The sequence below is a fragment of the Mesorhizobium sp. B2-1-1 genome, from assembly GCF_006442975.2.
Classification (GTDB): Bacteria; Pseudomonadota; Alphaproteobacteria; order Rhizobiales; family Rhizobiaceae; genus Mesorhizobium.
Genome location: NZ_CP083954.1, coordinates 1,781,794 through 1,839,464, shown reverse-complemented (window position 1 = coordinate 1,839,464; position 57,671 = coordinate 1,781,794). Strand labels below are relative to the sequence as shown.

Sequence of the window (57,671 nt, the reverse complement as noted above, 5' to 3'; positions counted from 1 at the left end):
ATCGGCCTCGTCGCCCGACGCCATTGCAGGCGTCAGCAAGCAACCGCTGCGCCAGACCATCGACGGCAGCCTCGGCATCGAAAAGGACGTCGGCAAGGCGCAATACACTTTGACCGGCGCGGTCTCGCACGACTTCTATGGCGATGCCAAGCTTTCTGACGACACCTCGCTGTCGCAGAAGGATCGTAACTCCACGCTTTATACGGCGACCTTGCGCACCGGCTACGAAATCTCCCCTGCCCTTACGCCTTTCACCGAAATCGAGCTCGGGCGCAGGGCCTATGATCAACGCTTCGACAATGAAGGCTTCGAGCGTTCATCAACGCGGCTTGGTGCCCGCGCCGGCCTCGAGCTCGACATGGGCGAGAAGCTCGCCGGCGAGTTCTCGGCCGGCTGGCTGCGGGAAGCGATCGACGACGACCGCCTGGGGGCGATCGCGGGTGCCACCGTGGACGCCGACCTGAAATGGTCGCCCGAACGCGGCACCACGATCGGCCTGACCGGGCGGACCACGGTCGAGCCCACGACCACCGCAGGTGAAAGCGGCGACATCCTCTATTCCGGCCGCCTCACGGCCGAACGCCAGATCCGCGCCAACCTGACCGGCAATGCCGCGCTGGGCCTGGACTGGCGCGATTATATCGGCATAGACGGCCATGACAGGGTGCTGAGCGCCGAAGCCGGGCTGACATGGTGGCTGAACCGCTATGCCGGCCTCACCACCCGCGCCAGGACCGAGAAGCTCACCAGCAACCTGCCTGGCCGCGACTACACCGCCAACAGCGTCTATCTCGGCTTGAAGGTGCAGCGGTAAGCGCGGGCCGCTAAGCTGCGTGCCGCATCCGAGACATCGGCCAGACAGCGCCTCCCTTAAAGCGCCGCCACAACGTGCTCCGAAGGCGCCATCTCGTCGAGAAGCCTGCGGATGACGCCGGCCATGCTCTGGTTCATGTCGTTGCGCCAGAGCGCGAAGGCCACATTGGCCTCGACGAACCCTTCCGGCGATCCGCAATCGAAGGTGCGGCCCTGAAAGTGGTAGCCGTAGAAGGGCTGCTGCTTCTCCAGCTTCAGCATTGCGTCCGTGAGCTGGATCTCGTTTCCGGCGCCCTTCTCCTGGCCTTCGAGGATTTTGAAAATCTCGGGCTGCAATATGTAGCGGCCATTGATGTAGAGATTGGAGGGCGCGGTGCCGGTCTTCGGCTTTTCCACCATCTCGGTGATGCGGAAGCCATGATGGGTGGCTTCGCCCCGGCCGACGATGCCGTATTTATGGGTTTCGGCGGGATCGCATTCCTGAACCGCGATGATGTTGTTGCCGGTCTCGGCATAGAGGTCGACCATGTCCCTCATACAGCTCTTTTCCGACTGCATGATCATGTCGGGCAACAACAGCGCGAACGGCTCGTCGCCGACCAGTTCGCGCGCGCACCAGACGGCATGGCCAAGTCCGAGCGGCACCTGCTGGCGAGTGAAGCTGGTCTGTCCCGGCCCGGGCTGCAGCCGCTGCAGCCTGGCGAGCTGGTCGTCCTTGCCACGCTGGGCGAGCGTGTCATAGAGCTCGAACTGGATATCGAAATGATCCTCGATGACCGCCTTGTTGCGCCCGGTGACGAAGATGAAATGCTCGATGCCTGCCTCGCGCGCCTCGTCCACCACGTATTGGATGACGGGCCGGTCGACGACGGTAAGCATTTCCTTGGGGACGGCCTTGGTGGCCGGGAGAAACCGCGTGCCGAGACCTGCGACCGGGAAAACTGCCTTGCGAACTCTCTTCATGCCTTCAATTATCCGTTTGCAGGCCGGCTCCGCAATCCCGCCCCGCGACATTTTCACGCCGGAATTGAGGATTATCGGGCGGATGAAGGGAAACTTGCACCGGTAGAAGCATCGAGGCGCCTTTTCGTTCCAGGGGCGGCCTATGGTAAACCAATTCCTAACCTGGTTCGGCGATGAATGGTCTTTCCCAAGACGGAGAAGGAGGAAAAGATGTCCGTTCGCAATGCCGCAAAGCGTTTCACCAGCGTCATGACGGCCGCCAGCCTCTCGCTCGCCATGCTGATGCCTGCCGGGCCGGCCTTCGCCGATGCCGGCTTCCGGCAATGGGTCGCCGGCTTCCGCGCCACCGCGGTGCAGGGGGGCGTTTCCGGCGCCGTCTATGACCGCGCCTTCAGGGGCATCGACGAACCCGATCCGGTGGTGCTGGAAAAAGCCCGAACCCAGCCGGAATTCACCGCGCCCGCCTGGGATTATTTCGACAACCGCGTCCACGACCAGTCGGTCGCGGTCGGCCAGCAGATGGCCAGGAAATGGAAGCCGTGGCTGGACAGGATCGAGGCGAGGTTCGGCGTTGACCGCAACGTCCTGCTGGCCATCTGGTCGATGGAATCCAACTATGGCGAGATCCTCAAGCGCGACGACATCATGCGCAATGTCGTCCGCTCGCTGGCGACCCTGGCCTATGGCGATCAGAAGCGGTCGAAATATGCCCGCACGCAACTGGTCGCCGCACTGAAGATCCTCCAGACCGGCGACATCGACGAGAGCCACCTCATGGGTTCCTGGGCGGGCGCCATGGGCCAGACCCAGTTCATCCCGACCAGCTACCAGCACTATGCCGTGGACATGGACGGCAACGGCAAGCGCGACATCTGGAATTCCATTCCCGATGCGCTGGCGACATCAGCCAATCTGCTCAAGAAGAATGGCTGGCAGGCCGGCAAGACCTGGGGCTACGAGGTGGCCTTGCCGGCCGGCAAGCTGCCCGCAGGCTCCAGGACGCTGGCGCAATGGCAGGCGCTCGGCGTGGTCAGGGCGAGCGGCAAGCCGTTCAGGAACCTCAGCGACAAGGCGACGTTGAAAGTACCGGATGGCCGCGGCGGCCCCGCTTTCCTGATGATCAGGAATTTCTCGGTCATCAAGGCCTACAACAATGCCGACAAATACGCGCTCGCCGTTGGCCTTCTTGCGGACGAGATCGCCGGTTCCAGCGGCCTCGTACAGGATTGGAAACGGCCTTTCACCAAGCTGACGTTCGAGGAAAGGCAGGAATTGCAGAAGCGGCTTTCCCAGCACGGCCTTTATGATGGCAAATTCGACGGCAAGATCGGCGACGGGTCGAAGTCGGCCATCATGGCCTATCAGGCAAAGGTCGGCTTGACCCAGGACGGCTATCCGAGCATGGAAGTGCTCAAATGGCTCAGGCAAAAATAGGGCCTGTCATGAACTGAGGAGGAGCGATTGGCTTGGGCTGCGCGCATCGGGACGTTCGTTCCCCGCATGCTGGTGCTGTTCCTGGCCGTCGCCGTGCTCGCCGTCGCCATGGCAGGCGCCTTCCATGCGCCCGCCATGGCGCAGGAGCAGCAAGGCCGCGGCTGGTCATTGCGTGACCTTCTGTTCCCGCGCCGCAGCGAGCGGATCGAGCCGCCGCTGGACATCCAGAAACCAAGGCCCAGGCCCAAGGCAAAAAAGCCGCGCGCGCCGCGTCCGCCCGCGGAACCGGAAATCCCGATCGCCGAGAAGGCGCCGGACGCCCGGGTCGTCCTGGTGGTCGGCGATTTCATGGCGGCCGGGCTCGCCGAAGGTCTAGATACCGCCTTTGCCGAGAATACCGGCGTCAGGATCGTCGTTCGCTCCAATGGCTCGTCGGGCTTCGTGCGCGATGATTTCTACAATTGGCCGGAACAGATCAAATCGTTGATAGAGACCGAAAAGCCCGCCGCCGTGGTCGTGATGCTGGGTTCCAACGACCGCCAGCCGATGAAGGTGGGGGATGTGCGCGAGCAGCCCCGTTCCGAGACCTGGACCAAGGAATACGAACGTCGCACCGAAGCGTTCGGCAAGGCCATCGCCACGGCTAAGGTGCCTTTCCTGTGGGTCGGCATGCCGGCGTTCAGGGTTTCGAAGATGACATCCGACATGCTCGCCTTCAACGACATCTACCGTCAGGCGGCCGAAAGCCATGGCGGCGAATTCGTCGATATCTGGGATGGATTCGTCGACGAGAACGGCGCCTTCGTCACCAGTGGCCCCGACATCAACGGCCAGCCCGTGCGGCTGCGCTCCGATGACGGCATCAACATGTCGAAGGCCGGCAAGCGCAAGCTCGCCTTCTATACCGAAAAGCCGTTGATGAAGGTCCTGGGCCTGGCCGCGCCGGGAAGCGTCGCCCCGACCGCTGCTCCTGCCGGCGCGCCGGTCGAGGCGCCGGCGCCGGCCGCCGCTCCCATCGTCATTGACCGCACCGCGCCGATGCTGCTCAGCGATCCGGCGCTCGACGGCGGCACGGAACTGCTCGGCGCCGGACCGCCCGCGAAGGCCAACCCGGGCCTGCCCGGCGAAAAACTGGTGGTCGAGGGCAAGGCGCCGGTGGCTTCGCCCGGCCGCGCCGACGATTTCGCCTGGCCGCCGAAGACAAATCCGGCAGCCGCGGCCGCCGCGGCTGGCACGACGACGGCCATCACTCCTTAGCAGCGCGGAGGGCCGAAACCGGTTTTCGGAACCCGCTGCTGCGAGCCATAGGATGGCGTTTTCAAGAACCGGAGCGAGCGTACTTTTTGGGTACGGGAGCACCGGAAGCGCAGAAAACGCCTTATGGCCGCAGCAGTAGAGTTTCCAAACGGGCTCAGCGGGGCAGGACGCTCGAACCCATCAATGCCTCGTCGATCGAACGCGCCGCCTGCCGACCCTCGCGGATCGCCCAGACCACCAGCGACTGGCCCCGACGCACGTCACCCGCGGCATAGAGCCTGTCGACGCTGGTCCGGTAGTCGCGGTCATTGGCCTCGACATTGCGGGAGCGCCGGCTGTCGGTGACGATCTTCATCTCACCTTCCAGTTCAGACACCACGCCGGCCATGGCCGGCCCGGCAAAGCCGATGGCGATGAAGGCGAGATCGGCGCGGATGACGAACTCGGTGCCGACGATCGGTCGGCGCTTGTCGTCGACCTCGCAGCATTTGACACCGGTCAGCTGGCCTTCCTCGCCGATGAATTCGAGTGTCGCCACCTGGAATTCGCGCTCGGCGCCCTCGGCCTGCGAGGAGGAGGTGCGCATCTTGGTCGCCCAGTAGGGCCAGACGGCGAGCTTGTCTTCCTTCTCCGGCGGCTGCGGACGGATGTCGAGCTGCGTGACGCGCACGGCGCCTTGGCGGAAGGCGGTGCCGACGCAGTCGGAAGCGGTATCGCCGCCGCCGACGACGACGACATGCTGGCCGCTGGCGATGATCGGGTGCGACGGCCACGCCACCGACTGGATCGGCTCGCCGCCGACACGCCGGTTCTGCTGCACCAGGTAAGGCATCGCGTCATAGACGCCGCCGAGATCGTCACCGGGGATGTTGGCCGCACGCGGGGTCTCGGATCCGCCGCAATAGAGCACCGCGTCGTGCTCGGCGAGCAGTTCGGCCACGGGCTTGTCGATGCCGACATTGACGCCGCAATGGAAGGTCACGCCTTCGCCCTGCATCTGCTCGATGCGGCGATCGATATAGTGCTTCTCGATCTTGAAGTCGGGAATGCCATAGCGCATCAGCCCGCCTGGCCGGCTTTCGCGTTCGTAGACATGGACATCATGGCCGGCGCGGCCGAGCTGCTGGGCGGCGGCCATGCCGGCCGGGCCGGAGCCGATGACGGCGACGCGCTTGCCCGTCTTCCTCTCCGGCGGATAGGGCCTGATATGGCCGGTCTCGTAGGCCTTGTCGGCGATCGCCTGCTCGACCGTCTTGATGGCCACCGGAATGTCCTCGAGGTTCAGCGTGCAGGCTTCCTCGCAAGGCGCGGGGCAGATGCGGCCGGTGAATTCGGGGAAATTGTTGGTCGAATGCAGGTTGCGGATCGCATTGTCCCAGTCCCTGTTATAGACGAGGTCGTTCCAGTCCGGGATCTGGTTGTGGATCGGGCAGCCGGTCGGCCCGTGACAGAACGGGATGCCGCAGTCCATGCAGCGCGCGGCCTGTTTCTCGACCTCCTTGTCCGACATCGGCAGCGTAAACTCGCGGAAATGCCGGATGCGGTCGGAGGCCGGCTGGTACTTGTGCACCTGCCGGTCGATCTCGAGAAAGCCTGTTACCTTGCCCATAGTCCAGTTCCTGCTGTCCAGATGGTGCGGTTTTCGCCGCACCCGTTAACCTCTTCAGGCAGCCGTGGCAACCTTCCGCGAGAGGTCAAATTATCAGTGACATGGAGCCGGGAAGCCTGGGCTTCCCGGCCTTTGCGAAGATCTATTCGGCCGCCACGCTCATGCGCATGCGTTCCATCTCGATCAGCGCGCGGCGGTATTCGACCGGCATGATCTTGCGGAATTTCGGCCGGAACGCCGCCCAATTGTCGAGGATCTCGCGGCCGCGCACCGAACCCGTATAGTGCACGTGGTTCGAGATCAGCTGATAGAGCCGCTCCTCGTCATGGCTGGTCATGTCACCCGAGACGTCGACGCGGCCCTTGTGGTCGAGGTCGCCGCCATGATGCAGCAGCTTTTCCATCAGGTCGTCTTCTTCCGGCACCGGCTCCAGCTCGACCATGGCCATGTTGCAGCGCTCGGCGAAATCGCCCGCCTCGTCCAGCACATAGGCAACGCCGCCCGACATGCCGGCGGCGAAGTTGCGGCCGGTCTTGCCGATGACGACGACGATGCCACCGGTCATGTATTCGCAGCCATGGTCGCCGACGCCCTCGACGACGGTGACGACGCCCGAGTTGCGCACCGCGAAGCGCTCGCCGGCGACACCGGCGAAATAAGCCTCGCCTTCGGTAGCGCCATAGAGCACCGTGTTGCCGACGATGATGGACTCGGCCGCGACGATCTTGGCTTCATCCGGCGGCCGGATGACAATGCGGCCGCCCGACAGGCCCTTGCCGACATAGTCGTTGCCGGCGCCGACCAGCTCGAAGGAGATGCCGCGCGCCAGGAAGGCGCCGAAGGACTGGCCGGCGGTCCCGGTCAGCTTCACCTGGATCGTATCCTCGCGCAGGCCCTTGTGCTTGAAGCGCTTGGCGACCTCGCCCGACAGCATGGCGCCCGCCGAACGATCGACATTGCGGATGTCGACCTCGATCTTGACCGGCTGCTTGGCCTCCAGCGCCGGCTTGGCCAGCTCGATCAGCTTGCGGTCGAGCACGTCGTCGATCGGGTGCTTCTGCCGCTCGGTCCAGTGCACCGCCTCATGTGGCGCATCGGGCTTGTAGAACATCTTCGAGAAGTCGAGCCCGCGCGCCTTCCAATGCTGGATCACGTCGCGCTTTTCCAGGAGATCGGCGTCGCCGATGATCTGGTCGATATGGGTGAAGCCCATTTCGGCAAGCAGTCCGCGCACCTCTTCAGCGACATAGAAGAAGAAGTTGATGACGTGCTCGGGCGTGCCCTTGAAGCGCTTGCGCAGCACCGGATCCTGCGTCGCCACGCCGACCGGGCAGGTGTTGAGATGGCATTTGCGCATCATGATGCAGCCGGCCGCGATCAGCGGCGCGGTCGAGAAGCCGAACTCGTCGGCGCCGAGCAGCGCGCCGATGATGACGTCGCGGCCTGTGCGCAATCCGCCATCGACCTGCAGCGCCACGCGCGACCTGAGACCGTTGAGCACCAGCGTCTGGTGCGTCTCGGCAAGGCCCATCTCCCACGGGCTGCCGGCATGCTTGAGCGACGTCAGCGGCGAGGCACCCGTGCCGCCATCGTAGCCCGAGATGGTGATGTGGTCGGCGCGCGCCTTGGCGACGCCCGCCGCGACCGTGCCGACCCCGACCTCCGACACCAGCTTGACCGAAATGTCGGCCGCCGGGTTGACGTTCTTCAGATCGTAGATCAGCTGCGCCAGATCCTCGATCGAATAGATGTCGTGATGCGGCGGCGGCGAGATCAGGCCGACGCCGGGCGTCGAGTGCCGGACCTTGGCGATGGTGGCGTCGACCTTGTGGCCGGGCAACTGGCCGCCCTCGCCGGGCTTGGCGCCTTGCGCCACCTTGATCTGCATGACGTCGGAGTTGACGAGATATTCGGCCGTCACGCCGAACCGTCCGGAAGCGATCTGCTTGATCGCCGAACGTTCGGGGTTCTTGCCGCCGCCGGGCAGCGGCAGATAGCGGTCTGCCTCCTCGCCGCCCTCGCCAGTGTTCGACTTGCCGCCGATGGCGTTCATGGCGCGCGCCAGCGTCGTATGCGCTTCCCTGGAGATCGAGCCGAACGACATCGCGCCGGTCGAGAAACGCTTGACGATCTCGGCCGCGGGCATGACGTCGTCGAGCGCGACCTTCTTGCGGCCGGTATCTTCCGCCAGCTTGATCTTGAACAGGCCACGAATGGTCTGCGCGCGCGCCGTCTCGCTGTCGATCTGCGCGGAATACTCCTTGAAGGTCTCCCAGGACCCCTGGCGCACGGCGTGCTGCAAGGTGGCGACCGCGTCGGGCGACCACATATGCGCCTCGCCGCGCATCCGGAACAGATATTCGCCGCCGACATCCAGGCTGTTGCGCAGCACCGGATCGTTGCCGAAACCATCCGTATGGCGCCTGAAGGTCTCCTCGGCGATCTCGTCCAGCCCGACGCCTTCGATCAGCGTGGCGGTGCCGGTGAAATACTTCTCCACGAAATCGGTCTTCAGCCCGATCGCGTCGAAGATCTGCGCGCCGCAATAGGACTGGTAGGTCGAGATGCCCATCTTCGACATCACCTTGAGGATGCCCTTGCCGATCGACTTGATGTAGCGCGACACGACTTCGTAGGCGTCGACCTCTTCCGGCAATTCGCCGCGCTTGTGCATGTCGAGCAGCGTGTCGAAGGCGAGATAGGGATTGATCGCTTCGGCGCCGTAGCCGGCAAGACAGCAGAAATGATGCACTTCGCGCGGCTCGCCGGATTCCACGACGAGCCCGACCGAAGTACGCAGCCCCTTGCGGATCAGATGATGATGCACCGCGGCCGTGGCCAGAAGCGCGGGAATGGCGATGCGGTCCGGCCCGAGCTGGCGGTCGGACAGGATGATGATGTTGTAGCCGCCGGCGACCGCCGCTTCCGCCCGCTCGCACAGCCGATCGATGGCGCCCTGCATGCCGGCCGCGCCCTCGATCGAGGCATAGGTGATGTCGATCGTCTTGGTGTCGAACCGATCCTCGGTGTGGCCGATGGAGCGGATCTTTTCGAGATCGCCATTGGTCAGGATCGGCTGGCGCACTTCCAGCCGCTTGCGGCGCGAACTGCCGACCAGGTCGAAAATGTTGGGCCGCGGGCCGATGAAGGACACCAGGCTCATCACCAGTTCCTCGCGGATCGGATCGATCGGCGGATTGGTGACCTGGGCGAAGTTCTGCTTAAAATAGGTGTAGAGCAGCTTCGATCTGTCCGACATTGCCGAGATCGGCGTGTCGGTGCCCATCGAACCGACGGCTTCCTGGCCTGTGGTGGCCATCGGCGACATCAAGAGCTTGGTGTCTTCCTGGGTGTAGCCGAACGCCTGCTGGCGGTCGAGCAGGCTGACATCCTTGCGCAGCGCGCGCGGCTCGACCGGCTTCAGGTCCTCCAGGATGAGCTGCGTATTGGCGAGCCAGGTCTTGTAGGGATGCCTGGTGGCGATCTCCGACTTGATCTCCTCGTCGGAAACGATGCGGCCCTTGGCAAGATCGATCAAGAGCATGCGGCCGGGCTGCAGCCGCCACTTCTGGACGATCTTTTCCTCCGGCACAGGCAGCGCGCCGGCCTCCGACGCCATGATGACCCGGTCGTCGTCGGTGACGATGTAGCGCGCTGGCCGCAAGCCGTTGCGGTCGAGCGTGGCGCCGATCTGGCGCCCGTCGGTGAAGGCGACCGCGGCGGGCCCGTCCCACGGCTCCATCAGCGCCGCGTGGTATTCGTAGAAAGCCTTGCGGTCGGCGTCCATGAGCTTGTTGCCGGCCCAGGCTTCCGGGATCAGCATCATCATGGCGTGGCTGAGGCTGTATCCGCCCTGGAACAGGAACTCGAGCGCATTGTCGAAACATGCGGTGTCGGACTGGCCCTCATAGGAGATCGGCCAGAGCTTGGAGATGTTGTTGCCGAACAGCTCCGAATCCACCGACGCCTGGCGCGCCGCCATCCAGTTGTTGTTGCCGCGCACGGTGTTGATCTCGCCATTGTGCGCGACCATGCGATAGGGATGCGCCAGCTTCCACGAGGGGAAGGTGTTGGTGGAGAAGCGCTGGTGGACCAGGATCAGCGCCGTTTCGAAGCGCGGATCGGACAGGTCCTTGTAATAGGCTCCGACCTGATAGGCCAGGAACATGCCCTTGTAGACGATGGTGCGCGCCGACAGCGACACGCAGTAGGCGCCGATGTCCTTGTTGTCGTTCTCGGCGTAGATGCGGCCCGATATGACCTTGCGCAGCAGATAGAGCCTGGCCTCGTACTCCTCGTCGTCGGGAATGTCGGCCGTGCGTCCGATGAAGACCTGCCGGTGGAACGGCTCGGATGCCACGATATCCGGGGCCTTGGAGAGCGACGAATTGTCGACCGACACGTCACGGAAGCCGAGCAGCGGCAGCCCCTCGGACTGCGCCGATTCGGCAATGATGTCCTCGACATGGGCGCGCAGCGCGGCATCCTGCGGCATGAACCAATGGCCGACGCCATACTGCCCCGCCGGCGGCAACTCGACGCCCTGCGCGGCCATCTCCTCGCGGAAGAAGCCGTCGGGTATCTGCACCAGCACGCCCGCGCCGTCGCCCATCAGCGGATCGGCGCCGACGGCGCCGCGATGCGTCAGGTTTTCGAGCATGGAAAGCCCGTCCTCGACGATCGTGTGCGACTTCGCGCCCTTCATGTTGACGATGAAGCCGACACCGCAGGCATCGTGCTCGTTGCGCGGATCGTAAAGGCCCTGGGCGGTCAAACCGGTGCGGCGGGTATTGGCCAGGGTTTTGACGGCTGCCGCTTTCGTCTGCGCGGCCTTGCCGTTCGTCGCAGCGTGCGTCAATTCCGTCATCGTCCTGTCCTCCATTCCGCGTCCTTGCGGGCGCTGGTTTGCCTCGGGAAGCGCATTGCTTCCCCTTCATCCTTACGGCACGTCTTGCGAAATCCTTGCCGAACCATGCGGCTCGCCGCGCGGTTCGCATCCGGTATCGTACAGGCCAGAGCACGGCCGTCCACCTGTCGCTCGCGGCAAAAGCCGGAGAGGCTTAGAATACGCCAATCCAGCCTGTTTTGCGCGACAAAATAAGACAGCACTACTGTCCTAAATTTTTATGGCAGAAAAGCCGGGCGCATACAAGACCGATTCACAAAAAACTTCGGCGTTCTGCGACACAAAGCTTCGTGAAATACCCGCTAAACGCAAGCTTCCGTCCCTGCCGGTTTTCGGCAGCTCGCTGGCTTTACCCGTTTTCTAGCGTCTGGCCCTTGCGAGCCAGCCATGAAACCGGTCAAGGTTGCAGCGATTTTCCCAGCACAGGCAGATGCATGTTCTTCGCTTCCGACAATTGGGCAGGCGCCCACCCCAACATCGCCTCCGGCCTCTCGGCCCACGCCGGCGGCTTTTCCACTGCCTATGGCGATGGCGCGCTCGACCAGGCCGTCTGCCAGCGCTTCAGCGAAATCTTCGAACGCGAGGTTGCGGTGTTCTTCGTGGCCACCGGCACCGCCGCCAATTCGCTGGCGCTGACCGCCTACAACAAGCCCGGCGGCATTTCCTTCGCTCATCGCGAATCGCATGTCATCGAAGATGAGTGCGGCGCACCGGAATATTTCTCCGGCGGCTCGCGGCTGCATGCCGTCGACGGCGCGCTGGGCCGGATCGATCCGCACAATCTGGAAACGGCGATCGGCCGTTTCGCCGGCGAGGTGGTCCATTGGGGCCGGCCGATGGCGGTCTCGATCACCCAGTCGACGGAGGTCGGCACGGTCTACGGCCTGCATGACATCGCCGCGATCTCGGCCATCGCGCGGCAACATTCCGTGCCATTGCATATGGACGGCGCCCGCTTTGCCAATGCACTGGTCGCGCTCGACACGACGCCCGCCGAAATGACCTGGAAAAGTGGCGTCGACATACTGTCTTTCGGCGGCACCAAGAACGGCTGCTGGTGCGCCGAGGCGATCGTGCTGTTCGATCTCGAGCGTGCCCGGGAATTGGCCTTCCTGCGCAAGCGCGCCGCCCAGCTGTTTTCCAAATCGCGCTTTATCGCGGCACAGTTCGAGGCTTATTTCCGCGACGGCCTGTGGCTCGACACCGCCAGGCACGCCAATGCCATGGCTGCCCGCCTTGCCGCGGCGATCGAGGATTCCGAGACGGCGAAACTGGCCTGGCTGCCGCAAGCGAACGAGGTTTTCGCGGTGATGAAAAAGGCTGAAGCCGACAGGCTGCAGGCGGCGGGTGCTGTTTTCTACGACTGGCACAAGCCGCATGGCTTCGAAGGCCATATCGGCGAGGACGAATTGCTCTATCGCTTCGTCACCAGTTTTGCGACGACGTCAGAGGAAGTCGACCGCTTTGGCCAGTTGATCGCCGGGTAATTGCTGTTCCCGGCAAAAAAAAAGAAGCGGCGCCTTTCGGCGCCGCTTCCGTCTCGGGAGGAGACTTAGGGATTACGCAGCGGTCTTGGCCTCGATCTGCTTGGCCTTGGCCGGAGCCGAAGTGATCGCGATCTTGCGCGGCTTCAGTTCCTCGGGGATGTTGCGCTTCAGGTCGACAAAGAGCAGGCCGTTCTTCAGCGTGGCGCCCACGACCTCGACGTGGTCGGCAAGCTGGAAGCGGCGCTCGAAGGCCCTGGAGGCAATGCCGCGATAGAGCAGTTCGGAACCCTCGCCGGTGCCCTCATCCTTGCGCTCGCCTTTCACGGTCAGCACATTGCGGTGGGCCTCGATCGAGATCTCCTCGTCCGAGAAGCCGGCGACAGCCATCGAGATGCGGTAGGCATCCTCACCGGTGCGCTCGATATTGTAGGGCGGATAGGTCTGCGCGCCATCGGGCTGCGCAAGGGAATCAAGCATGGTGAAGAGACGGTCGAAGCCGACGGTCGAGCGATAGAGCGGGGAAAAATCAACGTGACGCATGGTGTGTTCTCCTGTTGAGCAACAAGGTTTGCGTTTGGCCGGTGCGAAACCCGTGAGCGGCGTTCCGGTTTGACCAGCGGCCCCGACATTGGCGGCCGCAATCCACATTTGGGGAGCGGGCAAAGCCATTTCAAGATTTTGCCTCCCGGCAAAAATCGAGGATGAACGGCAGATGAACCGGCGCTTTTGCGCGCGTTCAGACAGCCGCCGCTAGACTGCTCTCGACATCAAGGACAAGCGGCGCCGGATTTGCATGGACCGGGCGCCGCGACGAGGCCGAACCGGGTGCAACGTCCCTTCCTCCCGGATCGACAGGGGCCGGAAGCGCGCTCATAGCGGCTTCCGGCCTTCCCTGTTGCCGATCCGACGCCTCCCGGAATTCCTTTGCTTTTGGCCCATGGACGGCTATCAACCTTGGCGAGGCCGGCCACGACAGGCAGGCATGCGAGACGCCGAGCACGAAGCGCCGAATGACGGATCTCCCTTTTCACGAAACTCCCCTTTTTCATGAAACTGAGGGCAACCCGCGACCGGAAAACGCCACCGGCGGCTTTTTTACGGCACGCGACGGCAAGAAGATACGCTATGGCCTGTTCGCCGCGGTCGCCCGCCCGATGAAGGGCACCGTGGTGCTGCTGTCCGGCCGCAACGAGTGCATCGAGAAATATTTCGAAACCATCCGCGACCTTGCGGCGCGCGGTTTTGGCGTCGCCACGCTGGACTGGCGCGGCCAAGGCGGCTCCGACCGGCTGATCCGTGATCGCCAGCGCGGCTATATCAGGTCCTTCCGCGACCACACGGCCGACCTTGAACAGTTCTTCGAGGAGATCGTGCTGCCGGACTGCCGCGGGCCGTACTACATCCTTGCCCATTCGGCCGGCGCCGTGATCACGCTGCTTGCTTCGCCCTCCATGGTCAACCGCGTGCGGCGCATGGTGCTGATCGCGCCGTTCTTCACCTTGCCCGACCTGCCCGTCTCGATCCGGACGGTCCGCCGCGTCTGTTCGCTGTTTTGTGCCCTGGGCCTTGGCCGGCTTTACGCCGCCTGGGGGCCGCGGCCGAAGGTTACCGCTCCCTTCGACACCAACAAGGTAACGACGGATCCGGAACGCTACCGCCGCAACACCAAGATCTACGAGGATCACCCGCAACTGGCGCTTGGCGGCCCGACGATCCGCTGGCTGAGAGCGGCTGCCGAAGCCGCGGAAGCGGTAAGCGATCCCGAATTCATGGCCCGCATCCGGGTCCCCCTGCTGGTCATCGCCGCCGGTGCCGATCAGGTCGTCTCGACCAAGGCCGTGGAAGCCTATGCCAGGCGTCTGCGCCTCGGCTCGCTGCTCATGATCGACGGCGCGCGTCACGAGATCCTGCAGGAGGCCGACATCTACCGCGAGCAATTCCTCGCCGCCTTCGACGCTTTCATTCCCGGCAGCGACGACCCGACGGCCTGATGGCGCGTATTGCCGAGACCGGAGCCGGTCCGGCGCCGGCTCATGCCTGGTTGGCGAAATTCCATAATCCGGTTGGCCCCCCAGGTCGCCCCGCTATCCGCCGACAACGCCCGTTCCCAGCACGCCGTCTTGCACGGATCAATGTCGGACGATGATCGCGCCGACGCCTCGGCAGGTTTAACGGCTATGCATGCTTCTCAATTCGGCCGTTCGGCCGGAGACAGCTCGACGCCTGGTTCCCGTTCCGGCGCCGGGCGCTAGTTACCGTCCGCAGAGGTCAGTCGACGGGATCGGGAGGAGCGGTCATGAACGCATCGGGCACGCTGCCACGCCAGGGCCATCGCCTGCTGCAGCTCGGCATCGCCCTCCTGCTGTTTTCGTCATTCGAAGGGTTCGCCATCCCATACCTCGCCGCACCGCGGCTCGGATTGTCGGTTCACACGCTCAGCGCCTTGCAGGGCGTCCTGCTGCTGGTTTTGGGTCTCGTCTGGTCCAGGCTCAATCTTGGCGTCGCGATGTCGCGGATTGCGTTCTGGTTCCTGATCTATTCAGCCTTGGCCATCCTGGCAGCCTATGTGATGGCCAGCCTCTGGGGAGCCGGCAACGAGACGATGCCGCTGGCGGCCGGAGCCGCGCATGGAAGCGCCTTTCAGGAATACGCGATCAAAGGCATCGCCTATTCGTCCGCGCCGACCGGCCTCATCGCTTTCGCGCTCATTCTATGGGGCCTGCGTCTCTCAGACGCCTAAAGCGCATCGCGGCGAAACGGATGCTCAGCCGCGCAGGGCCGCCATCGCCGCTGCATGGAGCTCGGGCGTCGCCGCCGCCAATATATCGCCGCCATTCTCGGCCGGCCCGCCGTCGAAGGTGGTGACCACGCCGCCCGCCTTCTCGATGATGGGGATCAGCGCCACGATGTCATAGGGCTTCAGTCCGGGATCGGCGACGATGTCGACGCTTCCCGCGGCGACCATGGCGAAGGCGTAGCAGTCGGTGCCATAGCGAGCGAGTTGCACCTGCCTCTCGAACTGGTCGTAGCGCAGGCGCGCCTCGCCCTTGAACAGCGCCGGCGTCGTGGTGAACAGCGTTGCTTCAGCAAGGCTCGTCGTCTTGCGCGTGACCAGTTTTCGCGGCCCGCCCGGCCCCTCATAATGAGAACCGGAAGCGTTAGCGTAGAAGAGCTCGCCGGTGAAGGGCTGCGACATCAATCCGGCAACGGCATCGCCCTCCACCGTCAATCCGACCAGCGTCCCCCACACCGGCAGGCCGGAGATGAAGGCGCGCGTGCCGTCGATCGGATCGATCACCCAGACATGCCTGCTGGAAATATTCTCGCTTCCGTGTTCCTCGCCGAGAATGCCATGGTCCGGATATTGCGCCGATATCAGCGCCCGGATGGCGCGCTCGGCTTCGCGATCGGCTTCGGTGACCGGATCGAAGCTGCCCTTTTCCTTGTTGGCGACCGCACCCTGGCTGCGGAAGCGCGGCAAGGTTTCCGCCGCCGCCGCTTGCGCGATGCGGCGCATGAAATCGATGCTGATGTCCAACTGATTCTCCCGCATTGCAGCATGGCCGAGCCCACGTGTGCCGCCAGTTCCGCGCCAAGACAAGGGTGTTCCAGGATTTTTCGCCGCGCCGACTGTTGCCAGAATAACACGCCGGCGCCACCGAAGCGCAATTTCCACATCACTCTGAATTAAAAAAGCCGGTAGGTCGCTTGACATTTGTGCAGCGCACCATACCCTTGATCTCGGACAGGGTTTCCTGTCCATGCCCTCCTTGGGCGTTTCCTCCCTAGACTTCGACCGTATCGTGCGAACGATGCGGTCTTTTTTTCGCCGCCAGGTGCAATCCCCGCCAATCCCGATCCATGTCGCCCAGAACTATGCGGCGGTTGTGGATGGCGCCATCTAATGAAACCGGGCTCTGTTCACTCCGCGGCCAGCGGCAGATCCATGAAATGGTGGTCGGGCATGGCCATCAGGTCGGCCGAAAATCGCGCCAGGTCGTCGGCCAGCGCATCGAAGCCCGCCGCTTTCTCGAATGTCCGCTCATTCATATAGAGCCCGCGATTGACCTCGATCTGCAGCGCATGGAGATGGCGCGCCGGGCGACCGTAGTGTTCGGTGATGAAGCCGCCGGCATAGGGCTTGTTGTGGGCGACGGTATAGCCCATGGTGTTGAGCAGGCCGATTGCGGTCTCGGTCAATGCCGCGGTGGCCGAGATGCCGAAGCGGTCACCAATGATGAAATCGGGCCGCAGGCCGTTGTCGCCGACGCGGATGCTCGCCGGCATCGAGTGACAGTCGATCAGCACGGCAAAGCCGAAACGCGCGTGGGTTCGCGTCAACAGCCGTTTCAGCGTCTCATGATAGGGTTTGTAGACCGCCTCGATGCGGGCAACCGCTTCGGCCAGCGGCAGGCGGCCGGAATAGATGTCGAGGCCTTCACCGACAAGCTTCGGAACGGTGCCGAGCCCGCCGGCCACGCGTGCGGAACGGATGTTGCAGAAGGACGGCACCGGCTCGGCGAACATGCGCGGATCGAGTTCCCACGGCTCGCGGTTGACGTCGAGATAGGCACGCGGGAAATTAGCCGCGAGCATCGGCGCGCCAAGCGCCACCGCGCCGCCGAACAGCTCGTCGACATAGCAGTCCTCGGACCGGCGAATGGCGTTGCGGTCCAGCCTTGCCATGGCGAGGAAGCGCTCCGGATAATGGCGCCCGCTGTGGGGTGAGTTGAAGAGGAAGGGGACGCGCTGCTCGGCGCCCGACCGGATTTCGAAGGGGGGAACGACCGAAAAATCCTCGGCTGCCGTCTTCAATTTGAACGAACCCGAAAACACCAATGCATCATGGGATGAAAGTGCCACCTTGACGGCCGCATGTCCAGCATTTCGGCGCCGGCACCGCCTTTCCGAATGCGGATTATGCCGCGCCTCGTTCACTTGATGTTTACCCTCGCCTCCTCATATACAGGATGGTTAACGGCCCTGCCTTTCGGCAGAGTCCGGGCGGGTGATTCGGACGGGATATCATGGCACGCATTCTTCTGGCGGAAGACGACGACGATATGCGTCGCTTCCTCGTCAAGGCGCTGGAGCGCGCCGGTTACCAGGTCAGCGACTTCGACAACGGCGCCAGTGCCTATGAGCGGCTGCGCGAGGAACCGTTCTCGCTGCTTTTGACCGATATCGTCATGCCGGAGATGGACGGCATCGAGCTGGCCCGCCGCGCCACCGAGATCGATCCCGACCTCAAGGTCATGTTCATCACCGGTTTCGCCGCCGTTGCGCTGAACCCGGATTCCAAGGCGCCGAAAGACGCCAAGGTGCTGTCGAAGCCGTTCCATCTGCGCGACCTCGTCAACGAGGTCGAGAAGATGCTGCAGGCGGCCTGAGCCGTTTTTGCCCAAGGCATCGGCGACTATCGGCCGGTGCGGCAAAACGGAGCCTTCTTTCCCTTTTCCTGCTATTGACGCGCCGGATCAAAAATGGTGTATGCGCGGCTTCGGATGGGCGTGTAGCTCAGCGGGAGAGCACTGCATTGACATTGCAGGGGTCACAGGTTCAATCCCTGTCACGCCCACCATCCTTTCAAAGACTTAGCTTCTTGTGCCGATTGGCACAGAACGGCACAAAACGCCCACTGAGCTCCTGAATAGTGCCCTTGAGTATTCCGATGCGGCCGATCCGTGACAGCTTGTGTGTTGCGCCCGATATCGCGCGGATCAAGAAAAAGCCGAACGGAACAACCAGCGCCGTGAGAGGTTAGGCGACACGCTTCCCTCCGCCCTCCGTCGGCTCAATAGCCCCGTCTGCGCTCCCGGGGTTTCTGCGTTTTGGGCATCTACCTCCAATTGCCGACCGAATCGCTCTTTCGGGTGACTTTCTTAAAGGAGTGAACTGTTCAAATCTGGAGTCTCTCTAAGCGGGAGGAACGGATGGGCAGCGATTTCGAGGCCGCACGACGACACCTGAAGCGCGCGCGTCAGTGCCTTCATGGCGATGATCACGTGAGCAGAGAAACGGTTGAGAGAATCGATGAAATGATCATAGCCCTGGCCGCGGAGGAGTGCTCTTCGTTTGGCTCCCTCTTCCCCTTCGGCCATCGAACGACGCGGAACTCTGAGGCCGCCTCGTCCAAGGCATAGCTCTACCTGCTGAAGGCAAACACTCGCGGTCCGTCGAAGGCCCCGTTGGCTCCGGCCGGCCGGCTCTTCGAACTTGCCGGAGGCGGTTTCGTCTCCCTGGCAACAAAGGCTTTTTGTCATATAAGCGGAACCTGATATTCGGTGGCTGATTTCCGTGGCGGCAGCGTTCCCACACGCTGCCGGCCGAGGTTCCGAACCTTGGTCGGGCCCGCATCGCCCCGCCAGTGGTGCGGGCCCACAAAGCGGCACCTAGAACCAAGCCGCTGGCTTCGGGCGGGGCTACGGCTTGTTCATGGGTGTTGTCTTTGACGCGGGATCGAGCGCGATGCGCGACCTTCTGTAGACTTGATGAAAAGGCCGGAGCCAACAATCGCTCCGGCCCTGTTTCGTCGTCAGTCATTGCAGCTGTCGTCGGCCTTTGCCGCCGCGGTCTTGCCGCCATGCTGCTGCGCCTCGATATCCTGCTGCGATGTTGCGAGATTCTTGTCACCGCCGCCTTCCGCCCCCGCCAACGGCATTGTGCTGCCATCCTTGGCGGCCGGTTTGCCGGCACTATCCTTGGCCTTCGGAGTTTCCAAGGGCGCGTGGGTACCATCTTTCGAAATACCGGCGGTCTGTTGGGTGTCGGCGCCCGTGTTGGCAGCCGACTTGTCCGGACATGCCGCGATTGCAGAGCCCGCAGAAAACGACACCGCAAGCGCGATTACTAAAGCCATTTTCATCATGCTCGTCCTTCTGTTTGAGTGCCCTGCGGGTGAAACTAACGGCGCTTTTCTTTGTTCCGGGCCGGGCCGTATGTCGTCATCGACGCACCACAACCGGCACGTTGATGCCACGGCGACGGCGCCAGATACTCCACGGAAGCGTTCGCCGACTCCCTTGTTATGCGGCCGAAGGGTTACTCACCAGGAGTAATGATGAAACGACTTCTTCTCGCTTCCGCCCTAATGATTCTTTCCGGCGGCCTTGCCCTGGCGCAATCGACCAATACGACGTCGAGCGGCTCCTCCTCCACGACGACAACGATGCCGACGGATCAGAACACGGACTCGACCACGACCAAGTCGACCAACTCCAACTCCGCCAAGGATTGCGCACCGGGCCAACAGACAGGCAGCGCCAAGGAGTCAGCTCCCGGTCAGCAGGATACCAGCGCCAAGTCCGCGGCCCCTGGCCAGATGGAAACGACGACGGAAGGTTGCTGACCGCATTGCCGCTGATGTCTCGACTCGCAACCTTGGCCTCCAGGTGCCTCGCGTCAGTTGGAACCACCTGCTGGGCTGATAGCCCGTCGGCTTCGGCCGGCGGGCGTCCAATGAATGCGGCTGTGGACTCGGTGACCCCCTACGCAAACGTGACCAAGTTCTCTGAAAAGTGACTGAGGATTGTTCGCCTCGACGCGATAACGTTCCTCGACATCAGGAGGAACGCCTTGAAGCTCAATTCGCAGCAGAAGAAAACCGTCCTTGCCTCATTCCTGGGCTGGACGCTCGACGCTTTCGATTTCTTCCTTCTGACATTCCTGCTCACCGACATTGCGTCTGAATTCCAGACCGACGTCCCGGCGGTGTCAAAGGCGCTTTTCCTGACCCTTGCGACGCGCTTCATTGGCGCGTTCTTCTTCGGCACGTTGGCAGACAAATTCGGGCGCAAGCCCATCCTGATGCTCAACATCGTCAGTTATTCCGTGATCGGCGCTTTGGCCGCCTTCTCGCCCAATCTCGGCATATTCCTGGCGCTGCGCGCACTGTTCGGCATCGCCATGGGCGGCGAATGGGGACTTGGCTCCTCGCTTGCCATGGAATCCATCCCGCCCAGCGCCCGCGGCATGGTCTCGGGCATCCTGCAATGCGGCTATCCGGCCGGCTACCTCCTAGCGGCGGTCGTCTATGGCCTGCTCTATCACCAGACGATCGGCGGCTACACGATCGGCTGGCGCGCCATGTTCCTGCTCAGTTTCATCCCGGCCCTGATCGTCCTTTTCATCCGCTCGCATGTTCCGGAATCGCCGGCCTTCGTCGAGGCGCGGAAGACCGCAAGGCCCGGCATGCTGGAGACACTGCAAAAGCACTGGGGCGTCGCCCTCTATGCGGTCGTGCTGATGATGTTCTTCAACTTCTTCAGCCACGGCACGCAGGATCTCTACCCGACATTCCTGAAGAAGCAGCATGGTTTCGACCCGCACACGGTGAGCTGGATCACCATCGTCGCCAACATCGGCGCCATCGTCGGCGGTCTGGCGTTCGGGGCGCTGTCCGAGAAGATCGGCCGCGTCAATGCGATCACGCTCGCCTGCCTGATTGCCTTGCCGTCCATCCCGCTATGGGCCTACAGCTCGACGCCCTTCCTGCTGGCCATCGGCGCCTTCGTCATGCAGGTCGCGGTCCAGGGCGCCTGGGGCGTCATTCCGGTGCACCTCAACGAGCTCTCGCCCGGCGCGGTGCGCGCGACCCTGCCCGGCTTCATCTACCAGGCCGGCAATCTCGCAGCCTCCTATGGCGGTCCCTATCAGGCGGGCATAGCCGAGGCTCCCGGAGGCAGCTATGGCTACGCGTTGGCGCTGTTCGCCGGCGTGGTCGCCGTCTGCATCATCATCGTCATCCGCTTCAGTCCGGAACGGCGCGGCCAGGTGATGACCGTGCTGGACCACGACGTCAGCCGAGTCTGAGCGCCACGACGCCGGCGACGATGCTGAGCGCGGCGGCGCCGCGCCAGCCCGTCATCTTCTCGCCGAGCGCGAACACCGAGATCACCATGGCGAACAGGATGGAGGTCTCGCGCAGCGACGCCACCGAGGCGATCGGCGCCTTGGTCATAGCCCACATGACGATCCAGTAGGCAGCGCCGCTGAGCACGCCGGTGAACAGCCCCGCTTTCCAGTCGCGCGCCAGCACCGGCAAGGCCCGCGGGCCACGGAAGATCAGGCACAGCACCAGCGCTCCAAGCGCATCGCACACGAACAGCCAGGCGGCATAGCTCTGCGCCGTGGCCGCCAGCCGCGCCCCGCTGCCGTCGGACAGTGTGTAGCTGGCGATGAAGATCGAGGTCCCCAGCGCAAAGCCGACCGCGCGCAGGTTCAATCGTTCCAGATGCGCGCCGCCGCGAAACGACATCACCAGCGTGCCGGCCGACAGTAAAAGGATACCCAGAATGGCGAGCGGCGCCGGAACTTCGGCGACCACGAACATACCGCCAAGCGCCGCCAGCAAGGGCGCGGTGCCGCGCGCCAGAGGATAGGTCTGGGCGAAGTCGCCAGCCTGGTAAGCGCCGATCAGGAAGGTCCGGTAGCCCATGTGGAAGACGACGGAGGCAATGATATAGAGCCAGACTTCCGCCCTCGGCACCTCGACGAAGGGAAGTGCGAAAAGCGCGGCAAATCCCATGCCAAGCGTCATCAGGGTGATCGACAGGAAGCGGTCGAGATGGACCTTGACCAGCGCATTCCAGATCGCGTGCATCGCGGCCGCGGCAAGCACCGCGAAGAAGACGAAAAGCGTCATTTGGGCCTCATCCGCCTCCGGGGCCGGCGGGCGTTTCGAGATCGATGTCGATCCTGACCGGAAAATGATCGGAAGCCACTTCGCCAATGTCCGAGCTGACGGAGCGCACACGACCGGCAAACAGGCCGCCGACGAAGCAATGATCGAGCCGGCGCTTTGCCAGCCTGCCGTCGATGATCTTCTCATGCGTGTGGAAGTCATCCGCCGGTTCAATCGCCACGGCAGCGGCATCGACGAACCCATCCAGATAGGCAGCACCGCGATGATAGGGCGTGCCGCCGACGATGCGGCGGTATTCGGCGCTGCCCGGCTCCATGTTGAAATCGCCCATCCAGATCGCCGCCAGCGGGTTCTCCGGCTCTGGCTCGCCATTGCTCCAATTGCGCGCCGGCTCGTCGTCGGCGCCGCTCCACGGCCCGCCATCGGAGGGCGCCCGGCGATGCTCGGCAAGCAGATAGTCGATCTGCTCCAGCCGTTCTTCAGCCGCGACATGGGCGAGATGCAATGAAAGCACCCGCACCGGACCCGCCGGCGTGCGGATCATGCATTCGAGCGCCGCGTTGCGGGTGTTGAGCGGCCGCAGTGTGCGGCGCATCGGCAGCGCATGCAGCCGCGACCAGACGATCGGCAGCTTCGACAGCACCATGGTGCCGAACTGCCGGCGCCGGTTGACGATGCGGCCGTCGCGCTGTTCGCTGGCGTCCATGTCGAAGGCCGGGCCGTAGACCCAGTGATAGCCCGGCAACAGGCGCGAAAGCACCTCCGGCTGGTCGTCGAAATTGCTGCGCTGCCAGTGCCGCTCGACCTCCTGCAAGGCGATGATATCGGCGCCGGCAACAATGCGCGCGGCGCGCGCCGGATCGTAGAGGCCGTCGCTGCCGAACCCGTATTGGATATTGTAGCTGACCAGCTTCATTCTTGTCCGGCTCAGTTTGGTGACGGCAGTACCGTTTCGACGGCGACCTTGCAATGGACCGCCGCGGCGGCCCGGCTGGGCCACGACGCAAAAACCCCTCGCCTCGCCTAGGTCGTCAGCGGCTGGAACCGTCCCGCCGGGGAAGCCGCCAGCTCCGACCAGTCGATTTCTTCCTCCAGCCGGTGATAGGCCTCGTCACCGATCGTCCCGTTGCGGCGAAGTTCTTCCAGCGCGTCGCGCTGGCGCTTGATGGCATAGAGCCGCAGCCGGTCGTACTCGGTTGCTGCCTGGGCGTCGTCGGGGTTCTTGGCGACCGTGCGCTGGGCGGCATACTGCTCGCGCACCGCCGCCGCCGCGGTCGAGGTCTTGCCGCTCAAAATGTCGAGGGCCGCCTGCATGATGGCGACACGGGCCTGCGCGACCTCGCGGTCTATGGTCTCGTCCGGTTCGAGACGAAGCAGGCGCAGCAACGGCTTCAGGCTCATGCCTTGCAGGACAAGCGTGCCCAGCACCACGCAAAAGGCGGTGAGCACGATCGGATCGCGGCCGGGGAAGTCCGCCGGCAATGCGAAGGCAGCCGCCAGCGTCACCAGGCCGCGCATGCCGCACCAGCCGATCAGCACCCCGCCGCGAAACGACGGCACCTCTTGCCGCTGCTCCGCATTGCCGAAGCGGGCAAGCCATCGGATCACGGCGCCGCAGCCCAGCACCCAGGCAAGGCGGGAAACGATGACGACCGCCAGGATCGTCCCTGCAAACAGGAATGCCTCGGACTGTCCCTGCTCGGCCAGGCGACCGACGATCAGCCGCGCCTGCAGGCCCATCAGCACGAAAGCCAGCACGTTAAGCACGAACACCGCCGTCTCCCAGACGGAATAGGAGCTGACGCGCTTTCTGGCCGACATGCGCCGCGGTGCGGTGCGCGCGATGGTCATGGCATAGACGACGATGGTGATGATGGCCGAGAGCCCCAGCCTGTCAGCCAGGATCCAGACGCCGAACGTCCCGGCGAACTGCACGACGGTGCCGCTCGCCGCATCTTCGATACGTCCAAGCATCGCCTGGGATAGGCGGCCGAGAAGATAGCCCGCGGCCAGGCTGCCGATGGTCGACAGCAGGACCATCGGAACGGCGCTGCCCAAAAGAACGGGACCGGCGGCGGCAGTGATCGCGATGCGATAGATCAAAAGCGCGGTGGCGTCATTGAGCAGGCTTTCGCCCTGAAGGATGGCCGTGATGCGGTGCGGCACCTTGAACTGCCCGAGCACGGCGCTCGCGGCAACCGCGTCCGGCGGCGCCACGATGGCGCCAAGGGCTATGGCGGCAGCGATCGGCAGGCCGGCCATTTTCCAGCCGACCAGTGCCACGACGGCGGTCGTGAAAACGACCGCGCCAAGCGCCAGCAGCACAAGCGGCAGCCTGTAGCGGTTAAGATCGCGCAGCGATGTGTCGTAGGCCGCGTCGAGCAGCACCGGCGCAATGAACAGCGCAAGCGCCAGTTCCGGATCGATCTCGATCGTCGGCGCGCCGGGCAGGAAGCCAAGGCCGGCGCCCGCCAGCGCCAGCAAGGCGGGGTAAGGAACCTGCAGGCGCCGCGACAACGCCGTCAGCGCAACGGCGATCAGCAGGAGGACAAGGGTGAGCTCAAATAGCGCCATGGCTCATCGTAGCGGCGAAGCGGAGCTCTTGGCAGTGGCAAAGCGGCAGGATGCTGTTGATTGTCCAATAGGAGTGCATCGTCCGGCAACTGGACCGGTGACCGGATCGGCAGGGCGCTTCGGCCGCGTCAGTGCAGCACCAGCAGGTCGCCCGACGAGAAGGAAATCTCCGCCTTCTCGCCAACGGCCGGCGGTGGCGTCGTCGAACTGTTGAACGTGTCGAGCGAGACCGTGTTGCCGCCGATGCCGACCCGGACCCGGATCACCGAGCCGAGAAAGTGCACTTCGGAGATCTCGCCGGACAGGCTTGAATCGCGACCGGGCTGGCGGCCGAGCGAAATGGCTTCCGGCCGCAACGCCAATGACAGCGTGTCGCCGGACTTCGAGCCGTTGAGCCTGCCCTTGAGCGAGACTTCCTCGGTGTTGACACGAACCTTGCCCGACGCCGCGTCGGTGACGGTGCCTTCCAGCACGTTCAGCGTGCCGACGAAATTGGCGACGAACTTGGTTGCCGGCCGGTTGTAGATCTCGAACGGCGTGCCGACCTGCTCGGCCTTGCCGCCATACATCACCGCGATGCGGTCGGAGATCGACAGCGCCTCTTCCTGGTCATGGGTGACGAAGATGGTGGTGATGCCGAGCTTCTTCTGGATCGAGCGGATTTCCTCGCGCAGCGAGACGCGCACCTTGGCATCAAGCGCCGACAGCGGCTCGTCGAGCAGCAAGAGCTTCGGCTTCGGTGCGATGGCGCGGGCCAGCGCGATGCGCTGCTGCTGGCCGCCCGAGAGCTGATAAGGATAGCGGTCGGCCATCTGCGGCAGCTTGATGATGCCCAGCATTTCGGCGACACGGGCATCGATATCCGCCCTGGACATGCCGGCGACTTTCAGTCCGAAGCCGATGTTCTGCGCCACGGTCAGGTTCGGGAACAGCGCATAGGCCTGGAACACCATGCCGACATTGCGCTGGTTCGGCTTCAGCCTGGTGATGTCCTTGCTGCCGACGACGATCTTGCCGGCCGACGGTTCCTCGAAGCCGGCGACCATGCGCAGCACCGTCGTCTTGCCGCAGCCTGACGGGCCGAGGAATGAGACGAACTCGCCCGGTTCGACGTCGAGATTGAAATCCTCGACAACGGTGGTGGCGCCGAAGGATTTTCGCACATGCTGGATGGAGAGGAATGGCTCGGCCATGGCTTTTTCTTTCGGGTCAGTTCGGACGATTAGCCGATTTCGGCGCGAAGCGCGACAGGATCTGGATCAGCGACATGCAGCCCCAGGTGATGACGAAGGCGATGATGGCAAGGGCCGCCGGCTCATAGGCGCGGTTGGCCCCGACATTCTGCAGATACGGGCCGAAAGCCGGCCGGTTCAGCAAGCTCGCCATCGTAAACTCGCCGATGACGATGGCGAATGTCAGGAAGGCGCCGGACAACACCGCAATCAGCACATTGGGAAGGATGACGCGGGTGATGATCGTGCCCCAGCCGGCCCCGAGGATCTGGGCCGCTTCCGTCAACGTCCGCACGTCGATGGTTCTGAGCCCCGTATCGACGGCACGATACATATAGGGCAGCGCCAAGGTCGCATAGCCGATGACCAGCAAGGCATTGGTTCCCATATCGGACCCGAGGAACGGCAAGGGTGAATTCGAGCCGTACATCCTGATATAGCCGAAGACGATGACGATGGCCGGAATGACCAACGGCAAAAGCGTGATGAACTCGACGATCGGCCTGAGCTGCGGCAGCCGCAATCGGATCCAGTAGGCTGCCGGCACCACGATCAGCACACCCAGAATGATGGTGAAGATGGCGGCGACCACCGAATACAGGAAGGTCGCCTGGAAACGCGCGTCGCCGAGCACGATCCGATAGGCGTCGAAGGAATAGGCGCCGCGCCGCATGCGCATCGAAAATTCCACCGTCGCGATCAGCGGGATGAAGAAATAGGCCGCGCCGAGGATGAAGACCACCCAGGCCCAGAATTTGCCCGACTTCATTTCAGCCACCTCTCGGAACGGGTCCGGAACCAGATGTAGAAGACATTGGCCAGGCCGGTGATGACGATCATGCCGAAGGCGATCGCGTAGCCGAGATGGGCATTGTGCAGCACGTCGCCGCGGATTTGCGCGTAGAGCAGGATCGGCACGATGTTGAGCGACGAGCCGGTCAGCGCATAGGCGGTGGCGATCGCCCCGAAGGCGTTGGCGAAAAGCAGGATCACGGTGCCGAGAAAACTCGGCCAGATCACCGGGATGACCACGATGCGCCAATATTGCGCGGTGGTCGCGCCAAGCGTGGCGGCAGCTTCACCCCATTCCTTCTTCAAGCCATCGATCGCCGGCGTGATGATGACCACCATCAGCGGGATCTGGAAATAGACATAGGTCAGCGTCAGGCCCCAGAAGGACAGGATGTTGAAGCCGTGGGCATAGATGTTTAGGCCGAACACGGTGTTCAGGATCACCGTGGCAAGACCGAGCCGGCCGAGCGTGGCGAGGAAGGCGAAGGCCAGCGGCACGCCCGCGAAATTGGAGGCGACGCCGGAAAAGGTCAGGGTGGCCGAGCGTATCCAGTCCGGCAGCCCGCCGCGCACGATGGCGATGGCGATGGCCAAGCCCGCGAAAGCGCCGATCAGCGCCGAGGCCAGGCTTACCTTGATCGATATCCAGTAAGCGGCAACGATCGACGGCTGCGCCAGCGCGACGATGTTCTCGAGCGTGAATTCGCCGGCATCATTCTGGAACGCGCCCAGCATCAGATAGAGCGTGGGCAAAATCAGGAACATGATGGCGAAGATGAAGAACGGTGCGACGCCGAGCCATTGCGTCGGCAATCGCAATGCGCGCGCCTCCGCGGGCGGCGCGGTCTTGCCTGCGGCATCGTGATTGGAAAGCGAGAGATCGGTCATGCGCCGGCTACCGTCTTCGAGGGGGAACCGGGCGGCCGCGAAGCCGCCCGGTGGATTTCAACTGTTACTTGACGTTGGCACCGACAACGGAGTCCCAGTTCTTGGTGACGGCTTCCTTGGCCTTGCCCTGCTCGTCCAGCGTCGGGAACACCGCCGAAGCATAGGCTTCCGCCGGCGGCAGCTTGGCCAGGACGTCCGCCGGGATCTTGCCGTTCTTGGCGAGATCGTTGAAGCGGATCGGGTGGCAATAGCCCTTGAGCCAGCCAATCTGGCCTTCGTCGGAATAGAGGTATTCCATCCAGAGCTTGGCTGCGTTCGGATGCGGCGCATAGGCGCTGATCGCCTGCACGTAGACGCCGGCGACGACGCCGGTCTTCGGCACGACGACGTCGACGGGCGGGTTGCCCTTCAGCGTGTCACGGCCGGCGAGCGCGTTGTAGTCCCAGTTGATCAGAATCGGGGTCTGACCCTGGGCGAGTGTCGCCGGCTTGCCGATGACCGGTACGAAGTTGCCGGCGGCATTGAGCTTCTTGAAGAAGTCGAGGCCGGCGGTGCCCGCGGCTTCGCCAGCCGCGGCTCCACTCGAAAGGCCAGCGGCATAGACCGCCTGGATGGCCTGGTTCGAAGCGCGCGGATCACCGGCGAGAGCCACCGAATTGGCGAATTCCGGCTTCAGCAGATCGGCCCAGTCCTTCGGCGATTCCTTGACCAGATCCTTGTTCACCATCATCGCCAGAACGCCGTAGTAATCACCGTACCAGGCGCCGTCGGCATCCTTGGCGCTGTCGGGGATCGAGTCCCAGGTCGACACCTTGTAGGGCATCAGCAGGCCGTCGGCCTTGGCGGTCGGGCCGAAGGACAGGCCGACGTCGATGACGTCAGGCGCCTGCGGGCCCTTATTGTCCTTGTTGGCCTTGATCGCCTCGACCTCGTCGCCCGAACCGGCGTCGGGATTGAGTTCGTTGATGGTGATTTCCGGATATTTCGCCTTGAACCCGGCGATGACGTCGCCGTAACCGCACCAGTCATGCGGCAGCGCGATGGTGGTAAGCTGGCCTTCCGCCTTCGCGGCCTTGACGAGATCGTCCAGCGGAGCCGCGGACGAAATCACCGTCGACGCAAACAGCGCCGCGGCCGAAAGGGAAAGCACTTTCCCCGTGAATTTGAACATGTGTTCTCTCCGTTGAACTGACGCCGTTGGACGCCTGCGATGCGGTATCGTTTTCGTGTGACAGCCAGATGAAAGCTTTATGAAACCCCACCGCTGGCAGCACGAAAGTTAACTCCTTTTAATCGACTGTAGCAATTAGCCACCACTTAATTTTCCGGCTAATTACTTTTGCCTTGCACTTCACCCCTTTCCCCTTGGTTGCCCCTGATTTTCCAGATCAACTTTACCCTGAAAGCGGTATCACACCGTCCCAGCGATTGCATTTTCGAGCAGCGTCAGCGCTGCTTTCTTGGTCAGCTTGACCGGGTTGCCGCCGGCTGTCGGATCGACCACCGCCATATCGGCGATCAAGGCCTTGCGCTTCTTGTCCATGTCGAGCCCCTTGATCAGGCCTGGCAGCGCATGCGGCACCTTCAATTCCTTGCGAAGCTTGATGACAGCCTTGGCGAAGCCGTCGAAGCCGCCTCTTATGCCGCAATAGGCGGCGAGCCGCGCGATGCGGTCCTCGATCGCCTCGCGATTGAAGGCGAGCACATAGGGCATGAAAACCGCATTGGTCATGCCGTGATGGGTGTCGTAGAGCGCCCCGATGGGATGCGACAGCGAATGGATCGCCCCCAGCCCCTTCTGGAAGGCTGCCGCGCCCATCGCCGCGGCGCTCATCATGTTGGCGCGGGCGACCAGATCCCTGCCGTTGGCATAGGCCTTTGGCAGGTTCTCGAAAACAAGCCTGATGCCTTCCACGGCGATGCCGTCGGCCATCGGATGGTAGCCCGGCGCGCAATAAGCCTCGAGGCAATGGGCCAGCGCGTCCATGCCGGTGCCGGCGGTGATGAAGCCCGGCATGCCGACCGACAGTTCCGGATCGGCAATGACGATCGCCGGCAGCAGCTTCGGATGGAAGATGACCTTCTTGGTGTGGGTCGCCTCATTGGTGATGACGCCGGCGCGGCCGACTTCGGAGCCGGTGCCGGCGGTGGTCGGCACCGCTACGATCGGCGCGATCGCGTCCGAGTTGGCGCGTGTCCACCAGTCGCCGATGTCCTCGAAATCCCAGACCGGCCGCGTCTGTCCCGCCTGGAAGGCGATCAGCTTGCCAAGGTCGAGCGCCGAGCCGCCGCCGAAGGCAATGACGCCGTCATGCTTGCCCTTCTTGAACACCGCGATGCCGGCGGTGAGATTGGAATCGACCGGATTCGGCTTCACTTCGGAGAAAACGCCGTAGGGCACTTTTGCGTCATCGAGGATTTTCAGCGTCGAAGCGACGACCGGCAGTTTCGCCAGCCCCGGATCGGTGACGAAGAGCGGCCGCTTGATGCCGGTGGCGGCGAGCACCTCGGGCAATTCCTTGATGCGCCCAGCGCCGAAGCGGACGGTGGTGGGGTAGTTCCATTTGGAGATCAGCTTGGACATGTTTGTCTTTCAAAAATCAGATGGCTTCGCGCAGGTGGAAGGATTTCGGCCGGGTGAGGTTGTCGTAGCCGATGGCTGACAAGCCGGCCCCCTTGCCGGTGTCCTTGACGCCGGTCCAAACCAGCGCCGGGTCGAGGTAGTCGCAGCGGTTCATGAACACGGTACCGGTCTCGACGCGGTCGCCGATCGCCACCGCATGCTCGGTGTCGCGCGTCCAGATCGAGGCGGTCAGGCCGTAGGGGCTGTCGTTCATCAGCGCGATCGCCTCCTCGTCGTTGCGCACCTTCATGATGCCGACGATCGGGCCAAAACTTTCCTCGCGCATGACGCTCATCTGGTGGTCGACGCCGGTCAGCACCTCCGGCGCCAGATAGGGCGAGCCGGCCTTGTCCTGAGCCACCTTCATGTTGATATGCGCCTTGGCGCCCTTGCGCAGCGCCTCGGCCTTTTGCTCGCGGATCAGGTCGGCGAAACGACCCTGCGCCATCGGCCCCATCGTCGTCGCCTGTTCGAGCGGGTTGCCGACGACATAGTGTTTCGTCTCGGCGATGAAGCCTGCGACGAATTCGTCATAGACCTTCTCATGCACATAGACGCGCTCGATGCCGCAGCAGCACTGGCCGGAATTGTAGAAGGCGCCATCGACCAGATTGGCGACTGCATGGTCAATCTTGGCGTCGGGCAGCACATAGGCAGGATCCTTGCCGCCAAGCTCCAACCCGAGCGTCATGAAGGTGCCGGCCGCTGCCTTTTCGATGGCGCGGCCGCCGGCGACCGAGCCGGTGAAATTGACGTGGTCGATCTTGCCCGAGCCAAGCAATTTTTCTGTCTGGACATGGTTCAGCACGATGTTCTGGAACACGCCCTTGGGCAGGCCTGCTTTGTCGAAAGCCTGCTGGAAACGCTCGCCGACCAGCAGCGTCTGCGCGGCATGTTTGAGGATGACGGTGTTGCCGGCCATCAGCGCCGGGACGATGGTGTTGACCGCGGTGAGGTAAGGGTAGTTCCAAGGCGCGATCACCATGACCACGCCGAGCGGATCCTTCTTCACATAGCGGCGGAACCCGTCCTTCGGATTGGAAGCCGGGACCGATTTCAGCGCCGCCTCGGCGATTTCGACCATATAGCTGGTGCGTTCCTTGACGCCGCCGAACTCGCCGCCATAGCGCACCGGACGCCCCATCTGCCAGGCGATCTCCGGCACGATCTCGTCGGTCATGGCAACCAACGCCTCGAGCATCGCCAGCATGTACTTGCCGCGCTCGGCGATCGGAGTCTGCGCCCACTTTTCCTGCGCTGCCTTGGCGCGCTCGACAGCGGCATTGACCGCCTGGTCGGTGGCGATCGGACGCTCGGCATAGACCGAACCATCGACAGGGGATTTGAGCTTCACGGTTTCCAAGAAGATGTCTCCATATCGAAAGGCAAAGCGTCAGCAGGCAAGGGCGCGAACATGCCCTGCTCTCGCATAGTCCAGTATCGACTGATCGCGCGTCACGAGCGTCAGATCGAACGCCCGTGCTGTCGCGATCAATATTCTATCTGCCGGATCGCCGTGAAGCGATCCGGGCAAGAAGGACGATTCAATCAATAAGCCCGGCGAAAGAGCCTCTACCTTGATGCCTGGCGTGGCGATCACTTCCCCAAAAATGCTTGTTGGCGACTTTGCTGCCGCCAATCGGCCGTTGGCGCTCAGCAGGCCCAATTCCCAGGCCGATATGGGGGAAACCCGGATCTTCTCGTCAACAGCCGCGGCGGTATTGATCGCAGTCTTGGCTTCCGGCCTGATCGGCTCGTTCAGCGCTATCCATATGATCGCGCACGTGTCGAGCAGCAGCCTATGCGTCACGGCTGCACATCAGGCTCAAAAGCCGGCCTAGTGTAATCATGCCCTGGGCAAAGCGTAACCTTGCCTGTCCATATGCCGAAAAGCGGATGGTCGATATTTTCCCGTGGAAGTTCGTAGCTGGCCTGCGCTGGCTCCGCCATTCCCGGAGGAGTCTTGTCCATGGTAGCCATGTTCGGCTTTCGATAGCCCTCGGGCCATCCCTCCAGTTTAAAATCCACGCGTTCGTTCGCAAGGTCGACATGGGACGCCCGATAGTTTGCGCGCAACCAGGCGCGCGCCTGGCTGTGCCCGCTCGGGCTGTTCGCCCACCATTCCTGCCGCTGTCGCGCCGACGGCGGCAAGCGGCCGCCTATTACTTGCTCGATCTCCGCGAAGCTCATGGACATACGGCCTTGGCCCGAGAACAGAAGATGCTCGAAAAGCGGATGGTATTTGGTTCCGTCGGTCATTGTACAAATTTAGTCCAATCCGCGTTTCCGATCAAGGTAAAGATAGTAATATACTATCTTCTAGTATCGCTCGAACCCACGATGCAGTTCCCAATCCGTAATGCGGCGGTCGTATTCGAACTGCTCCCATTTAGCGGTGTGGACGTAGTGTTCGAGCACGTCCTCGCCGAGCGCCTGTTTCAGCATCTTGGACTTGGCCAGCGTGTCGGTGGCGTCGCGCAGCGTCTTCGGGATCTCCGGCAGGCGCGAGGCCTGATAGGCGTCGCCGACGAAGGGCTTCTGCAGCTCCAGCTTCTCGTCGATGCCGGCAAGGCCGGCGGCGATCAACGCCGCGAAGGCGAGATAGGGGTTCAAGTCGGCGCCGCCGATGCGGCACTCCATGCGGATGCCCTTGGTGCCCTCGCCGCACAGGCGGAAGCCGGCGGTGCGGTTATCTTCGCTCCACATGATCTTGGTCGGCGCGAACGTGCCGGCCTGGAAGCGCTTGTAGGAATTGATGTAGGGCGCCAGGAACCAGGTGAACTCCTTGGCGTATTTGAGTTGACCCGCCGCCCACTGCTGGCCGAGGCTCGATAGCGTCCAGTCGGCTTGTCTGTCGAAGAAAAGCGGCGTCTTGCCGTCGGCGCTCCAGAGCGAATTGTGGATGTGGCTGGAATTGCCGGCGAGCCCGTAATTGTACTTGGCCATGAAGGAAATCGCCTTGCCTTCGGATTCGGCGATCTCCTTGGCGCCATTCTTCAGGATGACGTGGCGATCGGCCATGTCGAGGGCCTCGGCATAGCGCACATTGATCTCTTCCTGACCCGGCCCCCACTCGCCCTTCGAGTTCTCGATCGGGATGCCTGCCGCTTCCATTTCGTTGCGAAGCCGTCGCATGACGCCTTCTTCCTTGGTGGTGATGCCGATCTGATAGTCGCCGATATAGGGCGAGGCGGTGTCGAGGCCCTGCCAGTGCTTCTTGCGGGCGGAATCGTAGGTCTCGCTGAAGAGGTAGAATTCGAGCTCGGAGGCGAAATAGCCGATATAACCGCGCTCCGTCAGCCGCTTGACCTGCTTCTTCAGGATGGCGCGCGGGGAATGCGGCAGGTCGTCATGGGTGTGGTGATCGAGCACGTCGCAGATCACGAGCGCTGTCTTTTCCAGCCACGGAATGCGCCGCAGCGTCGCGAGGTCGGGCTTCATGACGAAATCGCCATAGCCCTTCGACCAGCTTGCCGCCTTATAGCCGGGCACCGGCTCCATATCGATGTCGGCGGCCAGGAGATAGTTGCAGCCATGCGTCTCGTCATGCGCGGAATCGACGAAGTACTGGGCCAGGAACCGTTTTCCCGCCAGCCGTCCCTGCATATCGACGATGCAGGCCAGCACCGTGTCGATCTCCCCGCCGGAAACCGCTTTCTTCAACTGATCGAACGAGAAATTTCCGGCCATTCCTTTGGCGCTCCAGTGCTTGTCATTTTGGGCTTGTCGATTTCGAAGGGTCGAAGCCATGGCCGGCGATGCGCCGGCCATGGCTGTGAGATGCTGGCCTCAGTGGCCGGTTTCGCCGACGGCCTGCTCAGCCGCCTTGATCGCCGCTTGGCGCGCCGCGATGATGTCGCCGAGCGGCGGACCCTGGAAGCGGTTGCGCTCGAAGGCAAACCAGACGATCGCGGTCAGGATGAAGAAGCCGACGGTGATGTAGAGCGCCCAGTCGTTCGGCGGCTGGATTCCGATGACGAAGATCAGGATCATCGACACGATCGACAGGACCGCAAACAGCATGAACACGCCGCGCCCCATGTTCCACGGTCCCATCTTGTCCCATTTGGGCGTGCCCCAGGCCAGCATGCCGAGCACGATGGGCACGGTGAAGGACAGGAACAGGAAGATGACGGTGCAGGAGACCACGATGGTGTAGGCCGAGGTGCCGGCGACCGAAACCAGCGTCGAACCCCAGACGAACAGCACCGACAGGATCGATGCCGTCCAGATCGCCGCCACCGGCGTGCGGTAGGTCGGACTGACCTTGGCCAGTGCCGACGAACCCGGCAGGCCGCCGTCACGCGAGAAGGCGAAGATCATGCGCGAGGCTGAGGTGACGGTGGCGAGGCCGCACAGCAGCTGAGCGATGAACACGACGAGATAGACGAACTCCTTGAGGCCAGGGCTGACGCGCTGGTCGAAGGCCCAGAAGAACACGTTCCAGCCTTGCTTGGCGGCATCGTCCATGTTCGGGATCATCAGCACGAAGGCGGCCAGGAACAGATAGCCGAATACGGCCGACCAGATCACCGACATGACCATGGCGCGCGGCACCGAGCTGGCCGCCTTGATGGTCTCCTCGGACGTATGCGCCGAGGCGTCGTAACCGGTGATGGTGTAGATCGGCAGCAGGAGGCCGAGCGCGAACACCCAGGCATTCGAAACCGATGGCCAGACGCCGCCTCCGGCATCGCCGGAGTAGTTATGGAAGGTGAACAGCCGGCTGAAATCCCAGGTTTCGGCGGAGAGCAGGCAGACCACGGCGATCAGGATCGAGCCGAAGAAGATGAGGTAGCCCGAGAAGTCGGTGAGCTTGGCCGTCAGCTTGATGCCGAGATGGTTGATCAGCGCCTGGGCGCCGGTGATGATGACCAGAAAGATCATCTGGTTGGTCAGCGTGCCTTCGATACCGAGCGCCGGTCCGAAGGCGCCGATGAAGAATGTCCAGGTGCCGACATTGATGGCACCGAGCACGGTGATCAGGCCGAGCAGGTTGAGCCAGGCCGTGACCCAGCCGGTGCCGCGGTTGCCCAGGATCGAGCCCCAATGATAGAGCCCGCCTGCCGTCGGATAGGCCGAGCTGATCTGCGACATGGCGACGGCGAACGTCAACGAGACGAAGCAGCCGACCAGCCGATGCCGATGCCGATGCCGCCGGCGCCCGACGTTGCCTGCGCCAGCGAATTGATGCCGCCCGACAGAATGCAGATGATGGAGAAGGAAACGGCGAAATTCGAAAAGCGGCTGAGGCGCCGCTCCAGTTCCTGGGCGTAGCCCATGCTGTGGAGGACCTTGACGTCCTCCGCCTTGTCAACTTCGGTATATCCAGGTGCTGCCATTTTTAGTCCCCTTGCGTTCTCAGCTGGCCGATTGAACTGACTTTCCCGTTGCGTGTTCCCTGGCGCCCCTGGTCTCCTCGGGTTCCAGACCCGAAAAGATGCCTGTGAGCAAATCCGCCCATTTCCGCTGCCCGGTCTCGCCGGAGATTTCATCGTTGCGGATTTCGATCATCGCGCAGGGCAGCCCGCGCAGGCGCGCATGGCGTTCCAGCGTGAAATAGACGCGGTCGGCCGGCGAATAGGGTTCGTTGACGCCGACGGTAATGCCGGCAAGGTGCCGCAGCGCCGATATCAGCGGCGCTGCCAGCCGGCGGTCGTCATCGTGGATGATGCCGATATGCCAGGGCCGGTCTCGGCCTTTGTAGACCGGCGTGAAGGAATGCACCGATACCAGCCGCGTCTCCTGGCCGCGCGCCAGCCTGTCTTCGACAATATGCTCGATGGCGTTATGAAACGGCTGCCAGGACAGGGCGACCCGCGCCGCGCGCTGCTTTTCCGACAGGCCGGTGTTGCCCGGTATGGCCGTGGTTTCGCTGACCGGCGGCACCAGGTCCGGCGCGTCAAGCGGCCGGTTGCAGTCGATGACGAGACGCGAAATGCAGGTTTCGACCAGCGTCGCATCGAGCGCCTGCGCCATGCGCAGCGCAACGGGCAGCGCGCCCGGGTCCCAGGCGATGTGACGCGACAGGTCCTCGGCGGTGAGGCCGAGCGTGCCGAATTCGGCGGGCAGGAAATTGGAGGCGTGGTCGCAGGTGAGCACGAAGGGACTCGATCCGCCCGGGTTGGTCACCCTTACGGCATCAGGCGATGCAAGGCTGGCGGGCCGTGCTTTCTCCATAGTCTGCGGTCCCCGGGGAGCGCTGTATCGTATGTTACGTATTTTGCCTCATTGCGTCCCTATGGATGATTTCATACAGTTTGCCCGGCTTTGTCAAATGCGATTTGGGGAAAACACCGTCGGCCGGGCCATGGATGGGAAAGATGATTTCCAGTATTGCCGAATTGATCGCCGACCGCATCGGCACAATGCCGGCCGGCGAGCGGCGCGCGGCCCAGACGCTGATAGCGAGCTATCCGATGATCGGTCTGAAGACTGTCGCCGAATTCTCGTCCGCGGCCGGCGTGTCCTCGCCGACGATCCTGCGTTTCGTCGCCAGGCTCGGCTTCCAGAACTATCCGGAGTTCCAGTCGAGCCTGCAGGACGAACTGGCGGCGCAATTGCAGTCCCCTGCGACCCGCACGCTCAATCCGCCCTTGCCCGGCGGCACGGCGTCGCCGATGCTGGAGGCAACGCTCGACAATATGCGCGAGACGTTCCGGCACCTGTCCGACAAGCAGCTTGCCGACATCGCGTCCCGCCTCGCAGAGCGTCGCGGCAAGACATTCCTGATCGGCGGCCGCTTCACCGATCCGCTGGCGCGCTACATGGCCGCCCACCTTGCCATCATCCAGCCTGACGTCATTCACCTCGCCGGTCAGGAAAGCATGTGGCGCGACAGGCTGATCGACATGGGCAAGCGCGACGTGCTGGTCATTTTCGACATCAGGCGCTACCAGGACAGCCTCATCCGCTTCGCCGAGAAGGCGCATCAGCGTGGCGTGCAGATCGTGTTGTTCACCGACCAGTGGCTGTCGCCGATCGCCCGCTTCGCCCGTCACGTCATCGCCGGGCGAACCGCCGTGCCTTCGGCGTGGGACTCCTCGGCGGCGCTCTTCGTCGTCGCCGAAACGCTGATCGGCGCCGTCACAAGGCAACTCGAGGCCGACGGCGCCCGGCGCATCCGCGAGATGGAAGGCCTGCGTTGATGCAGCCCGGGATAAGTCTGGAACGATTTCGGTCCGAAACTGGCGTCGGGGCGGCATAGCCAGCGTTGTAATCTCGAAAGCCCGGCTCGAAGTGAACTAAAAAATCAAAACGGCACGAACACCGGCAACGTTACGCATATTTAATGTGCGCGGACACTGAAGAATTGTCATAAAGGCACGATATCGGGGGCTTGCTTCTTGCCTTAGAATAGCCCCGCTGCGTCTGCTTATTTCGGGAAACCGGTGGACGGAAGGATTGTTTTGCCAACCGGAGTGCCGATGGCCGCCTGGAAACAGATACTTTTCGCCCTTGTGGTGCTGGTGGTGGCGGTTGCCGCCTGGCTGCGCTTTTTCCCGGGCGCGCCGGACGTGCTGGCGCGCTGGGGAATAGACTGGGCCTACGCGGCAACGCCTCCGGCTGAAACCGGCGCCGGCACGAAATCCGCTGGCGGCGAGCGAGCCCGTCAGGTCAACGTCGTCGTCGTGCCCGCTATTTCCGCGACCATAAACGATCGGCTCCAGGCCATCGGCACCGGCCGCGCCAATGCGTCGGTGACGGTCAACCCCTACTCCTCCGGCCGTCTCGCCGAATTGCTGGTTTCGTCCGGCACCCATGTCGACAAGGGACAGGTCATCGCGACCCTTGATTCCGAAACCGAAGTGATCGCCCAGGACCGTGCCCGGCTCGCGCTTCAGGACGCACAGGCCAAGCTCGACCGGGTCAGGTCGCTGCGCGCCTCCAATGCGGCGACACCGGTCGCCGTCGCCGATGCCGAAGTGGTGCTGGCCGGTGCCAAGCTGGCGCTACAGGATGCGGAACTGGCACTGCACCGCCGGTCTGTTCTCGCCCCGATCTCCGGCACGGTCGGGATCCTGCCGATCTCCGCCGGCAATTATGTGACCAACCAGTCGGCGATCGCCACGCTCGACGACCGTTCCTCGATCCTTGTCGATTTCCTGGTGCCGGAACGCTTCGCGGCCGCCGTCAAGATCGGCGCGCAATTGTCGGCGACGCCGATCGCCAATCCCGGCAACAGCTATACCGGCACGGTTTCGGCCATCGACAACCACATCGACGAGAACAGCCGTACGCTTCTGGTCAAGGCGACGATCGCCAACCCGGCCGATTCGCTGCGCGCCGGCATGTCGTTCGCCATCACCATGAAATTCCCCGGCGAGACCTATCCCGCCGTCAGCCCGCTGGCGATCCTGTGGGGCTCGGAGGGCGCTTACGTCTGGGCGGTCGAGAACGGCAAGGCCAAGCGGGTGCCGGTGCGCATCATCCAGCGCAACACCGAAACCGTGTTGATCGACGCGGAACTGGACAGTGGCGACATGGTGGTGACCGAAGGCACCCAGAGCGTCAGCGAGGGAGGCGAAGTCCGCATCGCCCGCGGAGAGCAGCGCGCCGCGAACGCGGCCGAAGGCTCATGACCGGAGCCGTCAACGCCGCCAGCGAGACCGGCTTTACCGCCCTGTTCATCCGCAGGCCGGTCATGGCCTTGGTGCTGAATGTCCTCATCGCGGTCGCCGGCCTCGCCGCCTTCTATGGCGTCGAGATCCGCGAACTGCCTGATGTCGACCGCGCCGTCGTCACCGTTTCCACGACTTTCGAAGGCGCGGCGGCCGAAACGGTCGATCGCGAACTGACCGACACGATCGAGGGAGCTGTTGCCCGCGTTTCCGGCGTCAAGTCGATCTCTTCGACCTCCTCCTTCGGCTCGAGCCGCGTCACCATCGAATTCAACGACGGCGTCGACCTCAATGTCGGGGCCTCGGATGTGCGGGATGCCGTCGGCCGCGTCGCCAACCAGATGCCGGAGACGGCCGATCCGCCGCGCATCGTGAAGGCCGACGCCAACTCCGACCCCGTGATGCGCCTGGCCGTCACCTCCGACACCATGTCGGTTCAGGACATGACCGTCGTGGTCCAGGACCAGATCGAGGACGAACTGGCTGCCGTTCCAGGCGTCGCGGACGTCCAGGTCTATGGCGACCGCGACAAGATCTTCCGCATCGACGTCGATCAGAACAAGCTCGCCAGCCTGGGCTTCACCGTCGCCGACCTCAGGACCGCCCTTGCCTCGGTCGCCTTCGATTCACCCGCCGGCTCGATCACCACCACCAATCAGGACCTGATCGTTCGCACCACCGCCGATGTGACGACGCCGGAAGAATTCGAGAACATCATCATTGGCGGAACGACGCGCATCCGCGATGTCGCCACCGTCACGCTCGGCCCCGACATCGGCCAGACCACGTTGCGTTCGGACGGCAAGACCGGCATCGGCATCGGCATCATCCGCCAGGCGGAATCGAACACGCTGGACATCTCCACCGGCGTCAAGGCCGCGGTCGAGAAGTTGCAGGCAAACCTGCCGCAAGGCATGTCGATCAAGGTCACAAGCGACGACGCGGTGTTCGTCAACGGCGCCGTCCACGAGGTGGAGATCGCGCTCGCGCTTTCCGTCTCCATCGTGCTGATCGTCATCTATGCCTTTCTTCTCGACTGGCGCGCCACGCTCATTCCGGGCCTGTCGATGCCCGTCGCCATGATCGGCACCATTGCCGCAATCTATCTCGCTGGTTTTTCGATCAACATCCTGACGCTGCTGGCCCTGGTGCTGGCGACGGGGCTTGTCGTCGATGACGCGATCGTCGTTTTGGAAAACATCGTGCGGCGGCGCAATCAAGGCATGGGGCCGCGTGCCGCCGCCGTGCTCGGCGCACAGGAGGTGTTCTTCGCCGTCATCGCCACCACCCTGACGCTGGTTGCCGTCTTCGTGCCGATCTCCTTCCTGCCGGGCCAGACCGGCGGCCTGTTCCGCGAATTCGGCTTCGTGCTCGCCATGTCGGTGCTGTTGTCCTGCGTGGTCGCGCTGACGCTTTGCCCCATGCTTGCCTCGCGCATGCTGTCCACTGCCGCCCTCCACCACGAGGGCGGCAACGGCGTCGGCGCACGCATCGGCGGCGCGCTGAACGCGGCCTACCGGCGCAGCCTGCATGTCTGCCTCGACGCGCCGTGGATCGTGGTGCTGGTGGCGCTGCTGTTCGCCGGCACCGCATTCGCGCTGTTCGGCACCATCCGCCAGGAATTGACGCCGACCGAGGATCGCGCGGTCGTGCTGCTTCGCATCAGCGCCCCGCAAGGCGTCAGCCTCGACTACACGACGCAGCAGATGCAGAAGATCGAAAAACTGATCCAGCCGCTGCGTGATTCCGGCGAAATCGTCAGCACTTTCGAGAGCGCCGGCCAGAACGGCGCCTATAATTCAGGCTTCATGGTAATGACGCTGGCGCCCTGGGACGAGCGCAGCCGCAGCCAGCAGGAGATCATGGCAGAGATCAGCCAGCTCACCCGCCAGGTGCCCAGCGTGCGTATCTTCCCGGTGCAGCCCAACAGCCTCGGCATCCGTGGCGCCGGCAACGGCCTGCAGTTCGCGCTGGTCGGCAACGACCGCAAGGCGCTCGGCGACGCGGCCGTCAAGATCATCGCCGAGATGCAGAAGGATCCGCGTTTCCAGACGCCACGGCTTTCCATCGACCCGACGCAACCGCAGCTTTCCGTTGCCATCGACCGCGAGCGCGCCTCCGATCTCGGCATCGACATCACAGGACTGGCCAACACCATGCAGGCCATGCTCGACGGCAACGACGTCGTCGATGTCTACATCGCCGACCGCAGCTACGGGGTGAAGCTGGTTTCGACCACCAACCCGATCAACGATCCGACGGACCTGGAGAACGTCTTCCTAAAGACGGCTGACGGCCGTTTCGTGCCGATGTCGACCATCGCCACGCTGACCGAGCGTGCCGTGCCGCCCTCGCTGTCGCGCGAGCAGCAGCAGCCGTCGGTGGCGATCACGTCCAACCTCGGCGGCGATTTCGCGCTCGGCTCGGCCCTTACGCGCGCCGAGGAAATCGCAACGCCGCTTCTGCCGCCGGGCAGCCGCATCGTGCCATTGGCCGAGGCGGCGACGCTGGGTGAGACCAACAGCGCCATGGTCACCATCTTCGGTTTTGCCCTGGTCATCATCCTGCTGGTGCTTGCCGCGCAATTCGAGAGCTTCGTCAGCGCCGTCATCATTATGGCGACAGTGCCGCTCGGCCTCGCCTGCGCCATCTTCGCGCTTCTGCTCTCGGGCACCAGCCTCAACGCCTACAGCCAGATCGGCCTGGTGCTGCTGGTCGGCGTCATGGCCAAGAACGGCATCCTGATCGTCGAGTTCGCAAACCAGTTGCGCGATCGTGGACTGGGGGTGCGCGAGTCGATCGAACAGGCCTCGACCATTCGCTTGCGCCCGGTGATGATGACAATGATCTGCACCGTGCTCGGCGGCGTGCCGCTGGTGCTGGCGGCGGGCGCCGGCGCCGAGGCCCGTATCGCGCTCGGCTGGGTGATCGTCGGCGGACTGGGGCTGGCCACCGTCTCGACGCTGTTCCTGACCCCCGTCGCCTATCTCTTGCTCGGCCGCTTCGTCACGCCGAAGGCCCACGAGGAGGCGCGGCTGAAGCGCGAACTCGAGGAAGCCGCCTACACCGATGTGGAGCCGGCTGAATAGGGAAATTCCAGGAGACCGTGTGGCGGGTCCGGAATTTTCGTGGGGAAATAGCCTGCTATTTCAGGAGACGGCCCTCGATCGACCAGCGCGCGGCGAGGAAATTCAGCACCGCCGCCACAACCACCCCGCCGATCTTTGCCGGCCACACGCCGACAACACCGGCGAACAGCGCGATCGCGAGGCTGGAGACACCGAGCGAAATCAGCGCGCCGAGCGAGGCGAAGCGAAGAAAGGCATGATGCAGCCGGATGGCCGGATCGCGCTCGAACGACCAGAAGCCGTTGGCCGCGAAGGAGAAGGTGACGGCAATGAACCAGGACGCAACGTTGGCGGGCAGCGGCGGCACGTGCAGCTTGAGCAGCAGAAAGAAGCCGGCAAGGTCGATGGCCGTGTTCACCAGGCCGACAATGGCGAAGCGGATAATCTTGTTGCCGGTCGAACGCCGGGACTGATCGGCACTCATGCCATGCCGTCCATGACGCCGACACGCGCGCGAGCCAGGTTTGCGCCGAAATGATCGGAGGCGAGAACCGCGAATTCGACGTCGCGCACATCTTGCATCGGGTCGCGTGCACGCAACGTCTCGTCGACATGCCCGGGATGGCACATGAAAAGTCCCTTTTCCGGCAGGCTTTCAACGGCGGTTTGCAGGGCGGGCGCGAACTTTTCCGACTGCCGCCAGTCATAGATGCCGGCGAGCGGCGCCCTCACGGTGAAGCCGGCGCGCCGCATGGATCGGTTGAAACCAGTTGCCAGGGCGGCGATCGCCGCAATTTTCGATGCCGCCGCTCCGCTGCCGGCCAGTGCCGGCGCGCCGCGCAGCCACGGTCTGCCGGCATCTCCGGCGAAACGCACCCGCAGCCATTTACGCACGACTGGCAGGAAATGCACATGCTGGTGGCCGTCGATGAAATCGGGCCTGCGCCCGAGCGCCTCGACGAAGCGGCCAAATTGGGCGTCGAGCTCGGCATGGACGTCGCAGGTCTCGATGCCGCCGCGCAGGATCGGCAATGCCAGCGAGCGGAGCGGCGGCAGCCGGCCTTCCGGCGCCAGGCTCGACGGGCCGGTCACGGCCGGCTGGTCCGTCAAGGTCAGATGCAGGCCGACGGCGACCCGGCCGCACAGCGGCTTGATGCGTTCCGCCTCCCCCGGCCATTCCGCGAAACCGGTCATGCAACCGGTGCCCGTTAGCCGCCCGCGATCGAGCAGGTCGAGGATCGCCGCCGAGACGCCGGGCGCCAGGCCGTAATCGTCGGCGATCAGGCGGATGCCGCGCATCATGCCCCGGAAACGCCCGGCGCCGACCTGGCGGGAACATCGCTGCGCACGATATCGCGCACGATGTAGACCGGGCGATCCTTGCTTTCGCTGAGGGTGACCCAGACATATTCACCGATCAGCCCGAGAAGTGTCAGGTTGAGGCCGCCGAGCAGCACCACGGCGACCAGCAGGCTCGGATAGCCTGGAACGGCAATGCCGTAGAACAGCACCTCGAAGAGCACTTTCGCGCCGTAGACCGCGCCGGCAAACGCCGCAAGCAGTCCGCTGAGGCTGATCAGGCGCAGCGGAATCACCGAAAAGGACGTAAACCCCTCTAACGAAAAGGCGATCAGGTTGAGCCGGCTCCATTTCGACTTGCCGCTGGCGCGGTTTTCCGGCGAATAGGATATGGCCTTCTGGCGGAAGCCGGCCCAGGCGAACAGGCCCTTGTTGAAGCGCCTTTTGTCGCGCAGGCTGGTCAATGCGCGCGCCACGGTGCCGCGCATGACGCGAAAATCGCCTGCATTCTCGGGAATATCGAACCGCTGGCTGCTGTTGATCAGACTGTAGAACAGTTTCGCCAACTGGCTGCGCCGCCAGCTTGCCCCGCGCCGGTCGTTCTGCGCGTAGACGACGTCGACGTCCGGATTCTCAGCCAGCTCGACGATCATCTTCAGGCTGGTCTCCAGGGAGTGCTGCAGATCCGCGTCCATGACAAGCACCATGTCGCCCCGCGAGTGGTCGAGGCCGGCGAGCACGGCGACCTCCTTGCCGAAATTGCGGCTGAGGCGCACGATTTCCCAGGATCCCGAAAGTGCCTGCGAAAACCGCCCGGCGCTATCGTCCCGGCTGCCGTCGTCGACCAGGATCTTGTGGACCTGCATGCCGAAGCGGCTCGACACCGCCGCCTCGAGCGCGTCGAGCAATGCCGCGAAAGCCGTCGCCGATTGCGCCTCGTTGAAGAACGGCGCCACGATGTCGAGTCTCGGGCGCATCTCAGCCATGGGCGACAGGCTCCACATTCACCAATTTTTGTCGCGCCTTGGCCCAGAACCACCATATCAGGAAGCAGGCGATGAAAGTGACCGTGATCGGCCGAAACCAGGGATAGAGAAAGTCATGCATGTGGCGCTCGACACCGGTCAAACCTGTCAGGAATAAAGTCATGGACAGCACGCAGGCCAGGACGCCACCTTTTTCTTCGCGCCACAACAGGGCAATGGCAAGGCCGGCGGGTACCGCGATCATCGCATAGGTGTTGGGCTCGACGCGCGGGTTGAAGACGCACATGTAGAAGGCGGCCGCCAGGAAGATCGCGAGTCCGGCCGCTCCTTGTTCGAGCTTGCGGTCGAACCAGAGCACGATCGAGAGCGTCAGCAGGCCGATCACGACGCGCACCGCCGTGGCAGCCGAGTCCGGAACGGGCAGCCCCATCTCGATAAAGGGCGCGGTGAAATCGGTAGGAACAAAATGGCTGGTCTTGTCGACGGCCATCGACGTCAGCATGCGGGCGAAATCGCCATACTGCTCGTTCAGGTAGCCGGCGGGAGCGAAAGCGTAGGGGATGGCGAGCACGAACAGCACCGCGAGCACCAGCACCGGTATCAGCCGCGGGCGCAACGCCCCCACCAACAGCAGCATGATGATCGCGGTTGGCTTGGCCGTTATGGCAAGCGAGGCCCAGAAAAAGGTCTCCGCACGCCGTCCTTCCAGTGCCGACAGGGTCAAGAGCCAGCAGGCGCCGGTCAGCAGGATTGTCGCCTGCCCGTTGCGGATGGCGCCCAGCGTCATCGGCAAAGCGAGGAAGAGGCCGAAGGAAAGCAGCCAGGTCTGCTCCTGTCCGCCCAGCTTGCGCACCTGCCGCGCCGCGGCAAGGGTGAGAACGGCGAAACCGAGGGCATGCCAGACCAGCCCGCCAAGATGCGGTCCCAGATTCAAGAACGGAATATAGAGCGCGGCGAAGGCGGGCGTGTAAAGGTATCCCATCTCGGACTCGAGGTCGTAGAGCGGCCGGCCGGCGAGAAACTCCACACTGCCATATCTGTAGGCGTGCAATACGGTGCGCGCATCGGGCGACCACAGGACCAGGCCAAGCACGACCGCGAATGCCCCGATCCACAGGCCAAGCCCCAGGCGGTCGAAAACCGGTTTGGAAATCCTCACCAAGCACCCCACACCAATCCGGAACAGGCCCGGTCCGGCACTGTCCCAGCGTTCATTGGCGGCGGCATATCACGGACAAAGCGGGGTGGCATAGGGGGATCGAACGGCGTGGCCGCCGATGACATTGAACGATCGCAGCCAACAAACCACCCTCTTTCCGGCCCTCGAAGGTTATAGCAGCTGTGCTCTCGATGAACCGGAATGCAGCTCAACCGCACACCCCCTGCTTTACGGCCGAATGAACACCTTGCCATTGGGCCTGGCCAGTTCCGCCGGCACGCGCGCCATCGCCTCGGCCAGCGGCACCACAGCCGTCACGTCGGTCGTCCAGCGCCCGTCGGAAAAGCGCTTCTGCGCCTCGAGGATCGCAGGACCGCGGCGATCCTTATGCTGCCGCATCCATTCGCTCAGCCAGAAGCCCTCTATGTGCTTGTGCTGGAAAATCAGCTGGCCGGGTTCGCGGATGATCGTGGCCTCGGGATCGAGCCGTCCATAGATGATCCAGCGCGAGCGCTTCGGCATGGCGTTGAAGATGGCCGAGGCCAGTGGCCCGGTCACCGCATCGAGAAAGATGCGCGGCTGTTCGGCCTTTATCACCTCGCGCAGCGAGGCTTCGAAATCGGGCGACTTCTCGTTGAGCACATGGGCGGCGCCGATTTCCTTCAGCAGCGCGATCTGCTCGTCGCGGCGCACGGTGACGATAGGCCGGAATCCTTCCTCACTGGCCAGCCCGATGATCAGCTTGCAGAGCTGGCTGGCGCCGGCGGTCATGATGAAGGCCCTTTCGCCTTCTCGGCTGACGATGTCGAACATGGCGAGCGCGGTAAGCGGATTGACGATCATGGCAGCCCCATCCTCGTCGCGCACGGTGTCGAGGAGCGGAATGCAGGCGGCGGCTTCGGCAACGGCATAGTCGGCCCATGAGCCCCAATTGGAGAGCCCGGTGGCGAAGGCAACGCGCTTGCCGACGAGGCTCTTGGGATAGGACTCGTCGCCGCCGGCAACGATCACGCCGACGCCCTCGAAGCCGGCCGGCCGGCCCTTGACCCGCGGCTGGCCGTACTGGCCCTTGATGAAGGCGACATCGGACGGATTGATCGACGCAAGGCTGACCTTGATCAGCACTTGCGTCGTCCCAGGCGCCGGCACTGCGATACTGCCTGGCTGGAGATAGGGCTCCATCGCCTCCAGCGTGCTGCCGCTCGGCGTCCTGGTGTAGCCGTCGCCGACCAGGAGCAGCGCCTTCATTTCGGACGGGATGCTCATCGGCTGTCTCCCCGCTCGGACCGGGCCATCTCAGACCTTCTCCTGCGTGTATTTCTTCAGCTCCGCCCGCGCCACCTGGCGGCGATGCACGGCATCCGGCCCGTCGGCGAGGCGCAGCGTCCTGAGATGCGTCCACGAGCGCGCCAGCGGCGTGTCCTGGCTGATGCCTTGCGCGCCGAACATCTGCACCGCCTCGTCGGTGACCTTCAGCGCCATGCGTGGCGCGACCACCTTGATCTGGCTGATCCAGGGCGCGGCGGCGCGCGCGTCGCCCTGGTCGATCATCCACGCCGCCTTGAGGCAGAGCAGGCGGGCCATCTCGATCTCCATGCGGCATTCGGCGATGATGTCGAAATTGGCGCCGAGTTTCGCCAATGGCTGGCCGAACGCTTCGCGGCGGACCGAACGCTGGCACAGCAGCTCCAGCGCCATCTCGGCCTGGCCGATGGCCCGCATGCAGTGATGGATGCGGCCGGGGCCGAGGCGGCCTTGCGCGATCTCGAAACCCCTGCCCTCGCCGAGGATCAGGTTCGACGCCGGCACCAGCACATTGTCGAAGCGAAGATGCATGTGGCCGTGCGGCGCGTCGTCGTCGCCGTAGACCTGCATTGGACGCAGCTTGCTGACACCCTTGGTGTCCGCCGGCACGAGGATCATCGAATGCCGCCTGTGCTTCGGCTCTCCATCGGAGGTCTTCACCATGACGATATAGATCGCGCAGCGGGGATCGCCGGCACCAGAGGCCCACCATTTCTCGCCGTTCAGCACATAGCCGTCGCCGCGCCGTTCGCAGCGCATCGAAATGTTGGTGGCATCCGACGAGGCTACGTCCGGCTCGGTCATCAGATAGGCCGAGCGGATCTTTCCGTCGAGAAGCGGCTCCAGCCAGGCCTTCTTGTGCTCCGCCGAGCCGTAGCGCTCCAGCACCTCCATGTTGCCGGTGTCGGGCGCCGAGCAGTTGAAGGTCTCGGCGCCGAGATGCGCCTTGCCCATCTCCTCGGCCAGATAGGCGTATTCGACGGTGGAAAGACCGTAGCCGCGTTCCGAGCCGGTCAGCCAGAAATTCCAAAGGCCGCGCTCTCTTGCGGTCGTCTTCAGCCCTTCGAGGATCTCGGTCTGGCGCCGCGTGTATGTCCAGCGGTCGCCCGCCTTGCCGACTTCGCCGAGGAATTCCTTGTCGAGCGGCATGATCTCGTCGCGCACCATGGCCGCGACGCGCGCATGGATCGGCCTCAGCCGCTCCGTCATGCCGAGATTCATCTCCGTCATCGGTTGCTAACCCTTCATTCAGGCCGGGCATTTTGTCAGTGGCAAGGATGACCGTACTTCGGATAGCCTTGTCAACGCGAACGCTTTCCCCGATCCGCCGATGAAAGGCGCAGGAGTTCGATGAGCTATCTCGACGATCTTTTTTCGGTGGCCGGCAAGACCGCGCTGGTCACGGGCGCGGCGACCGGCATCGGCCGCATGGCGGCGACGGGCCTCGTCAAGGCCGGCGCAACGGTGATGATCGCCTCGCGCAAGGGCGAGGACTGCATCAAGGTCGCCGAGGAATTGAACGGGTTTGGCGCGCCGGGCCGGGCGGAAGGCTTTGCCGGAGACGTTTCCAGCGAGGCCGGCATTGCCGCCTTGGTCGGCGAGGTCAAGACGCGGGCCGAACGGCTGCATATCCTGGTCAACAATGCCGGCGTGTCCTGGGGAGCGCCGCTGGAGAGCTTCCCCTATCATGCCTGGGCCAAGGTGTTCGGCGTCAACGTCACCGCCGTCTTCCACCTGACCCGCGAACTGCTGCCGCTGCTCGAAGCCGCCGCCAGCGACGAGGATCCAGCCCGGGTGATCAATCTGGGCTCCGTGATGGGCACGCAGCCGCTGGCCGACGACGCCTACTCCTACACCGCCTCCAAAGCGGCCGTTCATCACCTGACGCGCACCCTGGCGCTGGAATTCGCCGGCCGCCGCATCACCGTCAACGCCTTTGCCCCTGGGCCCTTCCAGAGCCGGATGACGGCGTTTGCCACCGCCACTGAGGAACAGGCCAGGTATGTCGGCAGCCACGTTCCGATCGGCCGTATCGGCGCCCCGGATGACATTGCCGGCGCAACGCTCTATTTGTGCAGCCGTGCAGGCAGCTATGTCACCGGCGCCATCCTGCCGATTGACGGCGGACAGTCGGTGCAGCATGGGCTGACCCTGTTCAAGGAATGACATGTCCGGCCGGGGAAGCCGGGGATGAAACTGGAGGACATCCGCGTGGAACCGATCAGTCTCGATGTGCTTCTGGCCAGCGTCGGCAAGGAGGTGGGCGTCTCGCCATGGCGGGTGGTCACGCAGCGCATGATCGACCAGTTCGCAGACGCCACCGACGACCACCAGTTCATTCATTGCGATCCGGAGCGGGCCAAGCGCGAGACGCCATTCGGCGGCACCATCGCGCATGGCTTCCTGTCGCTGTCGCTGTTGTCGGCAATGACGTTCGAGACCATGCCGCCGCTGGAAAACGGCAAGATGGGCGTCAACCACGGCTTCGATTCGCTGCGCTTCCTGGCGCCGGTGAAGACCGGCGCGCGCATCCGCACCCGTTTCGTGCTGGCTGACGTCAAGGTCAGGCCCTCAGGTTGGGTGCAGACGGCCCATGACGTGACGATCGAGATCGAGGGCTCGAAGAAACCGGCGCTCACCGCCCGCTGGCTGACGCTGACCCTGATCGAACGCCAGCCAGAGACCGCATGAGCGACCCGAACGCGCTCGACCAGGCAGCGCTTTCGCCCTATCTCGAGGCGCGGATCCCCGGTTTTGCCGGACTTTCCTCCGTCGAAAAATTCAAATCCGGCCAATCCAACCCGACCTATCTGCTGACGGCGGCCAGCGGCCGCTACGTGCTGCGCGCCAAGCCGCCGGGGCAGTTGCTGAAATCGGCACACCAGGTCGACCGTGAATTCAGGGTGATGAGCGCCCTTTCGGGCACCGCCGTGCCGGTGCCGCGGATGCTGCATCTCTCGGCCGAGAACTCGCCGATCGGCCGCATGTTCTACATCATGGATTTCATCGACGGCCGCATCTTCTGGAATCCGGCACTGCCGGAAGCGCGCGACAATGGCGAGCGCGCCGCCATCTACGATGCCATGAACGCCACGCTCGCCGCCCTGCACGGCGTCGATATCGAGGCCGTGGGTCTCGGCGATTTCGGCCGGCCGGGCAACTATTTCGAGCGCCAACTGGCGCGTTGGACCAGTCAGTACCGCGCCTCGGAGACCGGTGCCATTGCCGACATGGACCGGCTGATCGACTGGCTGGAGACGCACAGGCCCGCCGACGACGGCCGTGTCTCGCTGGTGCATGGTGACTATCGGCTGGACAATCTGATATTCGCGCCGGACCGGCCGAAGGTGATGGCGGTGCTCGACTGGGAACTGTCCACATCAGGCCATCCATTTGCCGATATCGCCTACCAGTGCATGCAATGGCGCCTGCCGCATAGCTCGGGCTTTCGCGGCCTGGGCGGTATCGACCGCGCCGCGCTCGGACTGCCTTCGGAAGAGGACTATGTCGCCACCTATTGCCGGCGGCGCGGGCTCACCGGCATCGGCGACTGGACGTTCTTCCTCGCCTTCTCCTTCTTCCGGCTGGCCGCGATCTGCCAGGGCGTCTACAAGCGCGCGCTCGACGGCAATGCCTCGAACCCGGAAAAGGCCAGGACCTATGGCGAGGCGGTGAAACTGCTTTCGCATCTCGCCGCGAAACTGATCGACTGAAACTGATCGACGAGGAGTGATCGATGGGCCGCTTCGACGGAAAGACGGTGTTGATCACGGGTGCCGCGGGCGGGCTTGGCCGCGGCGCCGCCAAAGCTTTTGCCGCCGAGAGCGCGCGGCTGGTCCTCTCCGACCTCGATGAACCAATCTTGAGGAGCTTTGCCGAAACGCTCGATGCCGAGACGGCGGTCCTGGCCGGCAACATCGCCGACGAGGCGCTATCGCGGGCGCTGGTGGCTCTGGCGGTCGAAAGATTCGGCCGGCTGGATGTCGCGGTCAACAATGCCGGCATCCTGCAGAGTTTCGTGCGTTTGCCGCAGGTCGCCTCGGAGGAGGCGCGCCGGGTGATCGAAATCGATCTGCTCGGCGTCTTCTATGCCATGAAGCACCAGATCCCGCAGATGGAGCGGCAGTTCAAGGCGGACGGCAAGGGCGGCGCCATCGTCAACATCGCCTCCGCCGCCGGACTGGGTGGCGCGCCGAAGCTTTCGATCTATGCCGCCGCCAAGCACGGCGTGGTTGGGCTGACCCGGTCGGCGGCAATTGAATACGCCAGCAAGGGCCTGCGCATCAACGCGGTCTGTCCGGCGCACACGAGAACGGCGATGGTCGACAGTTTCGTGCGCGTCTCCGGCGCTCCGGAAGCTGACGCCTTGGCCGAACTGACGCGCGGCGTGCCGATGAGGAGGGTGGCCGAAGTGGATGAGATCACCCCGGTGATCCTGTTCGCCGCCGACCCCGCCAACTCCTTCATGACCGGCCACACATTGGCTGTCGACGGCGGCGTCGGCGCCATCTGACGCCTGCCGCTTGGGAACCAGCGACGCCCTTGTCCGTTTCCGTACAGCGTATATAATTCAGTTGGCCCCCAACCAGCAGAGGCAGGCGATATTGCCGGTGAGCGCCCAGACACGCCGCGAGAAACAAAAGGCCGAACAGCGTTCCGAACTTGTGGAGGCCGCGCACAAGCTCGTGCAGGAGGAAGGCTATGAGGGCCTGACCATCCGCAAGCTGGCCAAGCGCGTCGGCTACGCGCCGATGTCGGTCTATTCCTATTTCGCCGACAAGCAGGACATATTGTTCGCGCTGGCTGAGGATGCGTTCGAGACGCTTGCCCGACGCATCGAGGAGCATCCTGCCGACGATCCGATCGAGGCGCTGCAAGCGGTGATGACGGAATACGCCGCATTCGGGCTTGGCAATCCCAATGAATACCGCACCGTCTTCATGACCGAAAAGACCAAGCTGCCGGCAGGCCGGAGCTACGAGGACATGGAAGAAAGCAACCCGGCGATGAAGGTGCTGATCAGCAGGGTCGAGGCCTGCGTCGCCGCGGGGAAGTTGCAGGGTGATCCGCGCGCCATTGCTACCATGCTGTGGGCGGTCGGCCACGGCACCATCTCGCTGCTGATCACCTTCCCCTTCTACCCCTTCGGTGATCCGCAGGCTTTCGTGAAACGGATGTGCGATTTCACCCTTGCCACGCTCAGCACGCAGAACGTGCCCCCGCTGACCGAGACACCGGTCAACTGCTGAACGATATCTCCTTGCGTATCCACGCTTCATCGACGCTCCGCGTTTAACGTGCCAAGCGGGGCGGATTTTCTTGGTTAACAAAAATTTCCGTACGTGTACGATTCTGGCTTGAACTCCGCGATCGGTGGGCGTATTTGTACGGAATACCGTACACGTACGAGAACAAATTCACCCATCGAACCCGGAGACGGACAATGAAAAAGACCCTCCTCACCCTCGCTGCCGTGCTGGCACTTTCGGGCTCGGCCCTCGCCGCCAACACGACACACCCGGTCAAGCACGTGCCCGCCGCGACCTGCGTCGACACCAAGGCCAATGTGAAGCTCGATTGCGCATCGACCGGCTCGCTCGAGAAAAAGGGCGTCACGGAAACCACCGCTGAAGGCAAGGGCCCGCGCCTCGGCATCAGCATCAATCCCTGGATCGTGCCGAGCGCGTTCTGATAGCGGCAACACACGCCTGGCTGGTGCAGCCGGCCAGATGTGATTCAGGCGATCGTGACCGGCAGTCTGGACGACGAACTCTCGAAGGCCGCGTCGATCAGCCTCTGCATGTCGGCGGCGCGACGGAAGGATGGATCGCCGTTCCTTCCCGTATCGAGCGCTTCGGCGAAACGCAGCGCGTTGCGCTTCACATCCGGCAGCGCCAGTGTCCGCCAACGTTGCTGGTCGATGTCCTCGCCCAGGCAGGCCGACAGGCGCGAAACCTTGCCGTCTGTTTTGACCTTGATGGCGCCCTTGGTGCCATGCATGGCCAGCGACAGGTCGTTGGCGTGGCCGGTCATGTAGCGGCTGGCGACGATCGTCGCGAGCGCCCCGGATTTGAACCGCGCCGTCATTGCGACACTGTCGTTGGCATCAAGCACATAATCGCCGATCCGATCGCCTTCGGCCTTGGGAAACGTCACCAGGTCGGCGTGCAGGGTGGCGATGTCCTGGTCGGCGCCATAGCTCGCGAAATCCAGAATGTGGATACCGACATCGCCGAGCACGCCCGTCGAACCGTGCCGGTTGGACAGGCGCCACAGCCATTTGTCCTCGATGCGCCAGTCGCCCCATGACTTGCTGACCAGCCAGCTCTGTTTGTAGCTCGCCTCGACATGGCGCAATGCGCCGATCTCGCCGGCCTGCACCATGCGTCGCGCTTCCTCGATCGCCGGCGAGTTGCGGTAGGTCAGGTTGACCATGTTGACGACCCCGGCCGCCTCGGCCGCTTCCGTCATTGCAAGCGCGTCGGCATGGTTCGGCGCCAGCGGCTTTTCGCAAAAGACGTGTTTCCCATGGGCAAGCAGCGCCAGCGTCGTGGCCTTGTGCACGCCATCCGGCGTCGCATTGATGGCCGCATCGAACGCACCCCAGCCGATCGCCGCTTCCAGGCTCTCGAAAGACTGGCTGATCTGGTTGGCGGCGGCGAACCTCGCCGCCCGGCCCGGCACCTGGTCGACGCAGGCGACGATTGTGCAGCCTGGAATCCTGGCGAACTCCTCGACGTGATGTCCGGCAATGCCACCGGTGCCGAGCAGAAGGAGGCGGTGCATCTTCAACTCACGCCTAACTAAGGCCCTTGTCGCCGTCGGCATGCAGGCGCAGGCCCTTCTGGACGATCTTCTCCTTGGCCTGGTCTGTCGGCACGTTCGGCGCATTGATGATGCCGGACCATGCGGATGCGGGATTGTGCGCCCAATGCACGGCGTTGCGCAGCACCTGATGCACGCCTTCATTGTGGTAGATCGGGTAGGTCTCGTGGCCGGGCGAGAAATAGAAGATCCGTCCGGCGCCGCGCTGATAGGTCAGCCCCGACCGGAAGACTTCGCCGCCTTCGTACCAGGAGACGAACACCGTCTCCAGCGGCTCCGGCACCGCGAAGGGCTCGCCATACATCTCCGTCTCGCCGATCTCCAGGCACTCGCCGATGCCTTGCGCGATCGGATGGCCGCGGTTGATGGCCCAGACGCGCTCGCGCTCGCCCGCTTCGCGCCATTTCAGCGAACAAGGCGTGCCCATCAGCCGCTTGAAGATCTTCGAATAGTGTCCGGAATGGAGCACGATCAGACCCATGCCTTCCCAGACCCGTTTCTGTACGCGCTCGACGATCTCGTCCTTGACCTCGCCATGGGCGGCATGGCCCCACCAGAGCAGGACATCGGTAGCAGCCAGCCGGCTTTCGCTCAAGCCGTGCTCCGGCTCCTGCAAGGTGGCGGTGGTCGCCTCGATGCCCTTATCCTGGTTGAGCGCGGCTGCGATGGTCTCATGCATGCCCAAGGGATAAAGGCCGCGCACGGCGGCATTGGTCTGCTCATGGACATTCTCGCCCCAGACGACGGCTTTTACCGGCATTTTACGATCTCCCAAAGCGCTTTGAATATCCCACTTGGCGCCGTCTTGGGAAGATGGCTCCTCAACCGAAACTGGGGAAATCAGCGGGGTTTGCGTCCGGGAACGGTCTTGGCTTTACCCGGCCTTGCGGGGGCGCCGGGGATAGCCGTCCCCGTGATCGACACAGGATCGCTGGCCGGGAACGTATCCTCGAGGCCTTCCTCGAGTTCCTCTTCGGCGTCGGCCCCGTGATGCCGCTCATGCTCCAGGGAGCGCACGGCCGAGCTTTTCCCGGGCGACTTCGGCGTGGACTTCGATGGCATCGGCATTCTCCCTCGACCTGTTCCCGCAAACGGGCGCGGGCGGCAAACGTTCCGGGTCAGGCCGCCGCGTCGCGTGCTCCCTCGGAGAGGAAAGTAAAGACATAATCCGAGAAGGAACGCCAGCACTCGACCCGGAAAGCGTCTTGCGCCGTGCGCAGCAGAACGATCTCGGCCTTGCCGAGAATGGTACGCGAGGCGGCACCCACCGGGAAGGCTTCGAGCGACAGATCCTGCGGGCAGCCCGAATTGATTGCCGCGGCCGCGGCCGGACCGGCGACCGATATCGCAACGTTGCGATGCGAGATGCCGACAGCGGAATGCAAGGCGGAAATCTTTGCACAATCGGCGAGCGGGTCTTTGCCGGCCTCGTCGATGATCATCCATTCATCCGGCCCAAGCCACAGCGCGGTGCGCCCGCCTTTCGACACGGACGTCTTCGGCTTTTTCGGCATGGTCACGCCGAGCGCCTTCGACAAGGCGGCAAGCGACGCCTCCGGAGCGCGCAGCGAGATCCGTTCGGCCGGCGGCAGCACCTCTACCTTGACGCCGGCGGCGGAGATAGCGCGCCCGGCCAGCGCCGGACGGCGCTCGGCCGCCGGCGATGCGGCCGAAGCCGTCTTTTTCGCGACTGCCTTAGCCATTGAGGCGGCCTCCCGTTTCGTCGAAGAACACCATGCCGGAAACCTCCACTTCGATCGTCCCGCCAGGCATCGGCACGTAGAGCGTGTCGCCCGTGCGTGCGCGACCGCCGGCGACCAGCGCCAGAGCGATCGAGCGGCCGCAATTCTGCGACCAATAGCTCGACGTGACATGGCCGATCATCTTCATCGGGATCGCCTGCCTGGGATCCTCCACGATCTGCGCGCCTTCCTCCAGCACCACCTTGGGATCCTTGGTCTTGAGGCCGACCAGTTGCTTGCGGCCCTTGGCGACCAGGTCAGGCCGCGTCAGGCCGCGAATGCCGACGAAATCGGCCTTCTTCTTGCCGACGGCCCAGTCGAGGCCGGCATCATTGGGCGTCACCGTGCCGTCGGTGTCCTGGCCGACGATGATGTAGCCCTTCTCGGCGCGCAGCACGTGCATCGCCTCGGTGCCGTAGGCGGTGGCGCCATGCTTCTGGCCCTCGGCCCACAGCGCTTCCCAGACGGCCTGGCCGTAATCGGCCGGCACATTGACCTCGAAGCCGCGCTCGCCGGTGAACGACATGCGGAACAGCCTTGTCGGCACGCCGCAGATCTTGCCCTCGCGCACCGACATGTGCGGCAGCGCCTCATCCGACATGTCGATGCCTTCGACCAGCGGCGCGATGATGTCGCGAGACTTCGGCCCCTGCACGGCGATGACAGCCCATTGCTCGGTGATCGAGGTCAGCCAGACATTGAGATGCGGGAACTCGGTCTGGAGATAGTCCTCCATGTGGTTCATGACGCGCGGCGCGCCGCCGGTCGTCGTCGTCACATGGAACCGGTCGGGCGCCAGCCTGCCGACGACGCCGTCATCATAGATGAAGCCATCCTCGCGCAGCATGATGCCGTAGCGGCAGCGGCCGGGCTCCAGCTTTTCCCACGGATTGGTGTAGAGCAGTTCCATGAACTTGGCCGCATCGGGACCGACCACCTCGATCTTGCCGAGCGTCGAGGCGTCGAACAGGCCAGCCGTGTTTCGAACCGCGACGCACTCGCGGTCGACCGCCGCATGCATGTCCTCGCCACCCCTGGGGAAATACCAGGCGCGCTTCCACTGCCCGACATCCTCGAACACGGCGCCTTGGGCTTCAGCCCAGGGATGGATCGCCGTCTTGCGCGTCGGATCGAACAGCGGACCGCGCGCATGGCTGACGATGGCGCCGAAGGTCACCGGCGTATAGGGGGCGCGGAACGTGGTGAGGCCCACCTCGGGGATTGGCTTGCCAAGCGTCTCGGCGGCAATCGCCAGGCCGTGCATGTTCGAGGTCTTGCCCTGGTCGGTCGCCATGCCGTTGGTGGTGAAGCGCTTGACGTGCTCGATCGAGCGCATGCCCTCATGCACCGCCTGGCGGATGTCCTTGGCGGTGACGTCGTTCTGGAAATCGACGAAGGCCTTCACCGTCGTATCCGGACCGGCGCCGGGGGCGGCGCCCAGCATGCCACGCGACCAGCTTTCCGAGGCGTCGACTTTTGGCCTTGTACCCTTGGCAGTCTTTGCGCCGGCGTCCCTTGCCGCCTTGGCCCCTGCCGCATAGGCCTCGTCGAGGGTCGCCGACAGGCCGTCCGTGCCGTTGCAGGCGCCGACAGAGACGCAGTCCTGCGCGTAGGTGCCGGGCACGAAGCGCTTGGTTTCGTCGTTGAAGGCGACCTTGCCGCGCGACTGCGAGAACAGGTGCACCGACGGCGTCCAGCCGGCCGACATCAGGATCGCATCGACCGCAATGGTGCGCTCGCCGCCACCATTCTTCGGCTGCACCGTCATCGACGAGACGCGCAGCTTGCCTCCGGCGCGGATCACCGCGCGGCCGAAATTGATCTCGATGCCGAGCATCCTTGCTTCATCGATCACCGGCCCTGTCGGATTGTCGCGCAGATCGACGATAGCCGCGATGTTGACGCCGGCCTTCTTCAGGTCGATCGCCGCCGCGTAAGCGGAATCATTGGCGGTGTAGACGCCGACGTTTTTTCCGACCGCGACGCCATGGTGATTGAGATAGGTGCGCGCGGCCGAGGCCAGCATGATGCCCGGCCGGTCGTTGTTGGCGAACACCATATGGCGCTCGATGGCCCCGGAAGCCAGCACCACGCGCCTGGCGCGTACTTGCCACAGCCGCTCGCGCGGCAGGTCGTGGCCGGGATTTTGCAGATGGTCGCTGACCCGTTCGACCAGGCCGACGAAGTTCTGTGCGTAATAGCCGAACGCGGTCGTGCGCGACAGCACGCGGACATTGTCCATGCCTTTCAGCCTGGCGATCGCCGCCTGCGCCCAGGCAAAGCCGCCCTGGCCGTCGATCTTCGCGCCGCTCTCGAAGCGCAGGCTGCCGCCGAATTCGGCCTGCTCATCGGCCAGAATGACACGCACGCCGGTTTCAGCCGCTGCCAATGCCGCCGCGATGCCGGCCCCGCCGCCGCCCAGCACCAGCACGTCGCAATGAGCGT

At 63.8% G+C, this 57,671-nt stretch carries 49 protein-coding genes, 1 tRNA gene and 1 pseudogene (2 of these 51 only partly in view); 19 read left to right on the top strand and 32 right to left on the bottom strand.

Annotated features, from left to right (window positions below; all coding sequences use genetic code 11):
* Nucleotides 1-814 carry the 3' end of an outer membrane beta-barrel protein gene (locus FJ972_RS08965; protein ID WP_181173434.1) on the top strand. 974 nt of this gene lie to the left of the window's left edge, so 814 of the gene's 1,788 nt are visible here — the last part of the coding sequence; the start codon falls outside the window, past its left edge; its stop codon occupies nt 812-814.
* Nucleotides 815-870: 56 nt separating this feature from the next.
* On the opposite strand, the gene galU is transcribed toward FJ972_RS08965, so the two are convergent.
* A complete protein-coding gene (gene galU / locus FJ972_RS08960) occupies nt 871-1,785 on the bottom strand; it encodes a UTP--glucose-1-phosphate uridylyltransferase GalU (RefSeq protein ID WP_181168598.1) in 915 nt (304 codons plus the stop codon).
* A gap of 201 nt (nt 1,786-1,986) precedes the next feature.
* Between galU and FJ972_RS08955 the strand changes: the two genes are divergently transcribed.
* Both FJ972_RS08955 and FJ972_RS08950 read left to right on the top strand, forming a co-directional pair.
* Nucleotides 1,987-3,210 carry a lytic murein transglycosylase gene (locus FJ972_RS08955; RefSeq protein WP_140522404.1) on the top strand — a complete coding sequence of 408 codons (1,224 nt, stop codon included), beginning with the start codon at nt 1,987-1,989 and terminating at the stop codon, nt 3,208-3,210.
* Between the two features lie 27 nt (nt 3,211-3,237).
* Nucleotides 3,238-4,467 carry a DUF459 domain-containing protein gene (locus tag FJ972_RS08950; RefSeq protein ID WP_140522405.1) on the top strand — a complete coding sequence of 410 codons (1,230 nt, stop codon included), beginning with the start codon at nt 3,238-3,240 and terminating at the stop codon, nt 4,465-4,467.
* Nucleotides 4,468-4,621: 154 nt separating this feature from the next.
* On the opposite strand, the gene FJ972_RS08945 is transcribed toward FJ972_RS08950, so the two are convergent.
* Entirely contained in the window at nt 4,622-6,076 is a 1,455-nt protein-coding gene (locus tag FJ972_RS08945; RefSeq protein WP_140522407.1) for a glutamate synthase subunit beta, read from the bottom strand.
* 142 nt (nt 6,077-6,218) lie between these two features.
* Nucleotides 6,219-10,943: a glutamate synthase large subunit gene (gene gltB, locus FJ972_RS08940; RefSeq protein WP_140522409.1), complete on the bottom strand. Its 4,725-nt coding sequence runs from the start codon at nt 10,941-10,943 to the stop codon at nt 6,219-6,221.
* 473 nt (nt 10,944-11,416) lie between these two features.
* Between gltB and FJ972_RS08935 the strand changes: the two genes are divergently transcribed.
* Nucleotides 11,417-12,469, top strand: coding sequence for a threonine aldolase family protein (locus tag FJ972_RS08935; RefSeq protein ID WP_140496287.1), 1,053 nt, complete (start codon nt 11,417-11,419; stop codon nt 12,467-12,469).
* A gap of 72 nt (nt 12,470-12,541) precedes the next feature.
* Here FJ972_RS08935 and FJ972_RS08930 read toward each other — a convergent pair whose 3' ends face one another.
* Nucleotides 12,542-13,009, bottom strand: a complete 468-nt coding sequence (locus FJ972_RS08930; RefSeq protein WP_140496288.1) for an Hsp20 family protein — start codon at nt 13,007-13,009, stop codon at nt 12,542-12,544.
* A 470-nt stretch (nt 13,010-13,479) separates the two neighbouring features.
* On the opposite strand from FJ972_RS08930, the gene FJ972_RS08925 reads away from it, so the two are divergent.
* Together FJ972_RS08925 and FJ972_RS08920 are read left to right on the top strand one after the other, a co-directional pair.
* Nucleotides 13,480-14,460 (top strand): alpha/beta fold hydrolase, encoded by a 981-nt coding sequence (locus tag FJ972_RS08925; RefSeq protein WP_140513689.1) that lies wholly within the window; start codon nt 13,480-13,482, stop codon nt 14,458-14,460.
* 305 nt (nt 14,461-14,765) lie between these two features.
* Entirely contained in the window at nt 14,766-15,209 is a 444-nt protein-coding gene (locus FJ972_RS08920; RefSeq protein ID WP_140513690.1) for a hypothetical protein, read from the top strand.
* 24 nt (nt 15,210-15,233) lie between these two features.
* Here the strand turns inward: FJ972_RS08920 and hisN are convergent, their stop codons facing one another.
* Both hisN and FJ972_RS08910 read right to left on the bottom strand, forming a co-directional pair.
* The gene (gene hisN / locus FJ972_RS08915; RefSeq protein WP_140513691.1) at nt 15,234-16,007 is read right to left on the bottom strand and encodes a histidinol-phosphatase; all 774 of its coding nucleotides are present in this window, start codon (nt 16,005-16,007) and stop codon (nt 15,234-15,236) included.
* A gap of 383 nt (nt 16,008-16,390) precedes the next feature.
* Entirely contained in the window at nt 16,391-17,332 is a 942-nt protein-coding gene (locus tag FJ972_RS08910) for an N-formylglutamate amidohydrolase (protein WP_140513692.1), read from the bottom strand.
* 164 nt (nt 17,333-17,496) lie between these two features.
* On the opposite strand from FJ972_RS08910, the gene cpdR reads away from it, so the two are divergent.
* Together cpdR and FJ972_RS08900 are read left to right on the top strand one after the other, a co-directional pair.
* On the top strand, nt 17,497-17,859 hold the full coding sequence (cpdR, locus tag FJ972_RS08905) for a cell cycle two-component system response regulator CpdR (RefSeq protein WP_006199474.1): 363 nt from the start codon (nt 17,497-17,499) through the stop codon (nt 17,857-17,859).
* Between the two features lie 116 nt (nt 17,860-17,975).
* Nucleotides 17,976-18,050 (top strand) — tRNA-Val (locus FJ972_RS08900).
* 954 nt (nt 18,051-19,004) lie between these two features.
* Here FJ972_RS08900 and FJ972_RS08895 read toward each other — a convergent pair.
* On the bottom strand, nt 19,005-19,337 hold the full coding sequence (locus tag FJ972_RS08895) for a hypothetical protein (RefSeq protein ID WP_140496294.1): 333 nt from the start codon (nt 19,335-19,337) through the stop codon (nt 19,005-19,007).
* Nucleotides 19,338-19,526: 189 nt separating this feature from the next.
* On the opposite strand from FJ972_RS08895, the gene FJ972_RS08890 reads away from it, so the two are divergent.
* Both FJ972_RS08890 and FJ972_RS08885 read left to right on the top strand, forming a co-directional pair.
* Complete coding sequence (locus FJ972_RS08890; protein ID WP_226880522.1) at nt 19,527-19,817, top strand: hypothetical protein; 291 nt, start codon at nt 19,527-19,529, stop codon at nt 19,815-19,817.
* 227 nt (nt 19,818-20,044) lie between these two features.
* Nucleotides 20,045-21,280, top strand: coding sequence for an MFS transporter (locus FJ972_RS08885; protein ID WP_140522413.1), 1,236 nt, complete (start codon nt 20,045-20,047; stop codon nt 21,278-21,280).
* Here FJ972_RS08885 and FJ972_RS08880 read toward each other — a convergent pair.
* From FJ972_RS08880 to FJ972_RS08815, 14 genes and pseudogenes are all read right to left on the bottom strand, one after another.
* Nucleotides 21,267-22,112 (bottom strand): EamA family transporter, encoded by an 846-nt coding sequence (locus tag FJ972_RS08880; RefSeq protein WP_140496297.1) that lies wholly within the window; start codon nt 22,110-22,112, stop codon nt 21,267-21,269. The two genes, FJ972_RS08885 and FJ972_RS08880, sit on opposite strands and share 14 nt — an antisense overlap.
* Before the next feature lie 7 nt (nt 22,113-22,119).
* Nucleotides 22,120-23,028: an endonuclease/exonuclease/phosphatase family protein gene (locus FJ972_RS08875; protein ID WP_140522415.1), complete on the bottom strand. Its 909-nt coding sequence runs from the start codon at nt 23,026-23,028 to the stop codon at nt 22,120-22,122.
* Between the two features lie 107 nt (nt 23,029-23,135).
* Complete coding sequence (locus FJ972_RS08870) at nt 23,136-24,686, bottom strand: cation:proton antiporter (protein WP_140522417.1); 1,551 nt, start codon at nt 24,684-24,686, stop codon at nt 23,136-23,138.
* A 128-nt stretch (nt 24,687-24,814) separates the two neighbouring features.
* The gene (locus tag FJ972_RS08865; protein WP_140496300.1) at nt 24,815-25,879 is read right to left on the bottom strand and encodes an ABC transporter ATP-binding protein; all 1,065 of its coding nucleotides are present in this window, start codon (nt 25,877-25,879) and stop codon (nt 24,815-24,817) included.
* Nucleotides 25,880-25,895: 16 nt separating this feature from the next.
* Nucleotides 25,896-26,687: an ABC transporter permease gene (locus FJ972_RS08860; RefSeq protein WP_140496301.1), complete on the bottom strand. Its 792-nt coding sequence runs from the start codon at nt 26,685-26,687 to the stop codon at nt 25,896-25,898.
* On the bottom strand, nt 26,684-27,598 hold the full coding sequence (locus FJ972_RS08855) for an ABC transporter permease (protein ID WP_140496302.1): 915 nt from the start codon (nt 27,596-27,598) through the stop codon (nt 26,684-26,686). The genes FJ972_RS08860 and FJ972_RS08855 overlap by 4 nt, the downstream gene beginning before the upstream one ends.
* A gap of 64 nt (nt 27,599-27,662) precedes the next feature.
* Nucleotides 27,663-28,769 carry an ABC transporter substrate-binding protein gene (locus tag FJ972_RS08850; protein WP_140522419.1) on the bottom strand — a complete coding sequence of 369 codons (1,107 nt, stop codon included), beginning with the start codon at nt 28,767-28,769 and terminating at the stop codon, nt 27,663-27,665.
* A gap of 240 nt (nt 28,770-29,009) precedes the next feature.
* Complete coding sequence (locus FJ972_RS08845) at nt 29,010-30,182, bottom strand: iron-containing alcohol dehydrogenase (RefSeq protein ID WP_140522421.1); 1,173 nt, start codon at nt 30,180-30,182, stop codon at nt 29,010-29,012.
* A 16-nt stretch (nt 30,183-30,198) separates the two neighbouring features.
* On the bottom strand, nt 30,199-31,584 hold the full coding sequence (locus tag FJ972_RS08840; RefSeq protein ID WP_140522423.1) for an aldehyde dehydrogenase family protein: 1,386 nt from the start codon (nt 31,582-31,584) through the stop codon (nt 30,199-30,201).
* Between the two features lie 30 nt (nt 31,585-31,614).
* A complete protein-coding gene (locus FJ972_RS08835) occupies nt 31,615-32,031 on the bottom strand; it encodes a type II toxin-antitoxin system VapC family toxin (RefSeq protein WP_140522425.1) in 417 nt (138 codons plus the stop codon).
* Entirely contained in the window at nt 32,028-32,480 is a 453-nt protein-coding gene (locus FJ972_RS08830) for a hypothetical protein (protein WP_140522427.1), read from the bottom strand. Before FJ972_RS08830 ends, FJ972_RS08835 begins: the two co-directional genes overlap by 4 nt.
* Before the next feature lie 60 nt (nt 32,481-32,540).
* Nucleotides 32,541-33,911, bottom strand: a complete 1,371-nt coding sequence (locus FJ972_RS08825; RefSeq protein ID WP_140496308.1) for a glutamine synthetase family protein — start codon at nt 33,909-33,911, stop codon at nt 32,541-32,543.
* Nucleotides 33,912-34,010: 99 nt separating this feature from the next.
* Nucleotides 34,011-35,563, bottom strand: a pseudogene (locus tag FJ972_RS08820) (amino acid permease).
* 19 nt (nt 35,564-35,582) lie between these two features.
* Nucleotides 35,583-36,401: an N-formylglutamate amidohydrolase gene (locus tag FJ972_RS08815; protein ID WP_140522429.1), complete on the bottom strand. Its 819-nt coding sequence runs from the start codon at nt 36,399-36,401 to the stop codon at nt 35,583-35,585.
* 143 nt (nt 36,402-36,544) lie between these two features.
* Here FJ972_RS08815 and FJ972_RS08810 point away from each other — a divergent pair, with 143 nt between their 5' ends.
* From FJ972_RS08810 to FJ972_RS08800, 3 genes are all read left to right on the top strand, one after another.
* Nucleotides 36,545-37,369, top strand: coding sequence for a MurR/RpiR family transcriptional regulator (locus tag FJ972_RS08810; protein ID WP_140496311.1), 825 nt, complete (start codon nt 36,545-36,547; stop codon nt 37,367-37,369).
* A 279-nt stretch (nt 37,370-37,648) separates the two neighbouring features.
* Nucleotides 37,649-38,803 carry an efflux RND transporter periplasmic adaptor subunit gene (locus FJ972_RS08805; protein WP_140496312.1) on the top strand — a complete coding sequence of 385 codons (1,155 nt, stop codon included), beginning with the start codon at nt 37,649-37,651 and terminating at the stop codon, nt 38,801-38,803.
* Nucleotides 38,800-41,931, top strand: coding sequence for an efflux RND transporter permease subunit (locus tag FJ972_RS08800; RefSeq protein ID WP_140522431.1), 3,132 nt, complete (start codon nt 38,800-38,802; stop codon nt 41,929-41,931). The genes FJ972_RS08805 and FJ972_RS08800 overlap by 4 nt, the downstream gene beginning before the upstream one ends.
* A 55-nt stretch (nt 41,932-41,986) precedes the next feature.
* Here the strand turns inward: FJ972_RS08800 and FJ972_RS08795 are convergent, their stop codons facing one another.
* The 6 genes from FJ972_RS08795 to FJ972_RS08770 all read right to left on the bottom strand — a co-directional run bounded on the left by FJ972_RS08795 (nt 41,987) and on the right by FJ972_RS08770 (nt 47,889).
* Complete coding sequence (locus FJ972_RS08795; RefSeq protein WP_140496314.1) at nt 41,987-42,394, bottom strand: GtrA family protein; 408 nt, start codon at nt 42,392-42,394, stop codon at nt 41,987-41,989.
* Entirely contained in the window at nt 42,391-43,212 is an 822-nt protein-coding gene (locus FJ972_RS08790; RefSeq protein ID WP_140522433.1) for a ChbG/HpnK family deacetylase, read from the bottom strand. The genes FJ972_RS08795 and FJ972_RS08790 overlap by 4 nt, the downstream gene beginning before the upstream one ends.
* A complete protein-coding gene (locus tag FJ972_RS08785) occupies nt 43,209-44,195 on the bottom strand; it encodes a glycosyltransferase family 2 protein (RefSeq protein WP_140496316.1) in 987 nt (328 codons plus the stop codon). The genes FJ972_RS08790 and FJ972_RS08785 overlap by 4 nt, the downstream gene beginning before the upstream one ends.
* Entirely contained in the window at nt 44,188-45,354 is a 1,167-nt protein-coding gene (locus FJ972_RS08780; protein ID WP_140496317.1) for a glycosyltransferase family 87 protein, read from the bottom strand. The genes FJ972_RS08785 and FJ972_RS08780 overlap by 8 nt, the downstream gene beginning before the upstream one ends.
* Before the next feature lie 228 nt (nt 45,355-45,582).
* Nucleotides 45,583-46,620 carry a zinc-binding dehydrogenase gene (locus FJ972_RS08775; RefSeq protein WP_140522435.1) on the bottom strand — a complete coding sequence of 346 codons (1,038 nt, stop codon included), beginning with the start codon at nt 46,618-46,620 and terminating at the stop codon, nt 45,583-45,585.
* Nucleotides 46,621-46,650: 30 nt separating this feature from the next.
* Complete coding sequence (locus FJ972_RS08770) at nt 46,651-47,889, bottom strand: acyl-CoA dehydrogenase family protein (RefSeq protein ID WP_140522436.1); 1,239 nt, start codon at nt 47,887-47,889, stop codon at nt 46,651-46,653.
* 120 nt (nt 47,890-48,009) lie between these two features.
* Here FJ972_RS08770 and FJ972_RS08765 point away from each other — a divergent pair, with 120 nt between their 5' ends.
* The 6 genes from FJ972_RS08765 to FJ972_RS08740 all read left to right on the top strand — a co-directional run bounded on the left by FJ972_RS08765 (nt 48,010) and on the right by FJ972_RS08740 (nt 52,351).
* The gene (locus FJ972_RS08765) at nt 48,010-48,825 is read left to right on the top strand and encodes an SDR family oxidoreductase (protein ID WP_140496320.1); all 816 of its coding nucleotides are present in this window, start codon (nt 48,010-48,012) and stop codon (nt 48,823-48,825) included.
* Between the two features lie 24 nt (nt 48,826-48,849).
* Nucleotides 48,850-49,350, top strand: a complete 501-nt coding sequence (locus tag FJ972_RS08760) for a MaoC family dehydratase (RefSeq protein WP_263483366.1) — start codon at nt 48,850-48,852, stop codon at nt 49,348-49,350.
* The gene (locus FJ972_RS08755; protein WP_140522438.1) at nt 49,347-50,372 is read left to right on the top strand and encodes a phosphotransferase family protein; all 1,026 of its coding nucleotides are present in this window, start codon (nt 49,347-49,349) and stop codon (nt 50,370-50,372) included. The genes FJ972_RS08760 and FJ972_RS08755 overlap by 4 nt, the downstream gene beginning before the upstream one ends.
* Nucleotides 50,373-50,395: 23 nt before the next feature.
* Nucleotides 50,396-51,172 (top strand): SDR family NAD(P)-dependent oxidoreductase, encoded by a 777-nt coding sequence (locus tag FJ972_RS08750; protein WP_140522440.1) that lies wholly within the window; start codon nt 50,396-50,398, stop codon nt 51,170-51,172.
* Between the two features lie 91 nt (nt 51,173-51,263).
* The gene (locus tag FJ972_RS08745; protein ID WP_140522442.1) at nt 51,264-51,908 is read left to right on the top strand and encodes a TetR/AcrR family transcriptional regulator; all 645 of its coding nucleotides are present in this window, start codon (nt 51,264-51,266) and stop codon (nt 51,906-51,908) included.
* Between the two features lie 194 nt (nt 51,909-52,102).
* Nucleotides 52,103-52,351, top strand: a complete 249-nt coding sequence (locus FJ972_RS08740; protein WP_140496324.1) for a DUF680 domain-containing protein — start codon at nt 52,103-52,105, stop codon at nt 52,349-52,351.
* 44 nt (nt 52,352-52,395) lie between these two features.
* On the opposite strand, the gene FJ972_RS08735 is transcribed toward FJ972_RS08740, so the two are convergent.
* The 5 genes from FJ972_RS08735 to FJ972_RS08715 form a co-directional block, all read right to left on the bottom strand.
* Nucleotides 52,396-53,445 (bottom strand): Gfo/Idh/MocA family protein, encoded by a 1,050-nt coding sequence (locus FJ972_RS08735; protein ID WP_140522444.1) that lies wholly within the window; start codon nt 53,443-53,445, stop codon nt 52,396-52,398.
* A gap of 13 nt (nt 53,446-53,458) precedes the next feature.
* Nucleotides 53,459-54,244, bottom strand: coding sequence for a ThuA domain-containing protein (locus FJ972_RS08730; RefSeq protein WP_140522446.1), 786 nt, complete (start codon nt 54,242-54,244; stop codon nt 53,459-53,461).
* A gap of 80 nt (nt 54,245-54,324) precedes the next feature.
* Nucleotides 54,325-54,546, bottom strand: coding sequence for a hypothetical protein (locus FJ972_RS08725; RefSeq protein WP_140496327.1), 222 nt, complete (start codon nt 54,544-54,546; stop codon nt 54,325-54,327).
* A gap of 56 nt (nt 54,547-54,602) precedes the next feature.
* A complete protein-coding gene (locus FJ972_RS08720) occupies nt 54,603-55,187 on the bottom strand; it encodes a sarcosine oxidase subunit gamma (protein ID WP_140522448.1) in 585 nt (194 codons plus the stop codon).
* On the bottom strand, nt 55,180-57,671 hold the 3' portion of the coding sequence (locus tag FJ972_RS08715) for a sarcosine oxidase subunit alpha (RefSeq protein ID WP_140522450.1). Its footprint extends 502 nt past the window's final position; 2,492 of the gene's 2,994 nt are visible here — the last part of the coding sequence; its start codon lies beyond the right edge, outside the window — the gene reads right to left on this strand; its stop codon occupies nt 55,180-55,182. The genes FJ972_RS08720 and FJ972_RS08715 overlap by 8 nt, the downstream gene beginning before the upstream one ends.

Excerpts from the sequence above, each read along its gene's own strand:
- FJ972_RS08955 (WP_140522404.1), top strand. The coding sequence starts at position 1,987 with ATGTCCGTTCGCAATGCCGCAAAGCGTTTCACCAGCGTCATGACGGCC.
- FJ972_RS08945 (WP_140522407.1), bottom strand. The coding sequence starts at position 6,076 with ATGGGCAAGGTAACAGGCTTTCTCGAGATCGACCGGCAGGTGCACAAG.
- gltB (WP_140522409.1), bottom strand. The coding sequence starts at position 10,943 with ATGACGGAATTGACGCACGCTGCGACGAACGGCAAGGCCGCGCAGACG.
- FJ972_RS08935 (WP_140496287.1), top strand. The coding sequence starts at position 11,417 with ATGTTCTTCGCTTCCGACAATTGGGCAGGCGCCCACCCCAACATCGCC.
- FJ972_RS08930 (WP_140496288.1), bottom strand. The coding sequence starts at position 13,009 with ATGCGTCACGTTGATTTTTCCCCGCTCTATCGCTCGACCGTCGGCTTC.
- FJ972_RS08925 (WP_140513689.1), top strand. The coding sequence starts at position 13,480 with ATGACGGATCTCCCTTTTCACGAAACTCCCCTTTTTCATGAAACTGAG.
- FJ972_RS08920 (WP_140513690.1), top strand. The coding sequence starts at position 14,766 with ATGAACGCATCGGGCACGCTGCCACGCCAGGGCCATCGCCTGCTGCAG.
- cpdR (WP_006199474.1), top strand. The coding sequence starts at position 17,497 with ATGGCACGCATTCTTCTGGCGGAAGACGACGACGATATGCGTCGCTTC.
- FJ972_RS08895 (WP_140496294.1), bottom strand. The coding sequence starts at position 19,337 with ATGATGAAAATGGCTTTAGTAATCGCGCTTGCGGTGTCGTTTTCTGCG.
- FJ972_RS08890 (WP_226880522.1), top strand. The coding sequence starts at position 19,527 with ATGATGAAACGACTTCTTCTCGCTTCCGCCCTAATGATTCTTTCCGGC.
- FJ972_RS08880 (WP_140496297.1), bottom strand. The coding sequence starts at position 22,112 with ATGACGCTTTTCGTCTTCTTCGCGGTGCTTGCCGCGGCCGCGATGCAC.
- FJ972_RS08875 (WP_140522415.1), bottom strand. The coding sequence starts at position 23,028 with ATGAAGCTGGTCAGCTACAATATCCAATACGGGTTCGGCAGCGACGGC.
- FJ972_RS08870 (WP_140522417.1), bottom strand. The coding sequence starts at position 24,686 with ATGGCGCTATTTGAGCTCACCCTTGTCCTCCTGCTGATCGCCGTTGCG.
- FJ972_RS08865 (WP_140496300.1), bottom strand. The coding sequence starts at position 25,879 with ATGGCCGAGCCATTCCTCTCCATCCAGCATGTGCGAAAATCCTTCGGC.
- FJ972_RS08860 (WP_140496301.1), bottom strand. The coding sequence starts at position 26,687 with ATGAAGTCGGGCAAATTCTGGGCCTGGGTGGTCTTCATCCTCGGCGCG.
- FJ972_RS08855 (WP_140496302.1), bottom strand. The coding sequence starts at position 27,598 with ATGACCGATCTCTCGCTTTCCAATCACGATGCCGCAGGCAAGACCGCG.
- FJ972_RS08850 (WP_140522419.1), bottom strand. The coding sequence starts at position 28,769 with ATGTTCAAATTCACGGGGAAAGTGCTTTCCCTTTCGGCCGCGGCGCTG.
- FJ972_RS08845 (WP_140522421.1), bottom strand. The coding sequence starts at position 30,182 with ATGTCCAAGCTGATCTCCAAATGGAACTACCCCACCACCGTCCGCTTC.
- FJ972_RS08830 (WP_140522427.1), bottom strand. The coding sequence starts at position 32,480 with ATGACCGACGGAACCAAATACCATCCGCTTTTCGAGCATCTTCTGTTC.
- FJ972_RS08825 (WP_140496308.1), bottom strand. The coding sequence starts at position 33,911 with ATGGCCGGAAATTTCTCGTTCGATCAGTTGAAGAAAGCGGTTTCCGGC.
- FJ972_RS08815 (WP_140522429.1), bottom strand. The coding sequence starts at position 36,401 with ATGGAGAAAGCACGGCCCGCCAGCCTTGCATCGCCTGATGCCGTAAGG.
- FJ972_RS08810 (WP_140496311.1), top strand. The coding sequence starts at position 36,545 with ATGATTTCCAGTATTGCCGAATTGATCGCCGACCGCATCGGCACAATG.
- FJ972_RS08805 (WP_140496312.1), top strand. The coding sequence starts at position 37,649 with ATGGCCGCCTGGAAACAGATACTTTTCGCCCTTGTGGTGCTGGTGGTG.
- FJ972_RS08800 (WP_140522431.1), top strand. The coding sequence starts at position 38,800 with ATGACCGGAGCCGTCAACGCCGCCAGCGAGACCGGCTTTACCGCCCTG.
- FJ972_RS08795 (WP_140496314.1), bottom strand. The coding sequence starts at position 42,394 with ATGAGTGCCGATCAGTCCCGGCGTTCGACCGGCAACAAGATTATCCGC.
- FJ972_RS08790 (WP_140522433.1), bottom strand. The coding sequence starts at position 43,212 with ATGATGCGCGGCATCCGCCTGATCGCCGACGATTACGGCCTGGCGCCC.
- FJ972_RS08785 (WP_140496316.1), bottom strand. The coding sequence starts at position 44,195 with ATGGCTGAGATGCGCCCGAGACTCGACATCGTGGCGCCGTTCTTCAAC.
- FJ972_RS08775 (WP_140522435.1), bottom strand. The coding sequence starts at position 46,620 with ATGAGCATCCCGTCCGAAATGAAGGCGCTGCTCCTGGTCGGCGACGGC.
- FJ972_RS08770 (WP_140522436.1), bottom strand. The coding sequence starts at position 47,889 with ATGACGGAGATGAATCTCGGCATGACGGAGCGGCTGAGGCCGATCCAT.
- FJ972_RS08765 (WP_140496320.1), top strand. The coding sequence starts at position 48,010 with ATGAGCTATCTCGACGATCTTTTTTCGGTGGCCGGCAAGACCGCGCTG.
- FJ972_RS08760 (WP_263483366.1), top strand. The coding sequence starts at position 48,850 with ATGAAACTGGAGGACATCCGCGTGGAACCGATCAGTCTCGATGTGCTT.
- FJ972_RS08755 (WP_140522438.1), top strand. The coding sequence starts at position 49,347 with ATGAGCGACCCGAACGCGCTCGACCAGGCAGCGCTTTCGCCCTATCTC.
- FJ972_RS08750 (WP_140522440.1), top strand. The coding sequence starts at position 50,396 with ATGGGCCGCTTCGACGGAAAGACGGTGTTGATCACGGGTGCCGCGGGC.
- FJ972_RS08740 (WP_140496324.1), top strand. The coding sequence starts at position 52,103 with ATGAAAAAGACCCTCCTCACCCTCGCTGCCGTGCTGGCACTTTCGGGC.
- FJ972_RS08735 (WP_140522444.1), bottom strand. The coding sequence starts at position 53,445 with ATGCACCGCCTCCTTCTGCTCGGCACCGGTGGCATTGCCGGACATCAC.
- FJ972_RS08730 (WP_140522446.1), bottom strand. The coding sequence starts at position 54,244 with ATGCCGGTAAAAGCCGTCGTCTGGGGCGAGAATGTCCATGAGCAGACC.
- FJ972_RS08725 (WP_140496327.1), bottom strand. The coding sequence starts at position 54,546 with ATGCCATCGAAGTCCACGCCGAAGTCGCCCGGGAAAAGCTCGGCCGTG.
- FJ972_RS08720 (WP_140522448.1), bottom strand. The coding sequence starts at position 55,187 with ATGGCTAAGGCAGTCGCGAAAAAGACGGCTTCGGCCGCATCGCCGGCG.